The organism is Shewanella litoralis (genome assembly GCF_009828585.1).
Classification (GTDB): domain Bacteria; phylum Pseudomonadota; class Gammaproteobacteria; order Enterobacterales; family Shewanellaceae; genus Shewanella; species Shewanella litoralis.
Genome location: NZ_WSRZ01000027.1, coordinates 1 through 50,130 on the forward strand (window position 1 = coordinate 1; position 50,130 = coordinate 50,130).

Sequence of the window (50,130 nt, forward strand, 5' to 3'; positions counted from 1 at the left end):
GGAAAACGGCAGAAATAGCGAGCATGCACGTATTAAGTGGATGTTTGATGTAGATAACGCTCGGTTGAAACTCAACCGAGCTTATAAACTTTTAAACAGTCAGAATTAAATGGAATTAGTACTAGTTTAATTAGGCTATATTTCATACAAACAACAAATTCAAACAAAAAGTCCCATTTTCACTCAAGGTTACAGACGTTCAATCCTATCCATAATGTTACCCTTTGCCACTATTTCAGCAAATTCGTCAGCAAGCACCTGGCTTTGTTGCACGCTTTGTTGCCAATAAGCAATACGGCTGTCGCTATCGAGGTGTTTAAAATCTTCACGATCTGGAATTTTGCCAAAAGGTAAGCTGGCAATAAATTGCTTACTCGGCGCCAAAATCAGTCCATTGTGGTAATTAGCTTTGGCTTTGCGCCACAGTAACGACTTATCAAACCAACCCGGACTCATGTAAGGGTAAAAGTGGGGATATAAACTCAAACCTGTCGCTGTAGGCAGTGGCATATCAAAATGATAATCGGTAATGCCACCATCGTAATAATGACCTTTAGGCGATCCTTGCAGATCTTTCACCGGATCAAGCAACAAAGGGATCGATCCCGTAGCTAATAAACCATGCCGAATATTGTCTTGAGTCAGTTCAACATGTTTAGTCGGTAAGTCTTTTAAGCGCCTAAACGGAGATGCCGCATCTTTATGACTTAAAATCACCCGCTCAAAGTGCCAGCCTAAACTTTTACGATTAACAATATTGCTTACCGCAGCCATCGACAAGCCGACCATGAGGCCAAATTTTGCGTGGATGCGGTTTAAATGACGTGCACGACACGCCACCATGTGATGTCGAATTAATGGGTTTGCTAAAATATCAGCGCCCTGTTGCTCGCCCAAAATACCGTCAACAATCTTAAGCACTTGCGCGCTCACTTGCTCACGCGTTGGCTTAGCCACGTCATAACGTTGGTTAATATAAAAATGCTCTAAGCGCTCATAAGCGGCTAATGGGTTTTGCTGCGCCATACAGGCTAAGCGCCATGCGCCAGAAGAGGCCCCCATGGTGTAGAGCGGATCTTCTCGCCCTTGAAAAAATTCACTGAATAAATATTTATCTAACCCAGCAATAGCGAGCCATTTTGGGCCGCCAGATGCAGCAAACAACTGAGTAAATAAAGATTGATCTAAGCCATTCGCTTCTATTTGCGTATAAGCGGTGGGTCCAGCAAGTAAACGTAATGCAGGCAATGTGCAATCCTTCTTATTTTTCTAATGCTGATTTTTCAGTAAAACTGTATGCTCTAACAAGTTATCATGTTTCTATCGTTTACATCTTACGGAATTTTTATGATTGTCGATACCCTAGCAAACCGTCACATTTATACTCAGCTTAGCCCTCGTTTAGCCACGGCACTAGCGCACCTTGCTGACACTGACTTTAGCCAACTTGAAATCGGTAATTACCCATTAGATGGCAAAGATATTTTTGTCATTGTAAATGACTACCAAACCAAGCCAAAAGAAACCCAGCCCTTTGAAGCACACGAAAAGTACATTGATGTGCAATACGTGGTTAGCGGCGAGGAAGAGTTTGGCTATTTGCCATTAGCAGACCAAACGCCATCTAAAGCGTATTTTGCTGACCACGATTATGCTAATTACGACTATGAATCAAATAAACAGGATGCTGCCTTTATTCCATTAAAAGCAGGGATGTTTGCGCTATTTTTCCCTGGTGACATACATATGCCCGGCACTAGCGCTTTACCGCAACAAGTACGCAAAGTCGTCATAAAAGTGCGAGTGTAAACGGTAACGGTACGAAGAAAAAATCAGCAGCTGGTCTGACTCCTTATTGGCGCAAGTTCTGCTAGACTGATTTGAGTGATATGAGTTTTTAATGACATAAGATTTTAGTGGCATAAGATTTTAGTGACATAAGTTCTAATGAAACGATTAGGGCTACGTTTTGCACATTAAGCACCTATATATATTCAGAGTCAAAGCAGACTTAACATACAGATGAGCAATACTAAAAAGCAAAACAGCACGCCACAAGTACACATACCCTGAGTAGCATAAAAAAGGCCCCGAGACTCTCCGCTTGGGGCTTTTTTTATGGGCGCAAATCACCGGCTGCATTTTTTAATGCGATGACGATTAATCCTTGTTAAAATCAGCACAACTTTATAGGAGAGTCTTTCAATGGCAATGTATGTAGTGGGTCACAAGATCCCTGATTCAGATTCAATTTGTGGTGCTATCGCATTAGCATATTTAAAAAACCAAATCGGCGAGCCCGCTATCGCGGCACGTTTAGGTGAATTATCACCAGAAACCGCCTTTATTTTAGAAAAATTTGGTTTTGAAGCGCCAGAATACAAAACCAGCTACGCTGGCGAAGATGTGTATATTGTCGACCACTCTGAAATCACTCAAGCACCAGACGATATTGCCCAAGCGACTATCGTTGGGATTGTTGATCACCATAAACTAGGCGATTTAACCACTTCTACTCCGTTAGAATGTTGGATCCGTCCAGTAGGTTGTAGTAACACCGTCATTAAAATGATGTACGATTTTTACCAGGTAAAAATCCCAGCTAACATCGCTGGCATCATGATGTGCGCGATTTTAAGCGACACGGTTATTTTTAAATCACCAACTTGCACCACGGCTGATATTCGTTGCGTTGAAGCGTTAGCTGAAATCGCCGGCATTGAAGACTTTAAAGAAGTCGGCATGGACATGTTTAAAGTCAAATCAGCCGTTGAAGGCACGCCAGCACGCGACCTAGTCATGCGTGATTTTAAAGACTTCAACATGAACGGTAACCTAGTCGGTATCGGCCAATTAGAAGTGATCGACTTATCGGTATTTGACGACATTAAAGCTGACCTAGAAGCTGACATCGCTAAACTAAAAGTCGAAGGCAACCGTCACAGCGTATTACTACTACTTACCGACATCATGAAAGAAGGCTCAGAAATGTTAGTCGTTTCTGATTCTGCTGATTTAACAGAACGCGCCTATGGCAAGCCAACTGTTAATGGTCGTGTATGGTTAGATGGTGTATTAAGCCGTAAAAAACAGGTTGTGCCTGCACTGCAAGACGCGTTTGCAAAATAAATCGTCATTGCCTTGTAAAAAAAGCTGAATCCATTGATTCAGCTTTTTTTTACCCAAACAGGCTTAATGATAACTCAATAACAACTCAAGTTACTTAATATCGCAGCCCCACAGCTCTATCGACGGCTGCGCAGTAGTTGGCTCGCCCACCCAGTAACTCATGGGGTGACATTGCTGACTCATACCAGATGATGAGACACACAACTGATAATCACCTGCCTCAGGCGTGCGCCCTAGCTTTAGCATTGGCAGCACGGGTAACTTTGGCTTATATTGCCAGCTGCCGTCAATGAGCACAGCATCTGCAGGAATTTCCATCCCTGCGCCGCTGCCTTTTACTCTGGCTTGCTCAAGGATAAAGCCTTCAGGCAATAGACGATAATCTTCTGCCCAGCGCACTTTCTCAATAGTATGCGTCCACGATAAGGTTATCTGCTCAGCAGGCACCTGTGCCCAAATACTACCCGCTAAGCCTAAACACACCCCTAGCATTAGCCTTCCTGTGCCAGGCGTTTTAACTTACGAGCACGCCATGCATGCTGCAAAATAAACGCTAATGCTAAGCAAAAACCAATTTCATCACTTAATGGCGTGGCTAAAATTAAACTGCCACCCGCAATAAAGCCTAAAATACGCTCCCACATATACAGTTTTTGTAATAAATAACCGGTAAAAATAACACCCCAAATACCAATGGCAACGGTGGCCTTTAACACCACAAATACGGTGGCAAGTATGCCGCCACCTTGCAGCATTAATGCCGGGTCGTACACCGCCATAAACGGAATAATAAATCCGGCAATGGCAATACGAATGGCCCATAAACTGATTTTTAAGCCTTTCTCTTTAGCAATGGGCGCAGCAGCAAAACAAGCTAATGCGACTGGCGGCGTTAAATCGGCCATGATGCCAAAATAAAACACAAACATGTGCGATACAATTAACGGCACACCTAGGTCTAATAAAGCTGGCGCAGCAATCGAGCTGGTAATAATGTAGTTAGGGATAGAGGGAATCCCCATACCTAAGACCAAACACGTCACCATGGTTAACACTAACGACAAGAACAAATTGTCCTGGCCCACAGCTAAAATGTAGCCCGCAAAGGTCGATGCAATACCGGTTAACGACACAATCCCAATAATCACCCCAACGAGCGCACAGGCAATACCCACAGGCACTGAATGACGCGCACCTTCAACCAGTGCATGTACACATAATGTGAGGGTTTCTTTACCACCTTTAACAAACCAACTCACCGCAACCAATAGCGCGATAACGCAAAATACTACGCCAATGCCTAATTGGAAAAAACCAGCGCACATCACACCTAAAGCTATCCAAAAAACAATGCGCATAACCTTTGATGACACATTTAAAATAATCGCCGAACCTAAAATCACAATCGCGGTTAATGCTAACCCCACAATGCCAGAAAACAACGGCGTACGGCCCGAAAACAGTAAACCAATTAAAATAAATAACGGGATTAATAAATACCAACGCAGTTTAATCGCCGCCCAGGGATCAGGACATTGATCTTTAGGTAATCCCGACAAGTTGGCGCGTTTAGCTTCTAAATGCACCATCCAAAACACTGAAGAGAAATACAACACCGCAGGGATCATCGCCGCTTTAGCAATTTCAATAAACGGCACGTTAATGGTTTCGGCCATAATAAATGCCACCGCACCCATAATCGGCGGCATAATCTGACTGCCCATACTGGACGTGGCTTCTACACCTCCCGCAAATGCAGGCTTATAGCCAAAACGCTTCATTAACGGAATGGTAAATTGCCCAGTCGTCACTACGTTGGCCACCCCAGAACCAGTAATGGTGCCCATTAATGCCGACGACACCACCGACACTTTTGCCGGGCCGCCAACTTTATGGCCAAATAATCCCATGGCAAAGTCGGTAAATAAGCGGATCATCCCGGCTTGCTCTAAAAATGCACCAAACAGAATAAATAAGAAGATATAGGTGGCCGACACATACGTTGGCGTGCCATATAAACCTTCAGTACCAAAAGATAATTGGTTAATAATTTGATCAATGCCGTAGCCTCTATGCATTAGCTCACCGGGCAAAAACTCCCCAAATAAACCATAGGCTAAAAACAGGCCACAAATAATCGGTAAGGCAATCCCCATCACGCGTCTTGCGGCCTCAAATACCAATACCACCAACAAGGTACCGATAATCATATCGGCCTGAGTTAAGTCACCGGAGCGTTGAATTAAGTCTGCCTCAAACACCCATTGATAACCCGCTGTCACCATACCAGCCAAGCCAAGCACCCAGGCTAAAGGCTGCCAGGGTTTACTTTTACCCCACCCTGGATAACTGATGAACACCACTAATAATAAAAAGCCCACGTGCACAGCGCGTAATACTTGCGTTGAAACCGGATGAAACGCCGCGGTAGTGATTTGAAAAATAGAAAAAACCAGCGCGACAAAAAATAACGCTTTTGGCCAGTCACGAGTGTCGGCACTTAAGCCTTGCTCTGACATTGTGTTCTGGTTAATGGATGGATCGCTCATGGTATGCCTCTGTACTGACTACAGCTAAAAATCGATATGCCTAAAAACAACTAAGCGCTTGTTTGGTATGTATTATCCAAACAAGCGCTTCAAGAGTAAAAACATTGAATTACAGCGCATTCACTTCTTTGTAGTAGCGCTCTGCACCTGGGTGCAATGGAATCGGTAAGTTTTTAGTCGCTTTGTCTAAACTGATATCTTTCGCTGCTGAGTGTGCAGTGCCTAAACGTTCTAGGTTGTCGAACATCAGCTTAGTCATTTGGTACGCCACTTCATCAGACACTTTGCTATGAGTTACCAGTAAGTTTTGAATCGCAACCGTACTGACATCCTCAGTTTGGCCTTCATAGGTATTAGCAGTAATCACCCCAACCTGGTAAGCAGGGTTATTGATTTTAGCTACGACATCTTCAGGAATCGCCACAAAGTTAATGTCCATTGTTGCGGCTAGGTCGCGAATAGCAGCCATACCTAAACCAGATGATTGTAACGTGGCATCAAGTTGACGGTTTTTAATCAGCTCGACAGACTCGGCATAAGGTAAATACTCCACTTTACCCATGTCGTCATAGCTTAAACCAGCAGCAGCAAAAATAGCGCGGGCATTAAGTTCAGTCCCCGATTTAGGTGCACCAACAGAAATACGTTTGCCTTTTAAGTCAGCCAACGTCTTGATGCCAGCATCTTTATTGGCAACGATTTGAATAAAGTTAGGGTACGTAGATGCAATGATACGCAGGTTTTTCAATGGCGCTTTAAAACCCGCTTCAGTATCGCCTTCCCATGCAGCAGACACCGAGTCACCTAGTGCAAGCGCTAATTCGCCACGGCCAGCTTGTAATAAGTTAAGGTTTTCGACTGAGGCTTTAGTGGCTTGTACTGAAGTTTTAGAACCTTCAATACCGTTACTGTAAAGCTGAGAAAGCGCAACACCGATAGGGTAGTAAACACCACTGGTACCGCCGGTGAGAATATTGATAAAAGTAGGAGCGGCCATCACTGCGGTACTGATTGATAACGCAGCCGCGGCGCCGATCATGCAAAAGCGTTTGGTTAGTTTCATCTGCAATATCCTTGTTTCTTATATGGTTATGTATATTATTTTGTTGATACCGTAACACCGACCTTTAGTGTGATCTATATAGACTAAAGGCTAATACCGTGATCGTTGATATTATTTATTTCGCGATTTCAGTGACTTCGCTAACAGTTCAACAAATATCAATGAGTTTAAGCGAGTCAAACGCGTGTTTTTCATTCTATTTGACGAGTAAAAAAGGGCCGAATATTGAGTATAGTCGGCTTATTAAAAAGCAATAAAAAAGGTGCCAACAAAATGGGCACCTTATTAACTGTAAACCCGCAAGCTCAGCCGGTTTTATAAAAGGACATCGCGTGTCATTACATGCCCATGCAATTAGCGTAATAAGTGACCGTTGCTGGCCAATCTGAAAATATCCCGATAACCCCAACATCTTTGGCTAACACATCAACTAACTCATAAGTATCACCTTCGTTATCAATCGCCTCTGCAATACTTTGATAATACCAACCACCGTTACCTTCGCTAAGTAAGCCAGAGCGTTCAAGCGACCAGGCAATCATCTTAAGTCCTGCGGCATTAGCTGCATTGGCGTATTCAGACGGTACAATGGCGTTATTGTCATCTAAGGTGACTAACATCCACAACGGCGGTGCAATAATCTTCACGCCATCGGCAACCAGCGCGTCCATACTCGGAGACCAGGTCGCACTGTTTTGTGGGTCAAAACCTGCCATGTCATAGCGATCGTCTAAGTATACGGATTGCTCAGCAAATTCTGGTGCATTGGCTATCCAATACTTCACGTCATCTAAATTAAATGATTGCGGGAACACCTGCGACGCATCCACTCCTGCGGCGGTGTATTCATCAAGCATTTTTTGCGCATAGTCTTGTTGGCTAAAACCATCAAACGGCATGCTTACGCTGGCAGATTTAAGCTCTGGGGTCATTTTTACCCCAGCCGATTTAAATAATTCGATACTTTCAGCATGAGTCATTAACGTGCCGGTACCTGCATAGAGGTCTGTGCGCCAACTTGGGGTGCCATCCATAAATTCAGCCACCGTGGTCGCATTAGGATTAAAGCCGTCCATCTTGCCTTTTAAGGTTTTAAATTCTGCAAGGCTGATATCGCTGGTACAGCAGGTCGCAGTTGCGCTAACACCGTTTGCAGCGTCGGCAGGTGTAAATGGCACAGAGCACTTATTGGCTAATGCCGGTATCGCTAAAATATTGGTGGTTGTGGCTAAATCACATTGCGAATGACGGCATACCAGGGCTTTGTCGTTGGTAAAGGTCACATCACACTCAACAATACCCGCACCTGAATCAATAGCAGCTTGATAAGCTTCTTTAGTGTGCTCAGGAAATTGCATTGAGGCACCACGATGACCAATAGAAAAATCGCTACGGTAAAATGGGCCAGACTCGCATTGCGCTAATTGGGTTTTCAGTTTGCTGTCTTGCATTTGATCAATTAAAAACAGCGGTCTCGGCCCCACTTGTGCGCTGACACTTTTATCAACACCTGTTGTCGATGTGCTATCGCTGTCGTTGCTGTTACACGCTGATAAACAGATTAAACTGCTTAATATTGCCAACGCGCTCAATGCCGTCTTGTTGTTCCTTGTCATTCCATCACTCCTTAACTGTAATCATTAATCTAACGTTACTGACGGTGCGTTGCACCATTTAAATCAACAGGCTCTAGCCACTTATTTGCATGGCATAGATTGTGTAGATGCCTTAGTCTATTGACTGTATATGAATGAATTAATGAAGTTATATGACAATTCTTGAGGTCACCATGGCTAAAGCAACACTGTATTATGTTCACGACCCTATGTGTAGCTGGTGTTGGGGTTATCGCCCTACCTGGGACATGCTGCAACAACAACTTCAGCAAGAGTTTGCAGAGCAACTTGCTGTTACCTACCTTGTCGGCGGTCTAGCGCCTGACTCTGCGGAGCCAATGCCAGAAGCGATGCAGCAAATGCTTGAGCAGACATGGCAAAGAATTCATCAGCAATTAGGCACTCAGTTTAATCACGATTTTTGGCGCAACAGTAAGCCACGACGCTCAACCTACCCTGCTTGTCGAGCCACTCTGGTCGCACGCCAATACGGTCAAGAGCAAGCCATGGTGAATGCCATACAACATGCTTATTATCTGCACGCCCAGAATCCGTCAGATGTTGAGGTGTTATCGACATTAGCAGGGGCATTAGGCATGAATGCTGAGCAATTTAAACTGCAATTATTAAGCGAGCAAACTGAACAGCAACTGCACAAAGAGATTCATTTTGCCCGTAAACTGCCAATTCAAGGATTTCCGTCGTTAGTGCTCGTAGCCAATAATCATGCTTACCCTATTACGCTTGATTATCAGCACTGGCAAACCAGTTTGGCAGACATTAAGGCGGTGTTGGCTAAGGTTTAAGTGATGCTAGGGGTATTAGTTGATTACGGTCTTTGGTCTAGGCCTAAGCTTATGTGAGCGTTTCGCTTTAATTAGCAATATCCTATACTCTTGCGCGTTGAACACGACATGATATCTAACATGAGGCAATGAATGGCAAATCGTAAGCGCGGTTTTTTCGGATGGACCTGGTACGTAACATGGCGTTTTTTAGCATTACTGACGCTATTGTTGCTATTACTTAGATTTGTCCCGCCACCGACAACGTCATTTATGTTACAAAGCGACTATCCTGTGTCGCAACATTGGGTCAGTATTGATGAGCTACCACCCCACATACCGCTCGCCATGGTGGCATCAGAAGATCAGCTTTTCCCTGAGCACTTTGGTGTCGATTTTAGCGCTATCACTAAAGCCCTTCAACAGTACGATGATGGTCAGGGCCTGCGTGGTGCCAGCACTATTACTCAACAAACCGCCAAAAACCTTTTATTATGGCCAGGACAAAGCTTTGTTCGTAAAGGATTAGAAGCCATGCTTGCGGTAGGCCTTGAGGCGATTTGGGGCAAAAAACGTATTTTAGAAGTCTACGTAAACGTGGCCGAATTTGGCAAAGGTATTTATGGCGTAGAAGCCGCTAGCCAGCATTATTTTAATAAACCCGCCAAATACCTTAGCAGCAAAGAAGCAGCAAAACTGGCGGTATTATTGCCAAGCCCGCGTAATCGTAACCCAAACTATTTAACGCCATATCTTAGCCAACGCGTCGTATGGGTTGAGCGGCAAATGAAACAATTAGGCAGCGCTTATTTAAGCCCTATTCTTAAATAGCCTGAGCTTAGAGAGCTCCTCTTAAAAATATAACATGAGCAATATATTGCTCATTATTCTGGTTTTAGCCATTAACTGCGCAATATCTTGCGCAAAAGGCACTAATCTGCTGAGTCCGTAGCACTGCTAACCATTCAAGATGAAAGCCTTAATTAAAGGGATTTGAGCCATTTTTACTGGTAGAATGCAGCCTTATTTCTATTGGCTTTACGATAAAGGCAGGCTATGACCGTTCTTCTGATGACCCCTCCAATGACCCAACTTAATACGCCGTATCCAGCAACGGCATATTTAACCGGTTTTTTACGTTCACGAGGCTATGAAGCGGTACAGCGAGATCCTGCCATTGAGTTGTTTCTTGAAATGATGACCGCGCCGGCGCTGGAGGTGATCCGTCAACATGTAGAAGAAAACTTCGAGCACTTTGAAGACGATGAGCTGCCCGATGCGGTGTTTGATTTTTTAGCTGAGTTTGATCGTTATCATCTCACCGTTGAGCCTGCTATTCGCTTTTTACAAGGCAAAGACCCCAGCCTAGCCATGCGCATTAACACCCGTCGTTTTTTACCCGAAGGCCCAGCCTTTGAAGCCATCGCGCAAATGGAAGCCGTGTCGGGCGACGTACTGCAAGCCGCTTTTGGTAACCTTGGCGTGCAAGATAAAGCTAAATTTCTCGCCACGTTATTTATTAACGATCTGTCGAACGTCATCACCCAAGGCGTTGACCCTTACTTTGAGGTCAGCCGTTATGGCGAGCGCTTAGCCGCCGCCAACCCAAGCTTTGATAATCTATACGACACCTTGATGGGCGAACCAAGCTTCAGCTCAGACATTTTAGAGCAGTTGGTTGAGCAATATTTAGAGGAAACCCAGCCAAGCGTAGTCGCATTAACCGTGCCGTTCCCAGGCAATATGCTTGGCGCCTTACGCATTGCGCAAACCTGTAAAGCCATTAATCCTGATCTGCCTATCGTTATGGGCGGCGGCTTTGTCAATACCGAGCTTAGGGCATTAAAAGACCCGCGGGTGTTCGAATTTGTCGACTATATCTGTCTCGACGACGGCGAACGCCCCCTTATTACCTTGCTAGAGTATTTTGAAGGCAAGCGCGGCATTGAAGAGTTAGTACGCACTTACTTTCTGGCAGAAGATGAAAATGGTGAACCTTACGTTCATCTTAATCAAAATACTGAGCTGCACGACATTCCCCAATCTGAGGTCGGCGCACCAATATACGATGGCCTGCCATTAACCGAATACCTGTCGTTATGTGAAATGCTTAATCCAATGCACCGCATTTGGAGTGACGGTCGCTGGAATAAATTAACCATCGCTCATGGGTGTTATTGGCGTAAGTGCAGCTTTTGCGATGTCAGCTTAGATTATATCGACCGCTACGATACCGCAGGCGCAGATGTTCTGGTCGACCGTATCGAAGCGCTTGTCGCCGAAACTGGCCAAACTGGTTTTCATTTTGTCGATGAAGCGTTACCACCAAAAACCTTATTCGCATTCGCCAAACGATTGATTGAACGTAACGTGGTGATCAGCTGGTGGGGTAATATTCGTTTTGAGCGCACCTTTAGCCCAGCACGTTGTCAGCTATTGGCAGACTCAGGCTGTATCGCAGTCAGCGGCGGTCTTGAAGTGGCATCAGACAGATTATTAAAACTGATGAAAAAAGGCGTGAGTGTTGAGCGCGTTGCCCAAGTAACCAAGGCATTTAGTGATGCTGGCATATTGGTACACGCTTATTTGATGTACGGCTTCCCGACTCAAACCGAGCAAGAAACCGTTGATGCATTAGAAATGGTGCGCCAGTTGATGCAACAAGGTTGTTTCCAGTCGGCCTACTGGCACCGTTTTGTTGCCACAGCCCATAGCCCAATCGGTATGAACCCAGAGGAATTTGGCATCACCCTTGATCCACGCCCAGAGGTATTTTTTGCTGAAAACGATGTCGACTTTACCGACCCAACCGGCACCGATCACGACATGCTCGGCGAAGGCCTGCGCAAAGCACTTTACAACTACATGCACGGTATCGGCTTCGACCAACCCATGAGCTTTTGGTTTGACCAACGTGTGTCACGCACCACGATGAAGAAAGACATGATTTCAAAAGCCATTAGCAATTTTATTTTGAGCCAAGAAGAGTAAATACAAAGGCTGTCTGATGTGAAAGGATTCACAAATGCCGCAATGGTAAGCTTAAGTTTACCGTCGTTCCCTAATGTCGTCTTTCAGGCAATGCTAAGATCCCGGTTCAAGGACGTTACCGGGAGGAATCCAGCTCTACGCCGTCATCCTCGAGTGCTTTTATCGGGGATCCAGGTGTTTGCTTTGTGCTTATGTACTTTATGGCCTGCGGCCAATAACGTCGTGGCGCTTCGCCCACACCAGAGCAAAGGGGTAAAGCGCTTGTCCCCCTTTGCAAACCCTCAGCGTTCCGGCAACATTTTCGCTTTTTAACCAAACAAAAGCAGCGAAAAAATTGCGACGGAAATTAATCCAGCTTTGGGCCGCGTTTGTAGTCTGCTTCGGCCTTATTCGAAAATGCTAACGCTTCAGATGGGGCGTCCCTTCCCCTCTAAAGCTAGCTGGCCGTCCATGGCCAGCTCACGTCATTTTCTTCAACGGCCTCAAGTTCAGAGTTGCATTTGGCATTTCAAGCAAGGCAGCTAACTCATTTATAGACATAAGCGTGTTAGCTCTATCTGCCATCTTGATATATCAGAGGAATAAAAGCGTTAGGCTGAATTCTTTATTTTTAAATAAATCACGATAAGAGAGCCTCTTTATGTGTTTACCTGCTTTTATTGTGAAGAAAAAATTAACAATGGGTGGCACGGTTAAATTTGCCGATCCACCTTGCCGATATTCCTTAACCTGCTGAATTTAAAAGATTCAGCAATGGATAGCATGGTAAATTTAAAGCATTAAAAGATGAACCTTGATGGTTTTAAGAAGAAACAACATAATCGAAAAATGACGATTGATTGAATGTAAACAAGATGTTAATTTACTGAAATTAATAACAAGTAAGCAATGTACCCCTTATAAGTATCTATGAGTAATAAGCAGAGATATAGCTAATACATTCCATCCATAATTTGAGGCCCATATATGAGAATTAGTTTAGTTTTAATGTCATTATTCATTTTTATGGGGTGTGCATCTACTCCACATTCAGCAACGGAATTAAGAACGGCAGGTAAAGCAAAAACGAGTTTCTGCTCCGAAAAAGCGTTCAAAGAAACTGTCGCTATAATCGAAGCTCAGTTACAGAAATGCTTTGCTCATGGAGAGCAAGAGGTTTTCGGTGGGACTTCTAATACCTTTATCGAGATGAGTGGTGTAGAGAGCAAGATTGTTACAATGTCTTCTGTAGCCCAAGTTAATTGGAATAGGTTTTATCAAGTAGTTGTTGATATCAGCGCGCAAGATCAGTGCCCTGCGTTAGTAGAAACGTATGGCATGTCTGATAGCTGGTCTTCTACCACACATTTGGTTCAAGATTGGATTGCTGGCAATAATCTTGAAAAGTGTAGTTAAGGAAAAATCTGAAGGTCAATACATCCACATCACGAAATCATCATTGCCGTTGTTTAAGTTAAGAATGGTATACGTTCAGTAATGGAAAATGGAAAGACATCAACAATAAAAGACCTAACTGCTGGATAAAATCTACCTAATTAAGCGTTATAGATAATTTTTACCCTCTAGCGGTTGAAAGTAACAGACCTCTGTATTTACCATTGATTTATAAGCATAAAAAAAGCCCCGTTCAATTAAGAACAGGGCTTTAAATAATGGTACCTGAGGTCGGACTCGAACCGACACGCCGCGAAGCAGGGGATTTTGAATCCCCCATGTATACCAATTTCATCACTCAGGCAAAGGCTTTTAAGCTATATTTAGCTTTGCAAAGTTATCTAAAAAAGACCAAATATCTTTGCAAAACCAAACCAATTTCATCGTACCTACTTTATGTGTTTTTAACCCTGTTGGTAACTAATGTTATTGAACAGGCACATAATTATCAATCTAAAAAACTTTGCAAATCTTTGCAAGGGTTTTGAACGTTAATAAATATCTATTAACTAAGTCAATCAACAACTTATTGAGTTATGTTGAGTACACGCTGCGAATTTTGAATCCCCCATGTATACCAATTTCATCACTCAGGCAAAGTCTTTGATGCTTTATAAGCTACGCAAAATCATCTAGATAAATCACTTTGCAAAACTCACTATAACAATAACACCGATTTCAATTATCATTGTCACAATTGAATGTTGGCGATTATACCTTTGCTTTTGACAATGGCAAGCCCTTTGGTGATTCTTTTATGTAAAAATCAACTGATTGCTCAAAAGTCATTCGTATGACCTAACCTAGGTTCTATGGTTGTTTTTGTGAGCTATTTTGCAAAATTAACCAAATGCTAATACTTAGGATGTGAAGATTGATCGAGATCATTATTCGTATCATTTTTTGACTTTATGATGGACATGATTTCACTTTCAGAGGATAAGAATCATGGCATTTTGGTTAGATTTAATGTTTGGTAACCCAATTGGATTACTCTCAATGATTGTCATTTTTAGTACATTGGGGATCATTTCTTATCTGATGTGGATGTTTGTTGTGAAGTCTGCTCCGGTTAAGTGAGTCTCTTAAACGGCTAAGTTATTTTACTGCTTATTGTTAAATACTTCCTTGCGAATGATACAATTAGGGGGCTTTATAGCCCCCATTTTTTTATTTTGACTGCGCTTATGCAGCATGCTTTCTAGCCTGTACAAGGCCGTTAATAAAGTGCGGTCTGGTCTTAATAAGATAATTCATCTCTTCTGCACTCGGTTCACCTGCGGGTAAACGCAATACATCACGGTTTAGATATATCCGCGCATGCATCGAAATTTTATAATCTGCTGTCGGTCCCTGTATTGCATAATGGCGCTCATTACCGAGTGTTTCTAAAATATTCGTACTGACAAGGTTTCTTACTGCTAGCTCATTTTGCGGCAGCGTCAAAATAGTTTGCCCTTGCAAGAAAAACTCTCGCAACAAAGCTCTTTCTGCCGGATCCAATAGCTTTACCTTGGCTTCAATGGTTTCAACTGTGCGCTTTTGGCGTAAATTAATAATGGCCTCATCCACCACAAACGCAAAAAGTTGACTGAGAAAATAGGCTACACCTATAATTAAACCCAGCCCAATAAACTGACCATAATCATTAACAATATGTGCTAATGCTAAACTTGCCAGAATATCCTTAGGTGCAAAAAGTAAAGCGGCACAGGTCACCACCCCCCACGCCATTACACTGACGAACACACGTTTGCCGTTCAGTAAATTCATCATACCTATATTCATTTTCATCATAGCTCGCTCACAGTGTCAGATTTTTGAACCTAACCCCAACAAAGCAAAAATAGTGCCAAGAGAATATAAATAACCTGAGTTTGCGATAATAAAACAATGACTAAGAAAAGTTAGGGACTAGAATGCCGTAACAGCCATTATTTTAATCTTACGGCCAATAAGGTAGATAGTGGGTGGCGCTCAATATTTTGCGCTTTATCTTTGCTAACATGCTGAACCACTCAAATAGCCAATGACGTAAACATATTGAGTGCTTATAAGGCCAGGCGCTTTGATAAATACACCTGCGTTAACAAGCTTACTTTGACGCTAATTTAGTGAGAACTCGACTCACCGCTACAAAAGCAAAAGTGCCAGTAACCATAGTGATTGCACCAAATCCCGATGCACAGTCCATGCGCATGCTACCTTCTGCAGTTGCCTTGGTATTGCATACACTGCCATCGGCTTGTGGGTAGACTAAATGCTGAGTTGAAAAAACCGCATCAACGGCAAATCGACGTTGTACGTTTTTGCTAAAATTATATTCTTTACGCAATATATTGCGCACCTTAGCCAACAATGGATCTTGGACTGTTTTAGCTAAATCGGTCACTTGAATTAACGTCGGATCAGTCTGGCCACCCGCGCCGCCAATCGTTACCAGTGGGATTTTATTACGCTTACACCAGGCGATTAAGCCTGCTTTTTGTTTAACGGCATCGATGCAATCAACCACGTAGTCAATGTTGCCGCCTTGCGATGTTGGGACAAAATATTGACTTAAATTATCGAGCGTCACAAAGTCTTCCACTTCATTAACCACGCATTCAGGGTTAATCTCGTTAATCCGCTTTGCCATCACCTCAACTTTAGACTGGCCAATGGTAGAGGTTAATGCGTGAATCTGGCGATTAGTGTTTGTCACGCAAATATCGTCTAAATCAATCAAGGTAATTTGGCCAATGCCACTACGAGCTAATGCTTCTGCAACCCAGGTGCCTACTCCGCCAATCCCAACTACCACCACATGAGCCTGCGAGAAAGTCGTTAAAGCAGCTTGACCATATAAACGACCAACACCAGCAAAACGATGAGTATAAGATTCAGACAACATGGATTACGCCTCAATTAACAACTAATTTCGGGGGCGATTCTAGCTGATTTAACTCTAAAGCTAAATGCTTGTTGAAGATAAACGAGTTACTGACTCCATCGCACCATTTTAAAGCATGTATTATTTACGACAGCTCATTGATTCGATTATTTGTTAACCTTAGTAGACTAAGGTCTAGTGATCCAAGATATTAATATGATCAACAATTAAATTAACATACACTAAACTACCCTATTATCCCTTTTGTTGTTGTGCGCTAGCCTATTTATTATTAAATAGGAACATCCCAAAAGAGGTATATCTGCACTAAAATGTGACAAAAATTGATAAATCAACGTCATTGTCACAGTTTTCTGCACAAATTTTTAGGTAGGGCCAGTTTATTTGATCTAGCCCACACTATGACGATGCTAAATCTGTAAAAATCTGCACCAGATTGTTACAGGATGGTATCTGCAACGACTTCACTAACTAAAACCATGAAAAATGGAATATAGAACATAACGTTCTAGGGAGCATGAAAGATGAAAAAGACCTTAATCTCTGCATCAGTAGCCTCAGTACTTACACTAGTTTCTTTTGCTACACTTGCTGAAGGCCCAAGTTTCTATGGTCGTTTAGATTTAGCAGTAACTAATTCTGACAACGGCTCGACAACACAAAATGGTAAAGAAGGTACTGTGTTAGAAAATAACTTTTCTAACCTAGGCGTTAAAGGTAGCGAGAAAATCAGCGATGGTGTTGAGATTCTTTACCAAATGGAATTCCAGGTAGAAAACACCACTCAAACTAAAGACAGTAGTGGTGATGAGGTTACATTTAAATCACGTAATACTTTCCTTGGTTTAAAAACCAATGCCGGTACAGTACTTGTAGGTCGTAACGACACCGTATTCAAACAGTCTGAAGGTGGCATCGATTTATTCGGTAACTTCAACGCTGATATCGACCGCTTAATCGGCGGCCAGGATCGTAAAGCGGATGGTATTTGGTACTATTCGCCTGTTATTGGCGGTCTAGTGACATTAAATGCAACCTATTTAATGGACGACAATTATGAAGGTTCTGACGAAGATCAATACGCATTAAGCGCAACGATTGGTGATAAAGGTCTTAAAGCACAAAACTATTACCTAGCTGCTGCATACAACACGATTGGTGGCATTGACGCATACCGCGGTGTGGCTCAAGTTAAATTAGGCGACTTCAAACTAGGTGGTTTATTCCAAAACACTGAAAGCCAAACTACAGCTCAAGAAGGTGATTCTTTCTTCGTTAACGTATCGTATGACTTAAACGGCGTAAACTTAAAAGCTGAATACGGACAAGACGACGCTGGTTTTGGTAAATACTACAAATCAATCGGCGATGTAAATGGTAATGCCGCAACAGGTCTTGATGTTGACGTAACCAACATCACTGTGGGTGCCGATTATCGCATTTCTAAGTCAACACTTGTTTATGGCCATTATGCAATGTATGAAGGCGAGCATAAAGTGGGTACTGCTACTGTAGATTTAGAAGATGATAACGTCTTCACTCTAGGTGCACGTTACGACTTCTAATCAAGTTGATGTACTTTATGGTTTAACACCATAACCTAAAAATGCCAGTCGACTCGACTGGCATTTTTGATTCTAATACCCAGAAAAATTATGCAATCACTTGATTGAATACTTCCACATGGTGCGACTCAACAAGCTCTGGCATCACATGATGAAAATAATGCTGAATGGCATCTTTAGCACAATGCTTGTCAAACGCAGCTCTGTCGACAAACTTTTCTACAAAGGCGACTTTACTGTCATCTTCCACACTCACATTTAACTCATAGCGAATACAGCCTAGTTCACGACGAGTATCAGGAATTAAGCTTGCTAATGCAGCGACTAACGCATCACGTTGACCGGGCTTGGCAACAAATTGAGCGACACACACTATTTGTTGAGTATTAATTGCATAATCTGACATTGATTTTCCTATTTATGAATGAGTAAGCAGCATATCAAGATGGGGGATGCCATCTTCTAAATACACTTCAGAATTAACAACAAAACCAAGCTGTTGATAAAAATGACGTAAATAATCCTGGGCACCGATTTGAATATGATCATCTGGCCAGCGTTGTTTTGCAATGGCTATCGCACGCTGCATTAATTGATCGGCTAGGCCCTGCCCTCGCGCTGATTTTGCCACAGCCACACGGCCGATACTGGCTTGAGGGTAACTGATATTGGGCGCTAAAACACGGCTGTAAGCCACAACCTCTTGTCGATCATTTAGGCCGAGTAAATGCCGGGTATGGACATGTTTATCTTTACCATCTAGCTCAGGATAAGGGCAGTTTTGCTCCACCACAAATACATCTACCCGCAGTTGTAATACATTATAAAGTTGCTCTAAGGAGAGCTCTGTAAAGCAAACATCTAACCATGTTAATGTCATTAAATACCCATTCGCCTATAGATTTACAGCAAGGGTATCATTCAACAATGGTAATACAAGTCTATTTATACTGACGTTTATTAACAGATACTTAATGCATTTCATTAGGAGCATCTGCCGCATTTGATGCTGCAGGCTTACGAATCGATAACACTGCCACAACTGCAATAGATAAAAAGCACGCCATAATGAAAAACACATCATTATAAGCTTGAATATACGCTTGTTGGCTCATGTTTTGGGCCAGTAAAGCATAAGCTTGTGAATTAGCACTCACCGCGTCAGAACCTGCACTTTGCAATAACAAACTGGTGTCATTAATGTACTGGTAGGCTTGCGCGCTCACCGCGGGTAATGTTTCTTTTATATGTGCAAGGTGCACTCGGGCTAAGTTATCACTTAATGTCGCTACCAAGGCAATACCAAAAGCACCGCCTAAATTGCGCATCACATTCAATACCGTTGAAGCTGACGCGTTTTCATGAGCCTTAAGGTGCATGGTCGCCAAAATACCTATCGGCACTAAAATAAATGGTTGCCCCAACGCCCTGACGATTTGTGATGCTATCATTTGATCACCAGCATAGTCGGCGGTCATATGGCTATTCATATAATAACTGATTGAGAACAACGCAAAGCCAACCCCCGCTAAATACCGCGGGTCATAACGCTGCATTAATTTTGGCACTAGCGGCAACACTAACAATTGCGGAAAGCCCATCCACATAATCACTTCGCCAATTTCAAGTGGGGTATAGTCGTGGATTTGCGACAGGTACAACGGGATTAAATAAATGGCGCCAAATAGTGCCATACCCAATAAAAAATATGCCACAGTCGACAAGGCAAAATCACGTTGGCCCAGCAACCTAATATTCACTAAAGGTTGGGGTTTACGTAATTGGATCCAAATAAACAAACCAATGTTGATGACAGCAATAATGGCGAGATTACGAATAAGATCAGAGCCAAACCAGTCTTTTCGATTTCCCTCTTCGAGCACCACTTCTAAACAGCCCATTCCTAGCGCCATCGTAATAATGCCAGAGTAATCAGCATTTTTGAGCTTGTCCCAAATAATGGGTTTACGCTCCAACCCATACGCCAGCATCACCATTACTAATATGCCCGGCGGCACATTAATATAAAACAGATAATGCCAACTAAACTGCTCAGTTAACCAACCACCTAACGTTGGTCCAATAGAAGGTGCAAATGTGGCCGTAACGCCAAACAACGCCATACCCATGGCGCGTTTACTGTCGGGTAAAAATTCGAGAATAAGCCGAAAAGCTAATGGAATGAGCGCACCACCAAAGAAGCCCTGTAATGCACGAAAGGCAATCATCGACTCCAGGTTCCAAGACATTGAACACAATATTGAGGCGACAATAAACGCTGCGGTGGTCCACAGTAAGTAGCGTCTTGTTGATAAACCCGTGCTGAGCCAACCCGACAACGGAATGGCAATCATTTCGGCCACTAAATACGCGGTCGCAATCCAGCTGCTTTCTTCTAAGGTTGCCCCTAAACTGCCTTGTATTTCCTTCATTGATGCATTGGTGATTTGAATATCTAAAATCGCCATAAATGCACCAATAAGCCCACCCGCAACCGCAATCCATGAGCGATAACTGCCACGTTGATACCCTGTCGGTTTATCTTCGGCAACGGCCACTTGAGCTACATCTAACTCTGCCACTGACTGGCTCATATTAACGCCCTGCAGTGACAGCGGCCGAATCATTAAAATTCGCTTTAGCGGTGGCATGTGCTTGAGTTGCACTCTCGGTGTCGACCTTAACGACTGCACTCAGTCCAGGTAAAATACGAGTTTGGGCTATCGCCGCATTTTCGTTATCAATACGGATCCGCACCGGAATACGCTGCACAATTTTAGTAAAATTACCGGTAGCATTTTCAGCCGGCAACAAACTAAATTTAGAACCAGAAGCTGGCGCTAAGCTATCGATAAAGCCATTAAATTCTTCATCTGGATAGGCATCGAGTGTAACTTTAACAGCCTGACCAGGTTGCATATGCTCGATTTGAGTTTCTTTAAAGTTGGCCGTTATCCATACCTGTGAATCGGGCACTAAGCTAAACAATGCTTGCCCAGGTTGCACGTACTGCCCCACTAAAGCACCACGCTTACCAATAATGCCTGAAAATGGCGCGGTAATTCGGGTATCCGCTAATTGAATATTGGCCAATTCAACACTGGCTTGGGCTTGATCTACATCAGCTTGAGCTTGCAATAACTGGGCATTAAACACTGACAATTCACGCTGCTTTGCCACTAATGCCGCTTGCGCCTCATCAACGTGTGCCGATGCCGAATCAAAACTGGCCTGGAGCTGATCAACATCGTTTTGCGAACTGTAATTGCTCACCTTCAGTTTTTGCGATCGTGCTAACTGCTGCTTGGCAATTAACTGATCCGACTGCGATGCAACCACAGCCGCTTTGGCTTGATTGATCAAGGCTTGTTGTAAATCCACTTTCGCCGCCAACGTCTGTAAATTGGCTTGCGAACTGGCTAACACAGCCTGACTTTGAGCGACACGCGCCACAAACTGGCTGTCTTCTAATTGTGCAAGGACATCGCCTTGGTTCACATGCTGATTATCGCTCACCGCCGATTGCACAATATAGCCAGGTACTTTGACACTGATACTTGAAATATCGGTCTCCACGTAGGCGTTATCGGTCGACTCAATAAACCGCACTTGTAACCACCAATAAACGCTTGCGATAACAACCGCCAGAATAAGACTTGGCACTATGATAAAACGTTTATTTATAGACATGTTGAACTCCTAATTTATTACCTTCTAGTTTACTACTGTTTCGTGTAGTTTATTAGATAGCTAAAATTCAACCCACTGTTCCACAGGTGTAACAATATGGATCTCAATCGCGTTCAGATTTTCTCGCAAGTGGTAGAGCAAGGCAGTTTTACCGGTGCAGCTAAAGCCCTTGGGATCACTAAAGCGACAGTCAGCCGTAAGGTTGCCGAGTTAGAAGCTGATGTAGGGGTACAGCTCTTATTTCGCACCACTCGGGCATTAAAGCTCACCGAGGCGGGTTCAAGTTATTACCATCGCATTAATAAAATTTTGCAAGATTTACAAAGTGCAGAAGACTTACTAAGTGCGAGCCAGCAAGACATTAAAGGCAATTTAAAAATCATTTGCCCGATCGAATTAGGCCAATTATTTCTTGGGCGTATTTTCGCGCGCTTTCTTGCCGCTTACCCAAATATCACTATTGATGCTGAATTAACTAACCGTAAAGTCGATGTGATTGAAGAAGGAGTGGATTTTCTGTTCCAAATAACAGAAGTTGATGACCCCAAGTTACAAAGTTACTCACTGGTGATTGCCAGCAGACAACTGATGGCTAGCCCCGACTATCTTAAACGTTATGGCACACCAAAAGTCCCACAAGATTTAATGGATCACACAGCAATAAAATTGCAATCGGCGCACATCAATGGTGGCTGGCGGATATTTGATGGTAAACAATGGGTCGATTTGGATCCGCCCGCACAACTGAAAGTAAATAACGTCACGTTTGCGCGAGAAGCGGCCATCGAAGGACTCGGCATCACTGCCGTGCCAGTAATCATCGCCCAAGAGGCCATTACGAGTCAGCGACTGACACCGATTTTAGAAGACTTTCCAATGGCACAAACTAAAGTGACCTTAAGCTTTCCTCAGCGAGTATATATGCCACGTAAGTATATCGTTTTTATCGAGTTCCTTTACACTGCGCTCATTGAAAATTGGGGCGAAAATGTATTAGAGATCCCCGACTTTATTGATGTTAAAGCACATTAATACACCATTGTATTACGGGCACAGCTTTATGCTTTTGTAATCTAAGATTAGCACTAAATAATCTATATCTATGATAGATATTTTTGTGCAACTTGATGCTAGTATCGATTTAACCTAGCCACGACAGGATGCTAATTTCAACGCTATATTCGCATGATTTGTACTTGATATTGTGATTCAGATAATTGTTTAAAATTTTTACAGAGTGAACCTAGCCCAGTGCATACACGGAGTAAATAACATGAGCAAAGAACGTAATAACGCTAAAGAATCAAAGAAACAGCCGCAGCTATCGTTAAAAGAGAAGCGTGCAGCGAAACAAGCGAAAAAAGCCCCAGCCACTTCTGTCGTAAAAGGTAAGTAACCTAGACAATAGTGAGACAAAAAATACCGAGCAATTTGCTCGGTATTTTGTTTTTAAGCGTTAGCACTGATTAGAACTGATATTTAACACCCACTTTCAACTGCCAGGCCGACTGGTTAATGTCATAAGTATTTTGGTTATCAGTTTCGATACCATCTTGACCATAAGGGACTGAGTAAGTGTAAACCCCAGTACTTGCATTGTAATCATGGTCAACAAGTGTCGATGTACCGTAGCTTTGATATTCAACCACACCCCAATCTTCATTGAGTAAGTTAAGCACGTTGCTCACATCAAAGTATAAAAGACCTTTATGATCTTTGGTAAAGCCCGGGAGCTCTTGAGTAAAACGAAAATCAAGTTGGTGCACCCAAGGTTGGTTATCCGTGCCTTTTGGTGCAATACCGCCAGCATATTGACCTAGGCCAATCTCATCGACAGCCGCTTTAAATTGCTCGTAAGTTAGTCCACCAGCGTACTCAACATTAGGGTCGTCAGCACCTGTGGGGATATACGGTAAGTAGTATGACGCATTAGCAAAACTTGATTGGTCGCCTAGGTTGCCGTCTTTATATGAACCTAATACCCAAGTCATCGGGTTACCTTCACGCGCCTCATAGAATAAGTTAAAGCTTGAGTTATAACCCGATACAATTTCAACATCGTAACCTAAGCTAAACGTAAAGCGGTGCGGCGTTTCATAATAGCCGGTGCCCATGGTGGTGCTATTACGATCATACTGTACCGGCGTGTATTGGTAGTTTGACGTTGCAGTTGAAGACGACCCCTGGTTGCCTTCTTCCACCGAGTTATATGCATAACCCGCGCGCATACTTATACCCATGTCCCAATTTTTTGCTAACGACAAACTCAAGGTTTTGCTAGTACCGTCATCATCAGCATTAGTTAGCATAATGTCATAACGGTCAGTGTTACCACCGGCGCCACCATTGGCAAGTGGATCCCATGTTTGATACACCACACGGCCGGTATCATCGGTAGTGACTTGACGACGAGCCAAATCAACCCAGGCTAAATCGTTTTCTTTTTGAATGTATAAAAACTCTGCCCCCACAAACCAATCATCACCCAATGCACCAAAATCCCAGGTGCTGTCGACACCAATGCTGGCACGCCAATCTGACGGTAATTCAAAGTGAGGGTCGATAGCATTCGCATTACCGTCGCCACCAACTAAACCGTTTTGCGCTTCAGAAGGCACATTAGCAAAATCTGGCGTACCCCAAGCAGAGTTCCAACCATCGTTGTAGCTAAGTAAGCTGTTTCCGTCATTTGAGAAGCTGTTTGAAATCCATACCGTTGGCGAGCCACCACTGTAGCGCCCTACACCACCGTGCAAGCTAACATCTTCTGTCAGTGCATACTTTACGCCCACTCGCGGCAACCAAATATCTTGCCCATCTAAGGTTTCGTTATTAGCAAAACCATAGCGCTCAACAAAATTTTGGTTAAGTGCTGGAGAATCAGACATGCTGATGGTTTCGTATCGCAAACCAAATGTCAGGGTTAAATCTGCGGTGATATCCCATGAGTCTTCAGCAAATAACGCTAACGTATCCATGTTAAAAGCTGCGCCAACATCGTCAGGATTAGCAGATATTGCATTAGAATAGAAAAACTGGTCTACATCACCGTTTTCAAAGTCTTCAATGGTATTAAATGACCAGTTACCCGCTACGTTTTGGGCAAACAGGTTAAACACTTCAATACTATTGTACTGAGCACCGAAGCCAATTTCATGGTCGCCTAGGTAATAATCACCCACAAAACGTAGCTCAAGGTTTTGGTTATCTAGCTCGTTTGCCTGGCGTGATTTGTCGGTACCAAAAACCACATAATCGCTAGCACGATCATAAGTTTGTACAGACACCATACCAATGCCTAAATCATCAATGGTTTTTGATTGAGTGGTTGAGTCTTTATAAGCTATTTTGATTTCAGTGCTGAAGTCATCAGTCCAATCGCTATATAGGTTAGCAGCATAGGTTTCTAATGTTTCTTCTTTGTCGTACCAGGTACTTGATAACTTTAACGATGATGAGCTCGAGCTCATATTATTGGTTAAGTTACCTTCTGTTGATTGGTAGGTAAAACTGGCGCGATGTTCATCGGTAATATTCCAATCAAGTTTAACTAAAATTTTCTCATCTTTTTCTTGTGGTGTGGTGGTATAGCCGCCAATACTGTCTAAGCCATAAACCGATTGGGCAATCTGTTCAATTTGCGTTAATTCAGCCGAGGTAATATCAGAGTCATTAGCATATCCTGCATCAGCTGGGCCCCACTCTGCAGATTTTGGCGCGTCGAAGTTTTCATACGAACCAAAGAAAAACAGCGTATCTTCAATTAACGGAAAACCAACAGTGCCACCAAAGGTGGTTTCTTCAAAATCTTGTTTTAAGCTGTCGCCCGTTTGTTGGTTCTTACCGTCACCAGCCATACTGTCGTTGGTGGTTTCCCAAAATACAGAACCTGATAAGTCATTAGTACCCGATTTGGTGACCGCATTAATTTGCGCACCGGTAAAACCCCCATTGCGCGCACTGTATGGCGATACATTTAACGCCACACTCTCAACAGCATCAATCGAAATAGGCGAGCGTTGTGTTGGATAACCGTTTGAGTTAAGGCCAAAATCATCGTTTTGCGATATCCCATCAACCACAAAAGTATTGAAGCGCGGATTTAACCCCGCCACGCTCATTGACACACCATCGGTGCCCACTACAGCCATTGGATTTTGGCGTAATACATCTTTTAAATCACGGTTAAGACCGGGTGAATTGGCAATATCTTGTTCGCCAAATTCACTATTGGCACCTGCAGAGCGGTAATATCCAGCACTGCCTACTACACCAATACGCTCCATTGCATTTGTATCTTGCAAGGTACGGTTAAAGCGGAAGGTTTCGCCTAGTTGTAAATAGACATCTTCTTCGATTGTGTCGGCAAACTGATCAGAATCGACTTTAATAATATAAGGACCGCCAACACGTAAACCACGTGCAGAGAACTGACCATCTGCCGTGACAGGCACTTCGGTAATAGTGCCGGTGGGTTGGTGAATAATAGTGACTTTGGCATCAGATGCAGCACTCCCTGCTGGACCCATAATTTGCCCACGTATGTCTGATGCGGTGTCAGCTGCAGATGTTGGTAAAGCAACGCCCATTGCAAAACACGTCGCTAGCGCTAGGCGACTCATTTTGTGACTTAGTAACATTTCAAACCCCTGAGAACTTATTATATTTTAATGTTTAGCCCAATGTGCTGGACTTTGTATTTGAACGCAGAAAAAGCTGCAGGGCGAAGTGTAGGGAGGGCATGTTGCACTTTAATGTCAGAATTTATACAAAAAAATAACAAAAAATCAGCTATCAACTTAAATAAAATTGTCATGAAAAAGGTGTATATTTTCGCCAAAATTGCAGGGGTTGTTTGCAGCCAACGAATACACTAATAAAGAGTGGGCAAAAATGAAAAAATCAGTTTTAGTCAATAAAAGCATTATGATAGCGAGTGGGTTATTACTTTCATTAAGCATCAGCTCTTCGGTTTTTGCCTTTGGCCAACTGGGGCATCGTATCGTTGGCGACTTGGCTCAACAGCACTTAAGCGCTTCTGCTAAACAGCAGATTGAACAGCTAACAAATGGTGAAAGTTTAGCGCAAATGTCTACCTGGGCAGATGAAATTCGTTCAGATAAACACTGGTATCACGCTGCACCTTGGCACTACATTTCTATTGAAGATGATGAAACATGGCAGTCGCTAAAACGCAATCCTGATGGTGATATCATCGACGGATTACAGCGATTTGAAAAGGTACTTAAAAACCCTCATGCCAGCCAACAAGATAAATGGCAAGCTTTGGCGTTTTATGTGCACTTTGTTGGCGATATCCACCAGCCTTTACATGTTGGTCATCGCCACGATAAAGGGGGTAACACGATTACCGTAAAATGGTTTGGCCAAGACTCCAACTTGCATGCGGTATGGGACAGTAAAATTATTGAGCAGCAGCAATTAAGCTATACGGAATACAGTAATTTTTTGAATCGTATTAGCAAAGTTGAGCGCCAACAATGGTTGGGACAGAGTTATTATGATTGGGCTGAAGAGTCTAAATACTTACGTAAACAGGCTTATAATCTGGAGCAGAATGACCAAGGAGAAGATGATTTACTCTTTAACTATGTGTTTATGAATAAGCCTATCGTTGAAAAAAGACTGCAACAAGCAGGTATCCGCTTAGCCGAAAAGCTCAATGCCATTTTTAATTAATCATCCGTTAAAACAGTTAATAAAATAAAACGGGGATCAATTGATCCCCGTTGTGATTTACGCAATTTCGTTAGTCAATAAGGCTAACGTCATAGTGCATATTAGCGTTCAAACTTGTGGTATTTCTCGATACCAAATGAACGGCCTTCTGCATGACATGTTGCACAAGATTCGCCGGTAGGTTGAGTAAACCAAGTACCGTCGTTACCAGAGCCTTTTTCTGCACTGATTTCACCACCGTTTAACTCCATGTGATTCAGAGCCTGGTCGCCATTGTGACAGGCAAAACAGTTTGCCGTGATTGGACTGGCCATCTTAGTTTGGTCGCCATTATTAAATGCTTTAGCACGAATATATTGATTCGGTATTGCATTTAAATCTACGCCATCAGCATGACAAGACACACAGTTAACAGCACTTAATTCAGTGGCTGAGTTAGCAATTTTATTGCCATCAGCATCTGTTTTAGCACCCGATAACGCACTACCAACACCCCAGTGCATACTGTGTACCATAGGGCCAAAGCCAGGCGCTGAGTTTGCTGCGCTTCGGTCTTGACCATTGTTATGACACGCTACGCAATCATCACCACCATCGTTGTAAGCACCATTTTTATGGTAGTTAGTTTCGCTGTTGTGACAAGTCGTGCAGCTGTCACTTGTTACGGCTAAACGACGTTCGTATTTAACGACAGCCCCAGTAGTTTGATCGACAGCATCAGAATAGGCAGTAAATGACATTGATGTTTTACCATCATCTTGCACCCAACCAGGATAGCTTAATGAGATACGCGCCGTTGCCATAATACTTGCTTGATCAAACCCACTTGATGGCGATGGGAAACAATGCGTTCTTGAGCCATCTGCGTTATCAGTTTTAACTTCATTGCTGCCATGTCCTGCAAAACGGCCAACAATAGACTCGTTATAATAACCATGTAAATAAGCACCGGCATACACAATCGGCTTACCTACAACGTTTGTGGCACCAGATGTGTCACCATCTTTGTTGTATAACGCACCAATATTGACCTGGGTTTTGGTGCCGCTACTCACGTCAAATAACGACATAGTGGTACACCATACACCCGCATCATTTTTTTGTGGTGCGGTGGTTTCAGCTGTGTAACTCACGCGCATTGCTTGCAAAGTTTCTAGGCCACTCTTATTTAAGTGAAACTCTCTTGCATCAAACTCACTACTATTACTGTTGCTGATAACCTGGGCATAACTAGAACTGCTAGAGGTGTTATGGCAGTCAGCACAACCGTTACCGGCAAGGCTGGTATTCATCACAGGCTCAGCATGACAGGTATAACAATTAGCTGGTTCAAAATCTTTTTCAAAATTTTGGTGATTGATGTGTCCAAGCATTTGCATGGTATTTTTAGCATAACCACCGGTATTTAATGAGGTGCCGTCTGCAGCAATATCACGAGGTACGTTGTTATGACACACCATACAACCACCGACAAAATCGACTTCGCCATCGGTATTTAATGCCACATAACCCGCATGTTTAAGGTCAGACTCGGCATAATCAACATGACATGCATAACATGTTTCAGTTGTTGAAGTGTGCATCATCTCAGGTTTAGCAATAAGCATGTAAGGTGATTTGGCAATATCGCCGCCGCCCACTTGCAAGCGAATTAATGCTTCTGTGTCAGCTTGCACACCAGCCATTGGCGCAACTAATTGATAATTGCCGTTATCAAGTAAGGTTAACGATGCGCCAGTTGTTGGCGATGAACCGCCCACTGTCGCATTACCACCCACGCTACCATCGCGGCTGCGTTGCATACCATTTTCGGTTTTTGCGGCAAGGTAGACCGACGCATCAGTTAAGCCCGTAATGGCATAACCTGATTCGTTAGTGATACCAAACTCTACTGTTACCATTCCGTCTGCAACAATATGATTAATAAACTCCACATTAGTCATCGTGGAGGCACTGACTGTTGGTGCTGCTGCATCTGCACCAGGAGCGCCAGGCAAACCAGGTGTACCTGCTTGCCCATCAGCGCCATCTACACCATCTTTGCCATCGCTACCACAGGCAATGACGCCCATAGAGATTGCGATTAGCAGTGCTATTTTGCACATTTTTATTGTTTTCATCATTAACTCCAACGTCGCTTAAACGACTTATCACTTTATAGGTATCTTGCAATCGTAATAGTAATGCAGAACCGCAAAACGCTAGGAGAGGTAACTCACACTCTTTGTGCAAATAAAGCGCAGATATGTTGACTTGATGTTAAAGCATGACGTGCATCATATTTATGGTAAAAACCATCTTATTTTTAAGGTATTTTTAATGGTTTAACGCGTTAATAAAATATGCTTAGACTTGTTGAGTATGTGATTAGATATGCATTAACTATGCACTTTATACCAAAATGACAAAGTAAACCGGCGGATAAACGGCCTTAATAAAAATCAAAAAACCAGTGATATTGATCACTGGCTTTAATTAAGTCTCATTAAATAACTGATAATTTGTGTTTAGCGCTATTGGCTCATTACGAGCAACAACTTTTGTCTTTATTGCCTTTTGGGATCATATCCCACAACACTTTCGCCATTAATATCGCTAACACAATACCTGACACGGCAACCACACCTTGTGGTAGTAATGCATGCTCTTCACCAATTTGTGGCATCACTTTAAAGCCAAAGGTATCAACCAAATAATTAACCAATACGCCAAAGGTTAACGCCACGCCAATAACGCCGCCTAAATAACCATAAAGTGCGCGCTTGCCTAACTCTTTAGTGACAACACCGAGTGTCGCAATATTAGTAGCTGGGCCTGCCATCATAAACACCAATACCGCACCAGGAGACACACCCGCTAACAGTAAACCCGCCGCAATAGGCGTTGAAGCCGTAGCACAGATATACATAGGAATAGACACAAGCACCATGACTAACATGGCTAAAATGCCGTCGCCCCACTTCACTAAAAAGTCGGCAGGTACGTAAGTCTGCACCAAGGCGGCAAAGAACAGTCCGACCAACAACCACAGGGTAGTGTCTCTCACTAAATCAGTCGCGGCGTAATGCAAACCAGATAATACTCGGCTGAATACACTGTTTTGCTTTAACTCAGTTGCGATGTCTTGAGTTGACGCGCAGCAGCTGGCTTGTTCACTATTTTCAGCATGCTCTGCTTTCACTGATGTTGATGCACAGCAACTGCTTGTTGCGGCGACCTCTGGCTCGGCTTTGCTGCTGCAACAGCTTGATTTCACTTCTTTAGGTTGGGTATCAGCTTTACTCGCACAACAACTGCTTTGCTTTGGCGCTTGTTCTGCACTCAACACGTTGGCTGAAGCCATAGGGCTTAATACCGACTCTGCTTTAACTGCGATCATTTTCACGCCAGCATGTTGCACGATTTCAGCATTGCTGTCGCGGGTACTTGAAGCTGCTTGAGACGGGCTTGATGGACTGGTCTTTTTACTTGCACAGCAAGATGATTCAACTTTAGCCGTTGCACTGCTGTCTGATTGAGCCTTAGCTGTTGCAGGCATACCATCATCGTCATCGCGGCCTACCAACAGCCCCGCCACAATCGCGCTAGTAATAGCTGCAATAGGACGCACTATGGCCATAAACGGACCCAGCAACACGTAAGAGACGGTAATTGAGTCGACGCCGGTTTCAGGTGTTGATACCAAAAATGAGGTTGTAGCCGCTTTTGAAGCACCAGCGCGGCGTAAGCCAACCGCAGCAGGAATCACCCCGCACGAACATAACGGTAGCGGCGCACCTAATAGCGCAGCCTTAAACACTGTTTTTACTCCATGACCACCTAGCTGCTTTTGCATCCATGCCATTGGCACAAACACCTTTAACAACCCAGCTAATACTAAACCCAGCAAAAGCCAGGGGGCGGACTCTAAAAATAAGTGAATAAAATTGGTCAATAACATAATTAGTCCTTATGACCCGAATGAGAGAAATGATGCTGTTCTTTTTTGGCAATAATATGTTGATCTGACGACTCTAACGCTTCCAATATCGAGCAATGTTCAGCGCTATCAGGACCACCACAACAGGTGTTAGATAAACTCTTTAACGAGGTCGCAAAATGCTGTAATTCCGCTAACTTAGCCTCAACCTGCTCAAGCTTAGTATCAACCAAACCTTTGACTTCAGCACAGGCTCGATTAGATTTATCCACTTCTATAGACAATAAATCGGCAATGTCATTAAGCGAAAACCCCACCGCTTTAGCGCGCAGAATAAACTTCAACCTTTCAGAGTCATCTTGATTATATAATCGATAGCCTGAGTCCGAACGGCTCGAAGGAGACAACAACCCATGTTTTTCATAAAACCGTAATGTGTCGGCCTTGATGTCGTACAAGGCAGCAAGCTCACCTATTCGATACATAATTTAACCCCAACCAGAAAGTGTATTCAGCTAAACGTCTCTGAAATTAGCTTAAGTATAAACCTTGGAGTTTAATCCAAGGTCAAGGGTTTATTGTGGATTATTTTTGAATATCTTTGTTCTTATTTCAATATTGTGAAATCACACAGAAAAAACACCCAATACATGCGCTTTACGATAAAATACGCCCGCCTGATCATAAGACAGTATCTAGTGGTGTTATCGCAACATCATGAGGGACTTTGGTAAAGCGGACTTGAAGCAATTCTGTTTTACGAAAGATCCTTAAAATCAAACTAGTGGACCCTGTACCTACATGAATAATGTCAGACCAATTCGTCGCGCGCTATTAAGCGTATCAGATAAAACTGGAATCCTTGAGTTTGCACAAGCGCTGCATGCACAAGGTGTTGAACTCTTATCAACGGGCGGTACTGCAAAGCTACTTGCAGACAATAATATCCCGGTAATTGAAGTGTCTGACTACACAGGTCACCCAGAAATTATGGATGGTCGTGTTAAAACCTTGCACCCAAAAATTCACGGCGGCATTTTAGCCCGTCGCGGCATTGACGAAGTGGTAATGGAGCAAAATGCCATTAACCCTATCGATTTAGTGGCGGTTAACTTATACCCATTTGCTGAAACTGTGGCTAAGCCAGGTTGCACCTTAGCCGACGCTGTTGAGAACATCGACATTGGCGGCCCTACCATGGTGCGCTCAACCGCCAAAAACCACAAAGACACCACGATTGTGGTTAACGCAAAAGACTACGGTCGCGTGATTGCTGAAATGCAAGCCAACAATGGCAGCACTACGCTAGAAACTCGCTTTGACCTTGCCATTGCAGCCTTTGAACATACCGCTGCTTACGACGGAATGATCGCTAACTACTTTGGTACTATGGTGCCAGCACACAGTAACGACGAATGTCATGACGATTCTACATTCCCACGTACGTTTAATTCGCAGTTCATCAAAAAGCAAGATTTACGCTACGGTGAAAACAGCCATCAACAAGCCGCATTTTATGTTGATGCGCAAATTGATGAAGCCTCAGTGGCCAGCGCGATTCAGTTACAAGGCAAAGCATTGTCTTACAACAATATCGCCGACACTGACGCTGCACTTGAATGCGTTAAAGAGTTTGAAGGCCCAGCCTGCGTTATCGTTAAACACGCTAACCCATGCGGAGTGGCATTAGGCGCTAACTTATTAGAAGCCTATGACCGTGCATTCAAAACCGACCCAACATCAGCCTTTGGTGGCATCATTGCCTTTAACCAAGAGTTAGATGCACAAACGGCCCAGACCATTGTTGACCGTCAGTTTGTTGAAGTGATTATTGCCCCTAAAGTCAGTCAGGCAGCACGAGATATCGTTGCCGCTAAAGTGAACGTGCGTTTGCTTGAATGTGGTGAGTGGAACACTCAAACCACAACACTTGATTACAAGCGCGTCAATGGCGGCCTGTTAGTACAAGATCGCGATCAAGGCATGGTTAACCTAGACGACGTTAAAGTAGTGTCTAAACGCCAACCAACTGCTGATGAATTAAAAGACTTAATGTTCTGCTGGAAAGTGGCCAAGTTTGTTAAATCTAACGCCATTGTTTACGCCAAAGATGGCATGACAATCGGTGTCGGCGCTGGCCAAATGAGCCGCGTTTACTCAGCAAAAATTGCTGGCATTAAAGCAGCTGATGAAGGTTTAGTGGTCGAAAACTCAGTGATGGCATCTGACGCTTTCTTCCCATTCCGCGACGGCATCGATGCTGCAGCGGCTGCGGGTATTAGCTGCATCATCCAACCGGGTGGCTCTATTCGCGATGAAGAAATCATCGCAGCGGCAGATGAGCACGGTATGGCCATGGTATTTACTGGCATGCGTCACTTCCGCCACTAAATTCCACTTGAAACAAGCAGCCTTCTTTGGCTGCTTTTTTCGTTTAAAGAAACATATTATTTAGTTTATTAAAAAGGTGAATAAAGATGCAGGTACTTATTATTGGCGGTGGCGGTCGTGAACATGCTTTAGCCTGGAAAGCGGCTCAGTCTGCTCAAGTTACAAAAGTGTTTGTTGCACCTGGTAATGCTGGAACCTCTTTAGAGCCAAAATTACAAAATGTGGCCATTCAAGTTGAAGCCATTGCTGATTTAGTTAAGTTTGCTCAAGACAACAAAATTGAGCTAACCATTGTCGGCCCTGAAGTGCCATTATCATTAGGTGTTGTTGATGCTTTTAATGCTGCTGGTTTAGCGATTTTTGGCCCAACAAAAGGCGCAGCACAGCTTGAATCGTCAAAAGCCTTTACCAAAGACTTTTTAGCCCGTCACAACATTCCAACGGCTGACTACTCAAACTTCACTGAGATTGCCCCCGCTAAAGCTTACGCGGCTACATTAACCGCTAAAACGGGTTTCCCTGTCGTGATTAAAGCCGACGGTTTAGCTGCCGGTAAAGGCGTGATTATCGCTGCCGATCAAGCCCAGGCCGATGCCGCGATTGATGACATGCTTGCCGGTAATAAATTTGGCGATGCAGGTTCTCGTGTTGTTATTGAAGAATTTTTAAAAGGCGAAGAAGCCAGCTTTATCGTAATGGTAGACGGCAAAAATATTCTTGCCATGGCCACCAGCCAGGACCATAAAGCACGCGACAACGGCGATTACGGTCCTAACACGGGTGGCATGGGTGCATACTCTCCAGCGCCGGTTGTAACGCAAGCTGTGCACGACTGGACGATTGCCAATGTTATTCGCCCAACCGTTGATGGCATGGCGGCAGAAGGTAATGTTTATACTGGCTTTTTATATGCTGGCCTAATGATTGCGCCAGATGGTAGCGCCAAAGTACTTGAATACAACTGCCGCTTTGGCGACCCAGAAACCCAGCCGATTATGATGCGTTTACAGTCTGACATCGTTGAGCTTTGCCTAGCAGCCACTCGTGGTGAATTGAACAAAGTCACCGCAGAGTTCGACTCACGCGCAGCAGTCGGTGTGGTAATGGCCGCTGGCGGTTATCCAGACGCTTACAATAAAGGCGATGTGATTAGCGGCTTAACGCTTGGCGATGTACACGGCAAAGTGTTCCATGCCGGCACCGAGATGAAAGACGGCCATGTGGTGACTAACGGCGGCCGTGTATTATGCGCTACCGCCTTAGGTAACACGGTAACCGAAGCCCAACAGGCCGCTTACGGTTTAGTGGATGCCATCCATTGGGATGACGTTTATTTCCGTACCGATATCGCTTATCGCGCCATTGCTCGTGAGCAAGCTAAAGCGTAAATCAATCGCTTATCTTGTTAGCATAAAACACTCCCTGAGATGATAACATCGCAGGGATTTTTATTTTTATAGCCATGCCAGTATTAAAGAGATATGTTTACAGAAGTCCAACACCAATATAACACTCAGGTGATACTGTGAACACAAAGCACTGTTTGGGATACATTTTATTATCGTTATTATTGACAGCCCAAACAGCCTATGCTGATGGTCTTTCTTCGCTTCAATCTGAAGCACTATCGTCATTCGATGCTGACAGGGTTGATGCGATATTTTCTGCCAATACACAATTGGACCTTTCGACGTTACCACCCATTCTTTATCCACAATCGGGCATCAAGCGCCAATTCATTAACTTTATTACCCCAAACACATTTTCCTGTAACGTGTTTGGCCGTGGAATTAAACCGATAAAAATTGCTTATACAATGACATTTAAACATGCTCAACAAACATGGACACCACTTACTGGGAAAGTGCACTACCAATCATTCTGGCAGGCAGAAGATAGCAATGTAGAGTATATTTGGATTAACGATAACCAGAAATAAAAGAGATTCGTCGCGAGTTGATAGTGATAATCTATTCGAATGATCAACGTTTACAACTATAAATCCTCTTGCATCTCATGTGAACAAGGTAAATCTCCCATTTAATGATTAAGCTTAATGCCTCTGCCAAGACTGATCCCCAAGATTAGTATTTTAATTACCGCAAAAGATTAACTTCTATTCACTTTGCTTATAAACCCTGTTTTATGTGATCTAGATCACTAATATCGTGTTGTATGAGGTGCATTCTAATATAAAGCGAATTGGTTAAGCGGTTATCTATCCGATGACTAAACGCGAGTAACTTTATTAATAATGCTTGGAGTACACAATGTCATATTCTATCGAAGACCTTATCTACAAAGGGGAAAAATCAGGCGTACATGGCTGGAACACATTAGCAGGAGCCACTTTTTATTGGCATCCAGATTGGTTACATATTGCCGAAGATATGACTGGCCACAGTGCCATGACTAATATCAGCCCAGCGAAAGGTAAAGCCAACAAAGCGGATGCTGAAAGTGCCATCGTTAACCACCTTAATCACCCCAAGTAACTACTCATATAGAGCACTCATATCGCGCACTCATTTAGCTCATCCGACTGAGTAAAGTGAGATATTCTAGCAAGGGTATCACTGGTCCCACCATATACCCTTAGCGGATATTTATGCGATCGACCAGTCAATATCAGCATATTTAACCAAGCCAAGTAACTAAGCAAGCACAACACCCCACCGCCTCACTTAATGCTGTTCACTCAAATCATTGGTTCGCGATAACAATATTCGACTTATTGGCCTTTTTTTGTCAGGATGTGGCCTGTTGCAAATTCGTTACCAAGTTATTAAAAAGCATTAAGCCAGCTCACACGAATGAGATATTGGTCAAAATAATAATTATAAAGGAAATCGTATGTCTCAAGCCGCGTCTTCAAAACCGTCGCCATCTAATCATAAGCAACCCACATTACTCGATGCGCTTATTCCCGTATTTGCACTCATTATTATGCTGGGTGCTGCGGTATATTTATTTTCATCCGACAGCTCATCTGGCGCCAACCAAATCGCATTAGTGTTAGCGGCGTGTATCGCCATGGTGATTGGCTTTAAAAATGGCTACAGCTGGAACCAAATGGAGCGCGGTATTGTTAAAAGTATCGGGGTTGCGACAGGTGCGCTGTTAATTTTGTTCAGCGTGGGCTCACTCATTGGTACCTGGATTTTAGCAGGCACTGTGCCAACGATGATTTATTACGGCATGCAAATTCTTAATCCCGATTATTTCTATACCGCTTGTTGTTTATTGTGCGCGGTAGTGGCGTTAAGTATTGGCAGCTCCTGGACAGTAGCCGGTACGCTCGGGATCGCGTTAGTGGGCATTTCGTCAGCAATGGGCTTAGACGTGAACATTACCGCCGGCGCCATTATCAGTGGTGCTTATTTTGGCGATAAAATGTCGCCAATGTCTGACACCACCAACCTGGCACCAGCTGTGGCAGGTACCAATATTTTTAGCCATATTCGCCACATGACCTGGACTACGGTTCCAAGCATTATTATTGCCCTTATCGGCTTTACTTTTTTAGGCTTAACCGCAGATGCCACCCCGATTGAAAACCAACTTACCGACACTCTGGCGCTATTAGACAAAACCTATAGCCCTGGGCTGCATTTACTCATTCCATTATTAGTGGTGTTGTATTTAGCTAACCGCAGAATGCCTGCTTTTCCCACAGTAATATTAGGCACACTTGCCGGCGCTGCATGTGCGGCACTGTTTCAATTTGATAACGTGATCGCTTTTGTTCACGACGACACACTCGTACCGGTAGTTGCACTGGTAAAAGGCTTGTGGATTGCCATGTTTGACGGTTACGTTGCCAACACGGGTGATGAAGTATTAGACAACTTATTAAGCCGAGGCGGCATGAGCAGCATGGTGACCACTGTGTGGTTAATTTTATGCGCCATGGCATTTGGCGGTGTAATGGAAGTCACTGGATTATTAAATCGTATTTTAGAAAGCATTCTGACCGTAGTGACCGGTACCACCAGCCTGATCATTACCACCATTGGGGTGTGTATTGGCGCTAACATCATTACCGCCGACCAATACATTGCGATTGTACTGCCAGGTCGAATGCTGAAGGTTGAATACACTCGCCGTAAATTAGCCGCGGTTAATTTGAGTCGCTCACTTGAAGACTCTGCAACAGTCACCAGCCCATTAGTGCCCTGGAACACCTGTGGCGCCTTTATGGCCAGTACCTTAGGCGTAGCAACCATTGCCTACCTGCCCTACGCCTTCTTTAACTTGGTGTGTCCATTTGTGAGTGCCACTTATGCCTATTTCAACTTCAAAATCGAACCATTGGACGAAACTAAAATAAGCACTGGCGAAGTCGTCGGTTAACATACTAAAAGCTGAACAAGTAGATAATTCACCTGATATGGGCAGTGATAAGTCATGAACGTTGCTAAAACATTTTTGGTGTTTTTACAACTGAATTTGTTCAGAAAGTTATCACTCAATTATTGGTTGGGAGTCATCGAGTATGTTTTTAATCATTATTAATAAAAACATACTCTCAAGCGTTTCACCTGAACTAGAGGGCATTCACTATTTCTTTGCTAAGAAAGTTATTAGCTAGCACCAAACTGTAAAACCACACACAACTCACCTACAGTTAACAAAATAACAATAATAATAACAAAATAACAAAATAACAAAATAACAACTTTATTCTCAACTAAGCTGTAGTCACAAACTTCTAAAAAACCTACGTTTGGCTTATATCTTAAGAATAAAGATAAGGAATTCTATGAAAATACCACAATCACGGCTGTTAGTTCAAAGCACAATACTTGCCAGTGCTATGTTTTCTGCATCGTTATGGGCCATCAGTGATAATAATGCAATGGTCATTAATACTATCAGGGCTATCCCCGCAACTGTGTGTACAGCACAGAGTAAAATATCCAGTTGCATGAAGATGAACGGCAGCGTAGAGGTGGCTGCAGGCACTGGGGTGCCGAGCACTTATTCAATAGATGAGTTGGCATATCTCAGAGACTCGACAACGGTAAACGGGATTACCCCGTCAACCTTTACGGGAAATGGTATCCCCAGCGCGGGGACTGCGCAAAATTCTGGGTCATTAATGTGTTATGTGTTGGATGTGGATGCTGGCGCCGCTGGGGTTTATAATTTTTCATGTGAGATGAATGCATTAACATGTAATAAATTGTATCGTTATCATTTTGCAGGCTCTCATACTACGGCCGGTAATGCAGAGCATTCAAATACTAACAGCACTAATACTTCCCTTTATGCCTATTCCACTGCTTGTGCGCCTGTAAGCGGTACAAATGGATCCTTAAATCAAACCAGCGCCGATGTATCTTTAAATGTTAACAAAGGGGCTTTACCTCAGACTATGAGCCTAGAGTGGGGCACAACCACAGCTTATGGTAATGCAGGGGTTATTACTAACAATGCTGTGGTGGACGCTGCAAACTCAGGCACAGCTAACGTTACCGCATCAATGACTGGGCTTAGCTGTGAGACAAGTTATCATTATCGCTTTAACAGCACGACAGATGACAGCGCCGTCAATGGTAGCGTAATGGTCAATGGCAGCGATCAAGTTTTTACTACTGCCAGCTGTGATACCACGCCTCCGGTATTAAGCGATATTTTACAACTTACTGGTGGTATTACAGATTTTAGCTATACCTTTACCTCAAATGAGGCGGGTAACTTGTATTATGTAGTTTTACCTTCAGGCTCTACAGCGCCTGATGCGACTCAAGTGCAAGCGGGTCAAGATTCAACTAATACACCTGTGACAGCAGCAGGGCAAAAAACCTTGAGTGCTGCCAGCGCAATAACTGTAGCAACTTCTGGCCTTACAGCAGAAACCTTATACTCTATGTATGTGGTTGCAAAAGATGCTGAGGGAAATATAACAGGAGTAACAAGTTATCCAATTATTTTCACGCCTAGTGCACCAACAACAGTTGTTGCAACATCGGGAACATCCCAAGCTAATGTTACGTTTGCCGCACCAAGTTTTAATGGCGGTGGTTCAATAACAAGCTATACAGTGACATCTAACCCTGGTGGATTAACAGCAACGGACTCGGCCTCACCAATTACCATTTCTGGATTAACCAATGGGTTACCATATACTTTTACTGTCACAGCAACTAACATTATGGGTACAAGTGCTGCTTCTACTGTTTCAAATAGTGTGATTTCTAAAGCGACACAAAGCATTACTTTCGATAATCCAGGAGCTCAAGATTTTGGTACCAGCATCACCCTATCCGCAACCAGCACATCAGGGTTACCACCTAGCTTTACATCATCAACGACGGCTGTATGTACTGTAACAAATATGGGGGTATTAACTTTAGTGACTCCCGGCACTTGTACAATTAATGCAAACCAAAGTGGCGATAGTAGTTTTAATTCCGCCCCTCAAGTCAGTCAAAGTTTCAATATTACCGCGTTGGTGGCTACAGCACCAACATCAGTACAAGCAACTGCTGGAGATGCTCAAGCTACTGTTTCATTCACAGCGCCAAGCTTTAATGGTGGTTCGGCAGTAACAAGTTATACAGTAACTTCAACCCCAGGCAGCCTAACGGCAAGTGGTGTGGCTTCGCCAGTTATGATGACAGGCTTAACTAATGGAGTGGCTTACACCTTTAGTGTGACAGCTACTAATAGTGCAGGAATTAGCGCAGCATCTGCACCCTCAAATTTAGTAACACCTAATAGGGCACCTGTTGCGCCGAATACTAATGTAACATTAGAAGAAGACAGCTCGATTAGTATCCAATTTAGCGCTCAAGATGATGTGGGTGATGTGTTAACTTATGAAGTCGTTACCCCCCCCGCATCAGGTAGTTTGGAAAAAAATGGTCTTGTATGGCTCTATACCCCTAATGCCAACTTTAATGGCGCTGATAGTGTTACCTTTACCGCTAACGATGGCTCATTAAGTTCAGCACTCGGCACTGTAACCATAACTGTCACTCCGGTAAATGACGCACCTCAAGCTGTGGATGATAATTACAGTCTGATCAAAACTGAGACTAATAGCTATTCACTTCCAGTTCTTGAAAATGATTTAGATGTGGATGAAGACACATTAACTATTGAAGGCGCTGCTGCTGATGTTGGAATAGCGACATTTGATAACGGAGTATTAACTTATAAAGCATCGACAGATTATGTTGGACCCGTCAATTTACGCTACTCAATTTCTGATGGTCAAAAAGCTCGCAGTAGCGCAAAAGTAAGTTTATTAATTACAGGTGAAAATGCTGATGACTTACCAATTATAACTGTTCCTGATGATCTTGATGTCCAGGCAACAGGACTCTTTACCAAAGTGAAATTAGGTGTGGCGACTGCGGTAGATAAATTAGGTAATAAACTACCTGTATCGCTAGTTAACTCTCAACAGCTATTTTCCCCTGGTAATCATCTAGCTTATTGGCAAGCAACTGACGCCCAAGGGCGCACAGCTTTGAAGTCGCAAAAAATTAGGATTCATCCTCTAGTTTCAATCACCAGAGAGCAAGTTGTCGCAGAGGGGAGCGAAGTTAAGGTAAGTGTGTACTTGAATGGCGAAGCACCTGAATACCCTATTTCCATTCCTTTTACTATATCAGGCACAGTTGATGCTAACGATCATAGCTTAGTAGATGATCAAATAGAGATAGTTTCAGGTTTGTCGGCGAGTTTCATTGTCGATGTGTATGACGACAGTGAAGTTGAAGGGAATGAAGAATTAATCATCAACCTAGATACATCACTAAACCTAAGTGCTCACAGCGAAACTCGCTTAATTATATCAGAAGACAATATCGCGCCAAAAGCGAACATTGAAGTGCGTCAAGCTAATGAATTGCGTACTCAAATAAGTAAGCTCGCTGGTAAGGTATATATTCTCGGTAAAGCAAGTGATGCAAATAGCAAAGATAACTTGTCTCAAGTTTGGTCTTCTGGCGAACTTGTCCTTGAAACCGACGCGAATGGTACTTTCTTCACACCTGATGCGCTCGATGTTGGTGTTTATCCTATTAGTTTGACAGTAAGCGATGATGGTTCACCTAGCTTATCTACGATAGTAAGCGTGAATGTCAAAGTAACTGAATCATTAGCGGTATTAACTGGTGAAGATTCAGATGGTGATTTGATCCCCGATGACCAAGAAGGCTTTACTGACACCGATGGTGATGGCATTCCTGACTACTTAGATGCTATATCCCAGTGTAACGTGTTACAAGAGCTTGGTCTTGAGCAAGTATTATTCCTTGCTGAAAGCCCATCTGGTATATGTTTAAGTTTAGGAAATACCGCACTAGCAGATTCCAGCAGTGGAATAGGTTTAAGTAATGACGCGATACCAGCAGACGAAGATGCAGCCAACATTGGTGGAGTATTTGACTTTATTGCCACTAATTTACCTAAACAGGGCGATAGTTATAGCTTTAGTTTACCGCAAGCTTTACCTGTACCCACTAACGCCGTGTACCGTAAATATAATGTTCAGACAGGCTGGCGTGATTTTGTTGTTGATGACAAAAACAGCATAGCTAGCAGCATTGGAGAGCCTGGGTTATGTCCGCCACCAGGAAGCAGTTTATGGCAAATAGGTCTTAATGAAGGTTATTGGTGTGTGCAGTTAACGATACAAGATGGCGGCGCCAATGATGATGATGGCTTAGTTAATGGCATGATTGTCGATCCAGGTGGAGTAGCTGTGGTGCTTAATGGTAATAATCTACCGGTAGCAATTGCTGACACTTTCATTGTGCCTGTAAATCAAAGCCGTGATATTGATGTCCTTGCAAACGATACCGATCAGGACAATGACACCCTTATGGTCACTCAAGTGATTAGCCAATTTGGTACCGCTGTAGTATTAGGTAACCAACAAGTTAGCTATACGGCTGCACCTGACTTTATCGGTGATGATGTATTGGTTTATAGCATTAGTGATAGTAAGGGTGGCACAGCAACCAGTGAGCTTACTGTCAGCGTGGTGGCTAATAGAGCGCCTATTGCAATGAATGATATGGCAAGTACTGATGATAGAACCAGTATATTAGTGGATGTACTTGTTAATGATAGCGATCCTGATGATCAAGTATTAGCATTAACTTCAGTAACGGCACAAGAAGGTAGTGTAGTAATAGACGGCACACAAATCCGCTATACACCTAAGACAGGCTTTGAAGGTAGTGATCTTGTTAGCTACCAAGTCAGTGATGGGCTCGGTGGAGAAGCAGTGGGCAATCTAACTGTTAATGTAAAAGCTTATCAAGTACAAACTATTGATAATAAATCAGGTGGGGGATCATTGACCTTTGGATGGATAGGTTTGTTGTTATTGGCATTGCTTAGAAGAATCAAGTCTCATGTAAAGCTAATATTATTGAGCTTACTAGGCTTCATGACTTTAGCCCAGGCTCAGGCCGCTGAATCCACCCTATGGTATCTCGATGTATCTTTAGGTTTAAGCAAAACAGATCAAGCGAAGGAAGATTTACAAAAAGATGTTAATTCGGGGACAATAAACCATTTTGATAACTCTGATACTCTAGTCGGGATCAATATTGGTTATCAAATTTCTCCAATGATTGCTTTCGAATTAGGTTACTTAGATCAAGGCAGCGGTAAAACGCAAATAACAGGGTCAACCTTAAATCCTACTGAGTATCATGAACAATTGAAATCGGTTTCACCTATTTTGGTACATGGATATACCTTAGGGGCTAAATTCACGTTGATTGAGCATAAAAACTGGAGGTTTGATATTCCTGTAGGACTATTATTTTGGGAATCTGAAGTGAATAGCCGTTCACAAGGACAAAATCTAAAGACGAAGTTAGATGATACTGACTTGTATGCGGGTATGCATTTAGGTTATCAAATTACGCCAGTCTGGGAGGTAGGAGTAGGATTTAAATATATTTCGTTAGATCCAAATGATATTTTAAGTTATCAGTTAAACCTTAGTTATCATTTTTAATTATGAGTCCTGCTCCAAACTATAAATAATCTAGGTTTTATTCCTCAAAAATGCCAGTCAATTATCTGACTGGCATTTTTAATTACCTTTTGGCGAACAAGCTCACTAGTGTCCAATTTAGTTAGTTAACCAAAGCGGTCTTTTAACCAACCATAATGATAATATCCCCATTGCCCAAGGCGCCTTGCTTGGGTAAAGGGGAATTTAGGTAATGGTTGTTGATATAAAGGCAACTTAGGTAAAGCTTCACCGGCAATGCTTTGTGCTAATCGAAATGCCGCTTGACTGCTAAACGACACGCCCGCACCGCAATATCCTAAGCTATACCCTACGCCACCTTTGCTATACACATGGGGCATATCATCCATCGCAGCAGCAATCCAGCCGGTCCAGTTATAGGCTATCGCTTTGCTCGATAAGCTCGGAAAACACTTATTAAGCGCCATTTTTAAACGCTCACCATACACAGGGTTTGCCGAATCTTTGCCCCACACCGCACCACGACCACCAAACAGTAAACGGTTGTCTGGCAGTAAGCGGTAATAGTATTTTAAAATACGCGTGTCCATGGTGACTTGATGCGTATGCAAACCAGCCTGTGCTAGCTCTTGCGCCGTGAGCGGCTCGGTAACAATCACATTGCTTAGTATGGGTAAAAACTTGTCATCTATACGCTGATTAAAGCGCTTTGGCGTGTAGGCATTGCCCGCCATAATCACCTTATTGGCAATCAACTCTCCGTTAGCGGTGATTAAACGATGCTTACCGCCCTCTTCAATCCAATCTAATACGCAAGATTGCTCAGAAATCGTCACGCCTTGGGCTTGTACCATGTCCTTATAACCGAGTAATAATTTAAGCGGATTAAGACCAAAACCGTCTTTTAAGCGTAAAGCGCCATAGGCTTGATGATGGTCTAAATATTGCGCTCTAAAATCGCCGCTATTAATAAACTCAGCGCCACTGTCTTGGCTATCTGCCAGGTGTTGTTGAATATACTGAGCCGCATTTTGCAGTGTGACCAGCGCTTTTGGATTATGAGCCACTTTTAAATAGCCGGCTTCTTGCGGCTCACAGGCAATATTGTGTTGTTGAATTAAACCATCGACACGCGCGACAGCTTGAGTAAACTCATCGTAAATGCCTTTGGTGGTAGCTAGATCCCAGCGTTGGGTCATGGCGGCATAACCTAAACGGCCCGAGCCTTTTAACACAAACCCAGCATTACGGGCGCTGGCACCAAATCCCACCTGATTAGCCTCTAATACATGGCAATCAATATTAAACTCACTCGCCAGGTAATACGCGGTTAACAGCCCGGTATAGCCACCGCCAATAATCGCCACATCGGTTTGCTGGCGGCCAGATAATGCGGCTGTTGGTTCGCCTAATGCCTGGGTCGCCGCCCAATAGCTTGGGGCAAAAGGTTGATTGTTAGGATGAGAATTTACCAGCGGATCGTACATATTATTCTTCTTATTAATAAGGGAAATCAGGCTAAAAAACTAACAGCATTTCACAGGCGACACAGTGGCAGTCGTGGTCGCAAATAACACACATATACTCTTCGCCCATGTAACGTTGATGCCAGCGCTGAGGATGTTCGGCAATTAGCTGCCCACCCGCTTTCGTAAAATAGCGCACTGCTGCATTATTGGGGCTTTGTTGCCACAAATGGCTCACTCCCGCTTTAGCCCCTTGGGCAATCACTGCCGTTTTAGAGGCTGCTAATAACTGTCCGCCAAGACCTTGTCCGCGGGCAGATTCTGCAATAGTGTTCGATTTGAAATAACACACATCCTCAAATGCAACGCCCCACTTATCTACCGTGCACCACTGATCTTGCGGCCACTGCCCTGCGGCATAGGTTAATCGAAAACCAATAAGCTGATCGTTTTCAATTGCGACAAAATTGGCGTTAATACCATGTTTAATGCCTTTGTAATAAATCGCCGTGAGTTCAGCAATGTCCATATAACCACTACCATGAACAATTTCGCCTAAAGCAATCACTGCGTCAAAGTCAGCGTGGGTCAGTTCTCTAATCATAATCTTATATTCTTGTCTGTTTCAGCACACTTTAGCACACGCCAATATAGCCAGCTACGATGTTAAACTTTTGTGATAATTTGGCAATAACCTGGTGAAACTCCTGCCGCATACTGGATGCAATTAAACAAAAGGAGCTCGGTTATGAAACGTACATTAGTGACTGCAAGTCTTATGGCTGCTGGATTATTTAGTCTTCCAACTTTGGCAGCGGATATTGAAGTTAGCGTGACCAATTTAACTCACGGAAATCACTTCACCCCTCTTTTGATCGCTGCTCACGACGCTGACAGTCATCTGTTTCAAGTAGGTACCGAAGCCTCTGCAGCATTGCAGAAAATGGCTGAAGGTGGTGATATTGCCGACTTAGAAGCTGCCGTTACAGGCAATGCAGGCGTCACATCGGCAAACCCAGCAATGGGATTATTAGCCGCTGGCATGAGTGTCAGCGATGTGATGTTAGATACTGGCGATAACACTCATTTATCGATTGTTGCCATGGTATTACCCACCAACGATGCCTTTGTTGGGCTAGATGGCTGGGAAATTCCAACAGAAGCAGGTACTTATACTATGTACGTTAATGCGTATGATGCTGGCACCGAAGCCAATGATGAAATCATTAATGGTGGCGGCATGTCTGGAGTACCGGGCATTCCTGCAGCACCTGGCGGCGATGGTGGGACTAACGGTACTGGCGTAATGGACAATAGCGACAACAGTTACGTGCATACTCATCCAGGCGTATTAGGGGACATGGATCCTGCTGGTGGCATGAGTGACCTAGACAGCCGCGTACACCGCTGGTTGAATCCTGTTGCCAAAGTTGTGGTAACAGTAAAATAAGGAGGTAGCCCATGAAACTCACTGACTTTACATTAAAGCCCAGTTTACTGGCCATGTTGGCAGCGACCACCTTATTAACCGCGTGTGGTGATGATGACAATGACACCGTTGTCGAGACTCCGCCAGCAGCTGTGATGCAAACCTTCACGGTCACTGTCACTAACCTGACGGCTAACCAGCCCATGTCGCCGGTGATTTTAGCCGCTCATGCAAGCGATGCGATGTTATGGAACGCCGGTGAAATGGCAAGCGAAGCCATAGAAAAAATGGCTGAAGGTGGCGATACCGCTGATATAGCCGCACTAGCTGTGATGACTAGCAGCGTTAACGGAGCGGGACTTATCATGCCCGGCATGAGTGAAACCCTGACGCTCACGATAGATGAAGCCGACGCTGCCAGTATAAGCCTAGCGACTATGTTGGTTAACACTAACGACGCCTTTACCGGCATAAACAGCTACAACATTGCGGGTATGCAAGTCGACGCCTCAAGCTCAATGAAGTTTATGGCCTATGATGCAGGCACCGAAGCCAACAGCGAAGCCAAAGGCACTATGCCAGGCCCTGCTGATGGCGGCGAAGGTTTTAATGCCGCGCGTGATGATGTCGACTTTGTTCATATTCACCCTGGGGTGATTTCAATGTATGACGGTTTAGCCGACTCAGTACTGGATGCTTCGCACCGGTTTGATAACCCAGTATTAGCCGTCACCATTACCAGAACTGAATAAATTTAAACCAGGCTGAAATTTATTCGCCTCAAGGCAGGTCTAGTTATTAATGTCAAAACTGGACTTGCTTTGAGGAAATCAACATGAATGGAACCACTAAACATAGCGGTCATGCCTGCCCGCAACACATTTTGCTGGTAGAAGATGAACAAGACCTGGCTAAATTACTCATTCTTAACCTCAAAGCACTCAATTATCACGTCGACCACGCCACAACATTAAAGCAAGCCATGCAGATTATTGAGCATAAAAAGCTCGATTTAATTTTATTGGACCGCATGCTCCCCGATGGTGACGGCATTATGTTGTGCGAGCAATTACGCCAAGCCGGCAAGGAAGTCCCGCTGATGCTATTAACGGCTAAAGACTCAGAAGCTGATGTGGTACTAGGGCTTGAGGCCGGAGCCGATGATTATCTGGTGAAACCCTTCAGCGTATTAGAACTTCGCGCACGCGTAAAAGCCTTACTAAGACGCGGTAAAGCCCAGCAAGAGCAAACTCAACAAATTGAATTTAACAGCGTCACCATTAACTCCAGTACCCGCGAAGTCACCGCATTTAACAAAGCACTGACCCTCACCGCCCGCGAGTTTGATTTACTGCTGTTTTTAGCCAAACACCCGCTGCAAGTCTTTAGCCGTATGCAATTACTCGAAGCGGTATGGGGTTATAACTACGACGGTTACGAGCACACAGTGAATAGCCATATCAACCGATTACGCAATAAATTATCGCAGTGCTCACCCGAACACGACTTAGTGAAAACCGTATGGGGCGTGGGTTATAAATTTTCACCACCAGAGGTGCAAACCCACTAATGAATCGTTTATTCAACCGACTATTTTTGGCCGCTACACTGATTGTATTATTGTTATTTGTCGCCTTGTGGCAATGGTTGCAACTCAACCATGAGTTTAGCCGCAATCAAATACAACAATCATTGCATCGAGAATTAGCCGAACATATGGCGCACATCAACCCGCTATTGTCGCAAGGGATTACCTCTGACGCTGCGCTTAAAGAAGCTTTTCACGACTTTATGCTGTTAGGCCCAAGTTTTGAAATTTACACTCTAGACCCTAATGGCAACGTCGTTGCCTATGATGCCAAAGATGAAAAAATCAAAACTCACCGCGTTGATACCAATATTATTCAGCAGTTTTTAACCGGCGAAAACCTGCCTGTGCTGGGCACCGATCCGCGTAGTGAGGACACCCAAAAGATATTTTCGGTGAGTAAATTAGTGACCCCAGAAGGCCTGCACAGCGGCTATTTGTACGTCATTATTGGTGGCGAAGATTACGACAGCTGGCAAGCACTGATCAACGCCGAAAACCAGCCAAAAATATGGGGCGCTACCATCGGTTTTTGGATCATTTTTGCCTTGGTGCTCTTTGTGATTTTATTGCGCTATTTTACTCGTCCGATCCAAAAATTAGCCCAAGACTTAACCGAGCTAAAAGATAAGCCTATGTCAGACAATCTCATGCTGCCACAGCGTTATCGTGGCAGTTTAGAGATAAGCCAACTGAGTCATCATATCAATCATTTACTTCAAGAAATTCAATTACAACAACAGCAAGTTAAGCGTCAGCAACAAGCTAAACATGACTTTTTATTGCACTTATCGCATGACTTAAAAACCCCGCTGACTGCACTATTAGGCTATATCGATACCTGGCTTATTTTACCTGAAGATGAGCGCGACGAAGCATTGATCCAATACGCTGCCAACTCCGGCCAAACCTTACAACAGTTATTGGCACAGTTATTAGAATTGGCCGCCCTCGAAAATGGTCAAATCGATGCGCAATTGCAACAGGTTAACTTAACTGAATTACTCAGCGACATTGAGCAAACCTTTACCCCGCGCGCTAAAAAGTTGGGGGTACAACTTGATTTTGACATTAATCATGCAGGTCAAATTTATACCGATCCCACCTTAATGCGCCGAATCCTCAACAACTTAGTCGACAACGCTCTGCGCTACACTCCTGCTGGCGGCAAAATCCAAATCATTAATGCACGTCACAATGACCAACAATGGTTAACCGTGCGTGATACCGGCGCAGGCATGCACAAGCATGAAGTTGACGCCCTTAAACAATTGTCGATGACCACGCTGTCATTTGAAGCTAATCAAAGCCTGCCACAACTCGGCGTCGGACTCGCCATCGTCAGGCAGTTATTGGGGTTATTAAAGTGCAAAATTGAAATCGACAGCCAACCTGGGGTAGGAAGTGAGTTTAAGATAGAGTTGGTGACGCAGAGTTAATCTCATTTTTGAATCGTAAATGATCAGCGATTTGATTCGTGGCCTCAATGGTACTGACTCAGTTTTGTTTATCATTAAACTTCATGATAAACAAAATCAATTATATCTAAACAGAAGAATTAGAACTAAGTTCTTACAAAAATTTAAGCTACTGTGAGTTAACAATATGGCCTGCAGCCACTAACGTCGTGGCGCTTCACCCACACCAGACCAAGAGGAAACCAACGGCTGCTCCTCTTTACTCTTTATAAAAGAATTGGCCCAGCCGCCACATCAAAATTATCATTCTTGTTACTAAACGAGAGCTGCGATAATTTCGCGACGTGGTTGAATCCAGCTTTTGACTTCGTTTGTAGTCCGCTTCGGCCAACTCTTTATAGTAAAGAATACCTCAGATCTGGTTAAGCAAACACGATATTAGTGCTATCTAACAGCTCAAGTTCTTGAGCTGTTAGATTTAATGATGGCTTCTCGTCTTTTAAACAATATGCAATCAATCCACCAACTAGATTA

Annotated in this window: 38 protein-coding genes, 1 tRNA gene and 1 pseudogene; 21 read left to right on the top strand and 19 right to left on the bottom strand. The window is 43.6% G+C overall.

The window, feature by feature from the left end:
• Positions 1 to 189 precede the first annotated feature (189 nt).
• The gene (locus GQA99_RS17440) at positions 190 to 1,248 is read right to left on the bottom strand and encodes an alpha/beta hydrolase (protein WP_160056068.1); all 1,059 of its coding nucleotides are present in this window, start codon (positions 1,246 to 1,248) and stop codon (positions 190 to 192) included.
• A 99-nt stretch (positions 1,249 to 1,347) separates the two neighbouring features.
• On the opposite strand from GQA99_RS17440, the gene GQA99_RS17445 reads away from it, so the two are divergent.
• Positions 1,348 to 1,809 carry a NanQ anomerase/TabA/YiaL family protein gene (locus GQA99_RS17445; RefSeq protein ID WP_160056070.1) on the top strand — a complete coding sequence of 154 codons (462 nt, stop codon included), beginning with the start codon at positions 1,348 to 1,350 and terminating at the stop codon, positions 1,807 to 1,809.
• Between the two features lie 396 nt (positions 1,810 to 2,205).
• Positions 2,206 to 3,129, top strand: a complete 924-nt coding sequence (locus tag GQA99_RS17450) for a manganese-dependent inorganic pyrophosphatase (RefSeq protein ID WP_160056072.1) — start codon at positions 2,206 to 2,208, stop codon at positions 3,127 to 3,129.
• Between the two features lie 90 nt (positions 3,130 to 3,219).
• On the opposite strand, the gene GQA99_RS17455 is transcribed toward GQA99_RS17450, so the two are convergent.
• The 4 genes from GQA99_RS17455 to GQA99_RS17470 all read right to left on the bottom strand — a co-directional run bounded on the left by GQA99_RS17455 (position 3,220) and on the right by GQA99_RS17470 (position 8,357).
• Positions 3,220 to 3,621: a DUF1850 domain-containing protein gene (locus GQA99_RS17455; protein ID WP_160056074.1), complete on the bottom strand. Its 402-nt coding sequence runs from the start codon at positions 3,619 to 3,621 to the stop codon at positions 3,220 to 3,222.
• Positions 3,621 to 5,678, bottom strand: coding sequence for a TRAP transporter permease (locus GQA99_RS17460; protein WP_229785951.1), 2,058 nt, complete (start codon positions 5,676 to 5,678; stop codon positions 3,621 to 3,623). The genes GQA99_RS17455 and GQA99_RS17460 overlap by 1 nt, the downstream gene beginning before the upstream one ends.
• A 109-nt stretch (positions 5,679 to 5,787) precedes the next feature.
• Entirely contained in the window at positions 5,788 to 6,741 is a 954-nt protein-coding gene (locus GQA99_RS17465; protein WP_160056076.1) for a TAXI family TRAP transporter solute-binding subunit, read from the bottom strand.
• 338 nt (positions 6,742 to 7,079) lie between these two features.
• On the bottom strand, positions 7,080 to 8,357 hold the full coding sequence (locus GQA99_RS17470) for a glycerophosphodiester phosphodiesterase family protein (protein ID WP_160056078.1): 1,278 nt from the start codon (positions 8,355 to 8,357) through the stop codon (positions 7,080 to 7,082).
• Between the two features lie 173 nt (positions 8,358 to 8,530).
• On the opposite strand from GQA99_RS17470, the gene GQA99_RS17475 reads away from it, so the two are divergent.
• From GQA99_RS17475 to GQA99_RS17490, 4 genes are all read left to right on the top strand, one after another.
• Entirely contained in the window at positions 8,531 to 9,163 is a 633-nt protein-coding gene (locus GQA99_RS17475) for a DsbA family protein (RefSeq protein ID WP_160056136.1), read from the top strand.
• Between the two features lie 132 nt (positions 9,164 to 9,295).
• On the top strand, positions 9,296 to 9,973 hold the full coding sequence (mtgA, locus tag GQA99_RS17480; protein WP_160056080.1) for a monofunctional biosynthetic peptidoglycan transglycosylase: 678 nt from the start codon (positions 9,296 to 9,298) through the stop codon (positions 9,971 to 9,973).
• A gap of 225 nt (positions 9,974 to 10,198) precedes the next feature.
• Complete coding sequence (locus GQA99_RS17485) at positions 10,199 to 12,133, top strand: B12-binding domain-containing radical SAM protein (RefSeq protein WP_160056082.1); 1,935 nt, start codon at positions 10,199 to 10,201, stop codon at positions 12,131 to 12,133.
• Positions 12,134 to 13,099: 966 nt separating this feature from the next.
• A complete protein-coding gene (locus tag GQA99_RS17490; protein ID WP_160056084.1) occupies positions 13,100 to 13,528 on the top strand; it encodes a hypothetical protein in 429 nt (142 codons plus the stop codon).
• A gap of 258 nt (positions 13,529 to 13,786) precedes the next feature.
• On the opposite strand, the gene GQA99_RS17495 is transcribed toward GQA99_RS17490, so the two are convergent.
• A tRNA-Leu gene (locus GQA99_RS17495) sits at positions 13,787 to 13,871 on the bottom strand.
• Positions 13,872 to 14,515: 644 nt separating this feature from the next.
• Here GQA99_RS17495 and GQA99_RS17500 point away from each other — a divergent pair.
• Positions 14,516 to 14,647, top strand: coding sequence for a DUF3149 domain-containing protein (locus tag GQA99_RS17500; protein WP_160056086.1), 132 nt, complete (start codon positions 14,516 to 14,518; stop codon positions 14,645 to 14,647).
• A gap of 105 nt (positions 14,648 to 14,752) precedes the next feature.
• Here the strand turns inward: GQA99_RS17500 and GQA99_RS17505 are convergent, their stop codons facing one another.
• Both GQA99_RS17505 and tcdA read right to left on the bottom strand, forming a co-directional pair.
• On the bottom strand, positions 14,753 to 15,364 hold the full coding sequence (locus GQA99_RS17505; RefSeq protein WP_160056088.1) for a superinfection exclusion B family protein: 612 nt from the start codon (positions 15,362 to 15,364) through the stop codon (positions 14,753 to 14,755).
• A 298-nt stretch (positions 15,365 to 15,662) separates the two neighbouring features.
• Positions 15,663 to 16,460, bottom strand: coding sequence for a tRNA cyclic N6-threonylcarbamoyladenosine(37) synthase TcdA (gene tcdA / locus GQA99_RS17510; protein WP_373291448.1), 798 nt, complete (start codon positions 16,458 to 16,460; stop codon positions 15,663 to 15,665).
• Between the two features lie 524 nt (positions 16,461 to 16,984).
• On the opposite strand from tcdA, the gene GQA99_RS17515 reads away from it, so the two are divergent.
• A complete protein-coding gene (locus GQA99_RS17515) occupies positions 16,985 to 18,025 on the top strand; it encodes a porin (protein WP_160056090.1) in 1,041 nt (346 codons plus the stop codon).
• A gap of 88 nt (positions 18,026 to 18,113) precedes the next feature.
• Here GQA99_RS17515 and GQA99_RS17520 read toward each other — a convergent pair whose 3' ends face one another.
• From GQA99_RS17520 to GQA99_RS17535, 4 genes are all read right to left on the bottom strand, one after another.
• Positions 18,114 to 18,431, bottom strand: a complete 318-nt coding sequence (locus GQA99_RS17520) for a putative quinol monooxygenase (protein ID WP_160056092.1) — start codon at positions 18,429 to 18,431, stop codon at positions 18,114 to 18,116.
• A 12-nt stretch (positions 18,432 to 18,443) separates the two neighbouring features.
• Positions 18,444 to 18,905: a GNAT family N-acetyltransferase gene (locus GQA99_RS17525; protein ID WP_160056094.1), complete on the bottom strand. Its 462-nt coding sequence runs from the start codon at positions 18,903 to 18,905 to the stop codon at positions 18,444 to 18,446.
• Positions 18,906 to 18,996: 91 nt separating this feature from the next.
• A complete protein-coding gene (locus tag GQA99_RS17530; RefSeq protein WP_160056096.1) occupies positions 18,997 to 20,619 on the bottom strand; it encodes a DHA2 family efflux MFS transporter permease subunit in 1,623 nt (540 codons plus the stop codon).
• Between the two features lies 1 nt (position 20,620).
• The gene (locus GQA99_RS17535) at positions 20,621 to 21,715 is read right to left on the bottom strand and encodes an HlyD family secretion protein (protein ID WP_160056098.1); all 1,095 of its coding nucleotides are present in this window, start codon (positions 21,713 to 21,715) and stop codon (positions 20,621 to 20,623) included.
• A 96-nt stretch (positions 21,716 to 21,811) separates the two neighbouring features.
• On the opposite strand from GQA99_RS17535, the gene GQA99_RS17540 reads away from it, so the two are divergent.
• Both GQA99_RS17540 and GQA99_RS20895 read left to right on the top strand, forming a co-directional pair.
• Positions 21,812 to 22,747, top strand: coding sequence for a LysR family transcriptional regulator (locus GQA99_RS17540; RefSeq protein ID WP_160056100.1), 936 nt, complete (start codon positions 21,812 to 21,814; stop codon positions 22,745 to 22,747).
• A 241-nt stretch (positions 22,748 to 22,988) separates the two neighbouring features.
• Positions 22,989 to 23,111: a hypothetical protein gene (locus tag GQA99_RS20895; protein WP_268244228.1), complete on the top strand. Its 123-nt coding sequence runs from the start codon at positions 22,989 to 22,991 to the stop codon at positions 23,109 to 23,111.
• Positions 23,112 to 23,181: 70 nt separating this feature from the next.
• Here GQA99_RS20895 and GQA99_RS17545 read toward each other — a convergent pair whose 3' ends face one another.
• Positions 23,182 to 26,355: a TonB-dependent receptor gene (locus GQA99_RS17545; RefSeq protein WP_160056102.1), complete on the bottom strand. Its 3,174-nt coding sequence runs from the start codon at positions 26,353 to 26,355 to the stop codon at positions 23,182 to 23,184.
• A 253-nt stretch (positions 26,356 to 26,608) separates the two neighbouring features.
• Between GQA99_RS17545 and GQA99_RS17550 the strand changes: the two genes are divergently transcribed.
• Positions 26,609 to 27,415, top strand: a complete 807-nt coding sequence (locus GQA99_RS17550; RefSeq protein ID WP_160056104.1) for a S1/P1 nuclease — start codon at positions 26,609 to 26,611, stop codon at positions 27,413 to 27,415.
• A 101-nt stretch (positions 27,416 to 27,516) separates the two neighbouring features.
• Here GQA99_RS17550 and GQA99_RS17555 read toward each other — a convergent pair whose 3' ends face one another.
• From GQA99_RS17555 to zntR, 3 genes are all read right to left on the bottom strand, one after another.
• Positions 27,517 to 29,538, bottom strand: coding sequence for a multiheme c-type cytochrome (locus GQA99_RS17555; protein ID WP_229785950.1), 2,022 nt, complete (start codon positions 29,536 to 29,538; stop codon positions 27,517 to 27,519).
• Between the two features lie 401 nt (positions 29,539 to 29,939).
• Complete coding sequence (locus GQA99_RS17560) at positions 29,940 to 31,355, bottom strand: SO_0444 family Cu/Zn efflux transporter (RefSeq protein ID WP_160056106.1); 1,416 nt, start codon at positions 31,353 to 31,355, stop codon at positions 29,940 to 29,942.
• A 2-nt stretch (positions 31,356 to 31,357) separates the two neighbouring features.
• Positions 31,358 to 31,819 carry a Zn(2+)-responsive transcriptional regulator gene (gene zntR, locus GQA99_RS17565; protein ID WP_160056108.1) on the bottom strand — a complete coding sequence of 154 codons (462 nt, stop codon included), beginning with the start codon at positions 31,817 to 31,819 and terminating at the stop codon, positions 31,358 to 31,360.
• Between the two features lie 316 nt (positions 31,820 to 32,135).
• Here zntR and purH point away from each other — a divergent pair, with 316 nt between their 5' ends.
• From purH to GQA99_RS17595, 6 genes are all read left to right on the top strand, one after another.
• Positions 32,136 to 33,725, top strand: a complete 1,590-nt coding sequence (gene purH / locus GQA99_RS17570) for a bifunctional phosphoribosylaminoimidazolecarboxamide formyltransferase/IMP cyclohydrolase (RefSeq protein ID WP_160056110.1) — start codon at positions 32,136 to 32,138, stop codon at positions 33,723 to 33,725.
• 86 nt (positions 33,726 to 33,811) lie between these two features.
• Entirely contained in the window at positions 33,812 to 35,113 is a 1,302-nt protein-coding gene (gene purD, locus GQA99_RS17575; protein ID WP_160056112.1) for a phosphoribosylamine--glycine ligase, read from the top strand.
• A gap of 137 nt (positions 35,114 to 35,250) precedes the next feature.
• Positions 35,251 to 35,664, top strand: a complete 414-nt coding sequence (locus tag GQA99_RS17580) for a hypothetical protein (RefSeq protein ID WP_160056114.1) — start codon at positions 35,251 to 35,253, stop codon at positions 35,662 to 35,664.
• Positions 35,665 to 35,995: 331 nt separating this feature from the next.
• Positions 35,996 to 36,220 carry a hypothetical protein gene (locus GQA99_RS17585; protein WP_160056116.1) on the top strand — a complete coding sequence of 75 codons (225 nt, stop codon included), beginning with the start codon at positions 35,996 to 35,998 and terminating at the stop codon, positions 36,218 to 36,220.
• 358 nt (positions 36,221 to 36,578) lie between these two features.
• On the top strand, positions 36,579 to 38,078 hold the full coding sequence (gene nhaC, locus GQA99_RS17590; RefSeq protein ID WP_160056118.1) for a Na+/H+ antiporter NhaC: 1,500 nt from the start codon (positions 36,579 to 36,581) through the stop codon (positions 38,076 to 38,078).
• 373 nt (positions 38,079 to 38,451) lie between these two features.
• Positions 38,452 to 43,716, top strand: coding sequence for an Ig-like domain-containing protein (locus GQA99_RS17595; protein WP_160056120.1), 5,265 nt, complete (start codon positions 38,452 to 38,454; stop codon positions 43,714 to 43,716).
• A gap of 125 nt (positions 43,717 to 43,841) precedes the next feature.
• Here the strand turns inward: GQA99_RS17595 and GQA99_RS17600 are convergent, their stop codons facing one another.
• Together GQA99_RS17600 and GQA99_RS17605 are read right to left on the bottom strand one after the other, a co-directional pair.
• The gene (locus tag GQA99_RS17600; protein ID WP_160056122.1) at positions 43,842 to 45,182 is read right to left on the bottom strand and encodes an NAD(P)/FAD-dependent oxidoreductase; all 1,341 of its coding nucleotides are present in this window, start codon (positions 45,180 to 45,182) and stop codon (positions 43,842 to 43,844) included.
• Between the two features lie 31 nt (positions 45,183 to 45,213).
• A complete protein-coding gene (locus tag GQA99_RS17605) occupies positions 45,214 to 45,765 on the bottom strand; it encodes a GNAT family N-acetyltransferase (RefSeq protein WP_160056124.1) in 552 nt (183 codons plus the stop codon).
• Between the two features lie 144 nt (positions 45,766 to 45,909).
• On the opposite strand from GQA99_RS17605, the gene GQA99_RS17610 reads away from it, so the two are divergent.
• From GQA99_RS17610 to GQA99_RS17625, 4 genes are all read left to right on the top strand, one after another.
• Complete coding sequence (locus GQA99_RS17610; RefSeq protein WP_160056126.1) at positions 45,910 to 46,611, top strand: spondin domain-containing protein; 702 nt, start codon at positions 45,910 to 45,912, stop codon at positions 46,609 to 46,611.
• 11 nt (positions 46,612 to 46,622) lie between these two features.
• Complete coding sequence (locus tag GQA99_RS17615; RefSeq protein ID WP_160056128.1) at positions 46,623 to 47,342, top strand: spondin domain-containing protein; 720 nt, start codon at positions 46,623 to 46,625, stop codon at positions 47,340 to 47,342.
• An 83-nt stretch (positions 47,343 to 47,425) separates the two neighbouring features.
• Complete coding sequence (locus GQA99_RS17620; RefSeq protein WP_160056130.1) at positions 47,426 to 48,160, top strand: response regulator transcription factor; 735 nt, start codon at positions 47,426 to 47,428, stop codon at positions 48,158 to 48,160.
• Complete coding sequence (locus GQA99_RS17625; protein ID WP_160056132.1) at positions 48,160 to 49,617, top strand: sensor histidine kinase; 1,458 nt, start codon at positions 48,160 to 48,162, stop codon at positions 49,615 to 49,617. Before GQA99_RS17620 ends, GQA99_RS17625 begins: the two co-directional genes overlap by 1 nt.
• A 401-nt stretch (positions 49,618 to 50,018) precedes the next feature.
• On the opposite strand, the pseudogene GQA99_RS21055 reads toward GQA99_RS17625, so the two are convergent.
• A pseudogene (locus tag GQA99_RS21055) lies at positions 50,019 to 50,130 on the bottom strand (IS982 family transposase); the annotation flags it as partial.

What these genes read in the sequence shown, in the direction of transcription:
- GQA99_RS17470 (WP_160056078.1), bottom strand. Translation starts at nt 8,357, where the DNA reads ATGACAAGGAACAACAAGACGGCATTGAGCGCGTTGGCAATATTAAGC.
- GQA99_RS17540 (WP_160056100.1), top strand. Translation starts at nt 21,812, where the DNA reads ATGGATCTCAATCGCGTTCAGATTTTCTCGCAAGTGGTAGAGCAAGGC.
- GQA99_RS17450 (WP_160056072.1), top strand. Translation starts at nt 2,206, where the DNA reads ATGGCAATGTATGTAGTGGGTCACAAGATCCCTGATTCAGATTCAATT.
- GQA99_RS17620 (WP_160056130.1), top strand. Translation starts at nt 47,426, where the DNA reads ATGAATGGAACCACTAAACATAGCGGTCATGCCTGCCCGCAACACATT.
- GQA99_RS17500 (WP_160056086.1), top strand. Translation starts at nt 14,516, where the DNA reads ATGGCATTTTGGTTAGATTTAATGTTTGGTAACCCAATTGGATTACTC.
- GQA99_RS17525 (WP_160056094.1), bottom strand. Translation starts at nt 18,905, where the DNA reads ATGACATTAACATGGTTAGATGTTTGCTTTACAGAGCTCTCCTTAGAG.
- GQA99_RS17600 (WP_160056122.1), bottom strand. Translation starts at nt 45,182, where the DNA reads ATGTACGATCCGCTGGTAAATTCTCATCCTAACAATCAACCTTTTGCC.
- GQA99_RS17535 (WP_160056098.1), bottom strand. Translation starts at nt 21,715, where the DNA reads ATGTCTATAAATAAACGTTTTATCATAGTGCCAAGTCTTATTCTGGCG.
- GQA99_RS17550 (WP_160056104.1), top strand. Translation starts at nt 26,609, where the DNA reads ATGAAAAAATCAGTTTTAGTCAATAAAAGCATTATGATAGCGAGTGGG.
- GQA99_RS20895 (WP_268244228.1), top strand. Translation starts at nt 22,989, where the DNA reads ATGAGCAAAGAACGTAATAACGCTAAAGAATCAAAGAAACAGCCGCAG.
- GQA99_RS17555 (WP_229785950.1), bottom strand. Translation starts at nt 29,538, where the DNA reads ATGATGAAAACAATAAAAATGTGCAAAATAGCACTGCTAATCGCAATC.
- GQA99_RS17530 (WP_160056096.1), bottom strand. Translation starts at nt 20,619, where the DNA reads ATGAGCCAGTCAGTGGCAGAGTTAGATGTAGCTCAAGTGGCCGTTGCC.
- GQA99_RS17490 (WP_160056084.1), top strand. Translation starts at nt 13,100, where the DNA reads ATGAGAATTAGTTTAGTTTTAATGTCATTATTCATTTTTATGGGGTGT.
- GQA99_RS17610 (WP_160056126.1), top strand. Translation starts at nt 45,910, where the DNA reads ATGAAACGTACATTAGTGACTGCAAGTCTTATGGCTGCTGGATTATTT.
- GQA99_RS17455 (WP_160056074.1), bottom strand. Translation starts at nt 3,621, where the DNA reads ATGCTAGGGGTGTGTTTAGGCTTAGCGGGTAGTATTTGGGCACAGGTG.
- nhaC (WP_160056118.1), top strand. Translation starts at nt 36,579, where the DNA reads ATGTCTCAAGCCGCGTCTTCAAAACCGTCGCCATCTAATCATAAGCAA.
- tcdA (WP_373291448.1), bottom strand. Translation starts at nt 16,460, where the DNA reads ATGTTGTCTGAATCTTATACTCATCGTTTTGCTGGTGTTGGTCGTTTA.
- GQA99_RS17465 (WP_160056076.1), bottom strand. Translation starts at nt 6,741, where the DNA reads ATGAAACTAACCAAACGCTTTTGCATGATCGGCGCCGCGGCTGCGTTA.
- GQA99_RS17520 (WP_160056092.1), bottom strand. Translation starts at nt 18,431, where the DNA reads ATGTCAGATTATGCAATTAATACTCAACAAATAGTGTGTGTCGCTCAA.
- GQA99_RS17625 (WP_160056132.1), top strand. Translation starts at nt 48,160, where the DNA reads ATGAATCGTTTATTCAACCGACTATTTTTGGCCGCTACACTGATTGTA.
- GQA99_RS17615 (WP_160056128.1), top strand. Translation starts at nt 46,623, where the DNA reads ATGAAACTCACTGACTTTACATTAAAGCCCAGTTTACTGGCCATGTTG.
- GQA99_RS17545 (WP_160056102.1), bottom strand. Translation starts at nt 26,355, where the DNA reads ATGTTACTAAGTCACAAAATGAGTCGCCTAGCGCTAGCGACGTGTTTT.
- GQA99_RS17605 (WP_160056124.1), bottom strand. Translation starts at nt 45,765, where the DNA reads ATGATTAGAGAACTGACCCACGCTGACTTTGACGCAGTGATTGCTTTA.
- GQA99_RS17560 (WP_160056106.1), bottom strand. Translation starts at nt 31,355, where the DNA reads ATGTTATTGACCAATTTTATTCACTTATTTTTAGAGTCCGCCCCCTGG.
- purD (WP_160056112.1), top strand. Translation starts at nt 33,812, where the DNA reads ATGCAGGTACTTATTATTGGCGGTGGCGGTCGTGAACATGCTTTAGCC.
- GQA99_RS17460 (WP_229785951.1), bottom strand. Translation starts at nt 5,678, where the DNA reads ATGAGCGATCCATCCATTAACCAGAACACAATGTCAGAGCAAGGCTTA.
- GQA99_RS17505 (WP_160056088.1), bottom strand. Translation starts at nt 15,364, where the DNA reads ATGATGAAAATGAATATAGGTATGATGAATTTACTGAACGGCAAACGT.
- GQA99_RS17475 (WP_160056136.1), top strand. Translation starts at nt 8,531, where the DNA reads ATGGCTAAAGCAACACTGTATTATGTTCACGACCCTATGTGTAGCTGG.
- mtgA (WP_160056080.1), top strand. Translation starts at nt 9,296, where the DNA reads ATGGCAAATCGTAAGCGCGGTTTTTTCGGATGGACCTGGTACGTAACA.
- GQA99_RS17485 (WP_160056082.1), top strand. Translation starts at nt 10,199, where the DNA reads ATGACCGTTCTTCTGATGACCCCTCCAATGACCCAACTTAATACGCCG.
- GQA99_RS17515 (WP_160056090.1), top strand. Translation starts at nt 16,985, where the DNA reads ATGAAAAAGACCTTAATCTCTGCATCAGTAGCCTCAGTACTTACACTA.
- zntR (WP_160056108.1), bottom strand. Translation starts at nt 31,819, where the DNA reads ATGTATCGAATAGGTGAGCTTGCTGCCTTGTACGACATCAAGGCCGAC.
- GQA99_RS17585 (WP_160056116.1), top strand. Translation starts at nt 35,996, where the DNA reads ATGTCATATTCTATCGAAGACCTTATCTACAAAGGGGAAAAATCAGGC.
- purH (WP_160056110.1), top strand. Translation starts at nt 32,136, where the DNA reads ATGAATAATGTCAGACCAATTCGTCGCGCGCTATTAAGCGTATCAGAT.
- GQA99_RS17445 (WP_160056070.1), top strand. Translation starts at nt 1,348, where the DNA reads ATGATTGTCGATACCCTAGCAAACCGTCACATTTATACTCAGCTTAGC.